The following is a 57,671-nucleotide window of genomic DNA, read 5'->3' as shown; positions in this document are numbered from 1 at the left end:
GATAGGATGATTGAACAGCTAACACTAGCGGGAAGCCATTTTTGCTTAAAAGTTGTCGTTTTCGATGATAAGGATTTTGATTATGCCAAAAAGATCCATAAACGCTATCCTGTTGTCCCCTTCTATTTACAAGTCGGCAATCCGGATATTGCTTTGCCCGACCGGGATGCGTTAGCGAAAATGCTGATCGGAAGATACGAATGGCTGGTGAATCTAACCTTGCAGGCAGAAGAAATGAATGATGCTTATGTCCTTCCGCAGCTGCATGCATTGGTGTGGGGGAACAAGCGGGGCGTATAAAAAAGATGTTATTTTTATTATAGGATGCAAAAAAACGGTGAGACACGATTAATGGCGGTGTCTCGCCGTTTTTTTGTCAGCGGCTTCATTCAAATGTTAAGGAGTCGCGGAAAAAGAAAGTCCTTCCTTAACCTAGAGCCTGTCTACGTTAAGAAAGCAAGCAAAAACGAAGGCCTTCCTTAACATAGAATGCATCTATATTAAGTAAGCGTGAAAAAACGAAGTCCTTTCTTCACATAGAGGACGTCTACGTTAAGGAAGTGCGGAAAAAAGACGGCCTTTTTTCACCTAGAGGGCGTCTACGTTAAGGAAGCAAGCAAAAACAAAGTCCTTCCTTCACCTAGAGCCCGTCTACGTTAAGGAAGCGTGAAAAAACAAAGTCCTTCCTTCACCTAGAGCCTGTCTACGTTAAGGAAGCAAGCAAAAACGAAGTCCTTCCTTTACATAGCCCCCGCCTATGTTAAGAAACCGCAGAAAAACAAAGTCCCTTCTTAACATAGAATGCGTCATCCTCTTCTTGTTGCTTTCGCTTTTCATCATGTGTCCTTGTCATCGGTACCACTTTACCTGTTCGCTGGCCGTTCCCTCTTTTTCTCACATATGCTGGCTTGCGGCCGGTTTTGTGTCGGGATTGACTGCCTTTTTATCTTTCATTCGGCTGTAGATGTTTGCGAGCAACGAACCGGACAAATTGTGCCAGACGCTGAAAATCGCGCTCGGGACGGCGGCAAGCGGGGAAAAATGCGCGGTGGCCAGCGCAACGCCGAGCCCGGAATTTTGCATGCCGACTTCCATCGAAACCGCTTTTTGCTTGGCAAGGTCCATCCCGCACAAACGGGCGAAGAAAAAGCCGATGATAAAGCCAAGCAAGTTATGCAAAATGACGACGGCAAAAACGAGTAAAGCCGTTTGTGCGATTTTTTCGGCGCTTCCGGCGACCACTCCTGCTACAATCAGCACGATCGCCACAACCGAGACAAGCGGCATCGCTTTTGCACCGGCGCGCGCCTGTTTGCCGAAAAACTTTTTCACGATAAACCCGAGCAAAAGCGGCACAATGATCACTTGCACAACCGAAAGGAATAAAGACAATACACTGACATGCACCCATTTGCTAGCAAACAGCAGGATTAAAAGCGGTGTGACAATCGGCGCAAGAATCGTGGACACGGAAGCGATCGCAACAGCAAGCGCCACATTGCCGCGTGCAAGAAACACCATTACGTTCGAAGCCGTGCCGCTCGGGCAGCAGCCGACAAGGATGACGCCGATTGCAATATCTTTCGGTAAGTTGAGCCCGACTGCAAGCAGAAAAGCGATAAGCGGCATGATGACAAAATGGCCGACCACGCCGAGCGCCACCTCAAGCGGCTTTTTGAAAACTTCTTTAAAATCTGATAATTCAAGCGTCAACCCCATGCCAAACATGACAATTCCCAATAAAGGTACGATATAATTCCCGATCCACGCAAAATGCTGCGGTAAAAAATAAGCGATGACTGCAAAAATCAGCACCCATACGGTGAACGTTTTCCCTGCAAACGCGCTGATTTTTTCTAAAGTTGCCATGTGAAGACCTCCAAATATAAATTGTTTTCTAAAATGATAGAATATCTGACAAAATAAATCAAGGCAGCCATTTCAATATTTTGGGATTTATTTAGATCATTCGTTTCCGAAAACATTTTTTTCACCAAAAAAAACAGCGCAATGCCTGGGCCTGCGCTGTTTACAACATATTCCGTGTTTTTCATGCATCCTTCGTTTTTTTCATGGCCAGCACTTTGTCGGTATCCGGTGTGACATAAACGGTTTGTTGGTTCTCGTAAATGACAAATCCGGGTTTTGCGCCGTTCGGTTTTTTCACGTAGCGCACTTTCGTATAATCGACCGGGACGGAAGCGGACTGGCGCGCTTTGCTAAAATAGGCGGCGAGTGATGCGGCTTCCAAAATCGTTTCCGGCGCCGGGTTTTTGCTGCGGATGACAACATGCGACCCGGGAATGTCTTTTGTGTGCAGCCAGATTTCATCGCGGGCGGCGACCCGGTTTGTCAAATAATCGTTTTGCTTGTTGTTCTTTCCGACAAGAATTTCCGTGCCGTCCGAAGCCTCGTATTTTTCGAGGGCGATTTTGTTTGCATTTTTCCGCCGGGCGCGGCTGTGCCGTTTTTTCAAATAGCCTTCTTCTTCCAGCTCTTCGCGGATTTCCCCGATATCTTTCGGCGAGGCTGTTTCAAGCTGCTGGAGGAGGTTTTCAAAATACAGCACTTCATCCCGGGCTTTTTTGATCTGTTCACGCACGGCGACTTGCGCATGCTTCGCTTTCTGGTAGCGGGAAAAATAGCTTTGCGCATTTTCGGCAGGGGTTTTTAGCGGATCAAGCGGAATTTCAACCATTGCCCCGTCCTCATCGTAATAGTTTTGCACTTTCACTTTGTCCATGCCTTTTTTTACAGCATACAAATTTGCTGTCAAAAGTTCGCCGTACAGCTGGAACTGTTCGGCATTTTGCGCTTCCGCAAGCGTGACTTCCAGCTTTTTAATTTTGCTTTCGTTTTTCTCTAGTTCATTTTTCACAAACCGCTCAAGATCGTGGCCTTTTTGCTTGACGCGGTCACGTTCGGCTTTACCGGCATAAAAACGGTCAAGCAGCGCGCTTAAAGTCGGAAACGTTTTGACTTCGCCTTCAAGAGACGTAAGCGGGATCATGTAGAACGATTCTTTTTGCGTGCCAATGATCATCACTGGCTGGAGGTCAAACTTTTTAATCGGCTCCATAACGGACAAAAACGCGTCCGTGACCGCATCTGGATTCGAAAACTTCGCCCGGTGCATGATTTCTTTCGCCAAAAGAGGGGAGACGCCGGCAAATTGCGCGACAATTTGCTTGTCCATTTTCCCGCTGTTCCAGTCAAGCGCTGCTATGACATCCTCTTTTGCCGCCTCAAGCGGGTTCCGTTTGTGTTGTTCAGGGGGCATGACATATTCATGCCCGGGGAGAATCGTCCGGTACGTATTCACAGCCGGTGGGACATGTTTGATGCTGTCCATGATCAGGTTCCGCTCTTTGTCGACCAAGATGATATTGCTGTGGCGGCCCATGATTTCCACGTACAGCTGTTTAAAGGAAATATCCCCGATTTCGTTTCGGTTTTTGATGTCAAAGACAACAACGCGGTCAAGGCCGGCCTGGCGGATATCCTCGATCACGGAGCCTTCCAGATGTTTCCTTAAAAGCATGCAAAACATCGGCGGGTCCTGCGGGTTGTCAAACGGTTCATCCGTCAGCTGAATGCGCGCATAGGCCGGGTGTGCCGACAAAAGCAGCCGCCGGTTTTTCCCGTTTGCACGCACGATCAGGACCAGTTCATTCTGGTACGGCTGGTGGATTCTGTTCATCCGCCCACCCTTTATCGTATCAACAAGTTCTTTTACCATCGCTCTTGTAAATAATCCGTCAAATGACATATCGCATTCCTCAATTCTTTCGCGCATGCATAAAGCATTGCGTCAGTCGTTGGCATGTTAAATTATATCATTTTTTTGGACAGGGCTGAATATGTTGCTATTAAGACAATAATGGGCAGAAGCAGGGGAGAGTGTATTTTCATGATGTTTCACGAAATGAGTGAAAAAGAAGTAGAACAGGAATTCGGAACTGATCTGGAAAAAGGGCTCACCGAAAAAGAAGCGGAAAAAAGAGTCAGGCAGTACGGCTTTAATGAACTGGAAGAGGCGGAAAAAGAATCTGCCCTTATGCTCTTTCTCAGCCAGTTTAAAGATTTTATGACGCTCGTCCTGCTTGCCGCAACCGTGATTTCCGGATTTTTAGGCGAATATGTCGACGCGGTCGCGATCATCGCCATTGTATTGATTAACGGGTTTCTCGGCTTTTTTCAGGAGCGGCGGGCCGAGAAATCGCTTGAAGCATTAAAAGAACTTTCCGCACCGCAAGTCAATGTGCGAAGAAACGGGCGATGGGTAAAAATCCCTTCGAAAGAAGTGGCGCTTGGCGATATTTTAAAATTTGAAAGCGGGGACCGGGTTGGCGCCGATGTCCGGATTGTAAAGGCTAATAATCTTGAAATTGAAGAGTCGGCGCTGACGGGAGAATCCATCCCTTCCCTGAAATCAACGGAACCGATTCCTGTGGAAAATGCGGGCCTCGGCGATTTGCATAATATGGCGTTTATGGGGACGATGGTAACGCGCGGCAACGGCATCGGCATCGTCACCGCGATCGGGATGCAGACGGCAATGGGGGAAATTGCCGATATGATTCAAAACGCCGAATCGATGGCGACCCCTTTGCAAAGAAGGCTCGAGCAGCTGGGAAAAATTTTAATCGTGGTGGCGCTGCTTTTAACCCTCCTTGTCGTCCTTGTCGGCGTCTGGCACGGGCATGACTTGTATTCCATGTTTCTGGCGGGAGTTTCGCTCGCGGTTGCGGCGATTCCGGAAGGCCTGCCGGCGATTGTGACAATTGCGTTATCGCTCGGCGTCCAGCGCATGATCCGGAAAAACGCGATCGTCCGGAAACTGCCGGCGGTGGAAACGCTCGGCTGTGCGTCAGTCATCTGCTCGGATAAAACCGGCACCATGACGCAAAACAAAATGACAGTCACCCATTTATGGAGCGGCGGAAAGACGTGGAAAGTGTCCGGGACGGGCTATGAGCCGAAAGGGATTTTTACGGACAATGGAACGGAAATCCACCCTTTAAAGGAAAAAAGCGTCTACCAGCTTTTGACGTTCGGGCTATTATGCAACCATGCCGAATTGAAAGTGAAAAACAAAGAATATGTGATAGACGGCGACCCGACGGAAGGCGCGCTCCTCGTTTCCGCCCTGAAGGCCGGTTTAACGAGGAAATTACTGCTGAAAGATTTTACAATTGAACAGGAATTTCCGTTTGATTCAACGCGGAAAATGATGAGCATGGTAATCCGTGACAAACACGGCAAACGGTTTGTGATCACAAAAGGCGCGCCGGATGTGCTACTCGGGGTAAGCCGGTCGGTGCTCTGGAACGGAAGGGAACAATCGTTTGATCTGGAAACACGGAGGAAAGTAGAGAAAGCGGTCGAATCTTTGGCTGCCCAGGCACTCCGGACGATCGCCATCGCGTTCAAGCCGCTTGCAGCAGGAGAAACGGCAAAAAGTGAACAAGAGGCGGAGACAAATTTGATTTTTATCGGCGTCCAGGGGATGATCGATCCGCCGCGGCCAGAAGTCAGACAAGCCATTAAAGAATGTAAGGAAGCGGGCATCCGGACGGTGATGATTACAGGCGACCATGCTGTGACCGCAAAAGCAATTGCGAGGCAGCTCGGGATTTTGCGCACAAGCCGTGAAAAAGTGGTGGACGGCGCGATGCTGAACGAACTGACGGTGGATGAGCTGGAAGACGTGATTGACGAAGTTTCCGTGTTTGCGCGCGTATCGCCGGACCATAAACTGAAAATCGTTAAAGCTTTCCAAAACCGCGGGGCAGTCGTTGCCATGACAGGGGACGGCATCAATGACGCACCGGCCATTAAAACAGCCGATATCGGCATCTCGATGGGCATTACCGGAACCGATGTCGCAAAAGAAGCCTCCTCGCTCATTTTGCTCGATGATAATTTCGCGACGATTAAAGCGGCGATCCAGGAAGGCCGCAATATTTATGAAAATATCCGGAAATTCATCCGTTACCTGCTCGCTTCCAATGTCGGTGAAATCCTTGTGATGCTGTTTGCAATGCTTTTGTCCCTGCCGCTTCCGGTCGTTCCCATCCAAATTCTTTGGGTCAATCTCGTGACGGATGGGCTGCCGGCGATGGCGCTCGGCCTCGACCAGCCGGAAGAAGATGTGATGAAGCGGAATCCGCGCCATCCGCGTGAAGGGGTGTTTGCGCGCGGGCTCGGCTGGAAAGTGATTTCGCGCGGTTTTCTGATCGGGTCCGCGACACTTGCCGCTTTTGTAACCGTATATTACCAGCACCCCGACCGGCTTGCTTATGCACAAACGATTGCATTTGCAACACTTGTCCTTGCCCAGCTGATCCATGTGTTTGACTGCCGCAGCGAACGCTCGGTGCTCGCGCGCAACCCGTTTGGAAATGTCTATCTTGTGCTTGCTGTTTTGTCATCGGTTTTGCTTATGCTTGCCGTGATTTATGTTCCGGCCCTCCAGCCGGTTTTCCATACGCTACCGATATTGCCGAAAGACTGGCTGCTCGTCCTCTGCATGAGTGCAATTCCGACATTTTTGCTTGCGGGGACATATTATTTAAGAAAAAAACCTTGAATTATGCTATAATCTTAAAAGTAATAGGGGATCCTCTATTACTTTTTCTTTTGGCGAAATTTCCCCAGGTGCTCCGGTTAAGATTTCCTTTCCTAAATGGGCGGGGCGCGGTATAATCTCCGTAAAAGCTATTATCACCGGGCCGGGGACAGGCGCGATGAAAGTCGTGAAGGTTAAAACCGGCGTGATGGTAGATGTAAGAAGAGATTGGGCGTGAGAAGATGGTCTTAAGCATGACGGGCTATGGCAGAGGCCGCCGAAAGACGCAGCAGTTCAGTGTGACAGTTGAGATCAAGTCTGTCAACCATCGCTTTTGCGAATATCAGATCAGGATGCCGAAGCAGCTTGTCAAAGTGGAAGAAGAGTTGAAAAAAATCATCGGGAACTATGTGCAGCGGGGTCGTATTGACGTGTTTGTCACCATTGCCGGTGAAGGGCTTGTCAAACGCAGGCTGCGGGTCGACTGGGATTTGCTGGACGAATACCACCGGTTTTTAAGCCGGATCCGTGAGCAATACGGAATTGAATCAGGTTTTGGCATTCGCGAGTTATTAAACCGCGAAGATTTAGTTACAATAGAAGAAATAGAGGAAGATAATGAAGAAATCCTCACCCTTGTCTTGGAAGCCTGCAAAGAGGCGGCCGGGCAGTTGCGGCTTATGCGCGAAAAAGAAGGTTCCCTGCTCAAAGCCGATTTGGAAAAACATCTCCAAACGATTTCAAAGCAGGTGGACGATATCAAAACAGAGGCGCAGTCGCTCGTTTCTACATACCGATTCAAACTTGAAAAGCGGATGCAGGAGCTATCAGGCGGCCGGCTGGATGAAGCGAGGCTCGTCCAGGAAGCGGCGCTGTTTGCCGACAAATCCGATATCCATGAAGAAGTAACAAGGCTTGAGAGCCACTTGATTCAATTTGGCGAAACGTTGGCGCTTGATGAGCCAATTGGCAGAAAACTGGATTTCATGATCCAGGAGATGAACAGGGAAGTGAACACGATCGGATCAAAAGCAAATGCTTCCGGTATTTCAACAGCCGTTGTTGAGCTCAAAACGGTCCTTGAGAAGATGCGCGAGCAAGTGCAGAATATAGAATGATTCGCGCGAAGTCAATTGTATACGAGCGGGAGAGGATGCAGGTGGTAAAACTCATTAATATCGGCTTTGGCAATATCATTTCGGCAAACCGCATCATTTCCATTGTAAGCCCGGAATCAGCGCCGATTAAGCGGCTCATTCAGGATGCACGCGAGCGTGGCACTTTAATCGATGCGACATACGGCAGAAAAACCCGGGCAGTGGTAACGATGGACAGCGGCCATGTGATTCTCTCCGCAGTTCAGCCGGAAACAGTGGCGCACCGTGTTACGGACGGGGAAACAGATGGCGAGGAGGTATAGCGTTGAAGAAAAAAGGATTGCTCATTGTGTTATCCGGTCCGTCCGGTGTCGGGAAAGGGACCGTACGGAAAGCCATTTTTTCGCAGCCGGATACGAAATTTGAATATTCCATCTCAATGACGACGAGAAAACCGCGGGAAGGTGAAATCGACGGGGTGGATTATTTTTTCAAAGAACGCGAAGAATTTGAAGAACTGATCAGGCAGGGAAAACTGCTGGAGTACGCGGAATATGTCGGCAATTATTACGGGACACCTGTCGATTATGTGAAGGAAACATTGGAAGCGGGAAAAGATGTGTTTCTCGAAATTGAAGTGCAGGGCGCACGGCAGGTCCGCGAAAAATTTCCGGACGGCTTATTCATTTTTCTTGCGCCGCCAAGTTTGTCCGAACTGGAATTGAGGATTACGCAGCGCGGGACGGAAACAGCCGAAAGGATTCGCGACCGGATGGAAAAAGCCCGCAAAGAAATCGAAATGATGAATTTATATGATTACGTCGTGGAAAATGATACAATAGAAAACGCCTGCGAAAAAATCAAAGCCATTGTCGTCGCGGAACATTGCCGGACGACACGCGTTGCGAAGCTGTATAAAAAAATTCTGGAGGTTGAATAAGATGCTTTATCCTTCCATTGATGAACTATTGAAAATTATCGATTCAAAATATTCCCTTGTCACGATCGCGGCAAAACGCGCCCGCCAGCTGCAGGACGAGCATAACGAAGTACTTGAAAAATATGTTTCCGATAAAAATGTCGGCAAGGCGCTTGAAGAAATTTATGTCGGCGTCCTCCGGATCAAACACGATGGAACAGCTTCTTAAGGCATCCTGGCGCGATCATACGGAAAATCACAGAGCAGGGACTGGCGGATATGGCGTCAGCCCTTTTTCTTATATTTGCTTTTTTGTTAGAATGGTCGTAAGGAGTTTGACTGAGATTTTACAGGGGGCATATGGATGCTTGGAAAAAATATACTATTGTGCGTAACCGGCGGGATTGCCGTCTTTAAAGCGGCTGCGCTCACAAGCAAGCTGGCGCAGTCCGGCGCACATGTGAAAGTCATCATGACGGAATCCGCCTGCAAGTTTGTGGCGCCGTTAACGTTTCAGGCGCTTTCCCGGAATGAAGTGTACACCGATACATTTGATGAGAAACACCCGGAAAAAATCGCCCATATTGATCTTGCAGACTGGGCGGATCTTGTCCTCGTTGCGCCGGCCACTGCTAATATTATTGGAAAATTGGCGAACGGAATAGCGGATGATATGGTCTCGACCACGATTCTCGCCACGACCGCGCCGGTATGGGTGGCGCCGGCGATGAATGTCCATATGTATGGCCACCCGGCTGTTCGCCGGAACCTGGAAACGCTTGAAAGCTTCGGCTACCGGCTGATCGAGCCTGCGGATGGGCATCTCGCATGCGGCTATACCGGAAAAGGAAGATTGGAAGAACCAGAGAACATCGTGGCGCTTTTGAAAGATTTTTTCAGCGGTGGCGGACCAAAACCGTTGTCCGGGAAAACGGTTTTAGTGACAGCCGGCCCGACGATTGAAAAAATTGATCCTGTTCGTTTTCTTTCAAACCGTTCGTCCGGAAAAATGGGATTTGCGCTTGCCGAAGAAGCGGCCAATATGGGGGCAAACGTTTTGCTTGTCACAAGTGTGGACAATCTGACACCGCCCGCCGAAACGGAAATCATCAAAGCGGAGAGCGCAGAGGAGATGTATCATGCGGTCATGGGCCGCTACAAAGAGGCGGATATCATCATTAAAAGCGCGGCCGTGGCAGACTACACGCCGGTCCGTGTCTTTGATAAAAAAATGAAAAAACAGCCGGGCAACCTGACGCTGGAACTGAAACGGACAAAAGATATTTTAAAAGAACTCGGCGAAAGGCCGGACAAGCCTTTTCTCGTCGGCTTTGCCGCGGAAACCGATAATCTCGAAAACTATGCGCGCGACAAAATGGAACGGAAGCGTGCGGATATAATTGTCGCCAATGATGTGAGCCGGGAAGGCGCTGGATTTGCTGGTGATACCAATATCGTGACCATTTTTAAACGCGACGGCTCGAAACGGGAACTCCCGCTGCTTTCCAAGCATGAGGCGGCAAGGGAAATTTTGCGCGAAATCTGCCGCGAGATCGAAAAGGGCGAAAAGAAATGAAGATTGCAAATGTGATTGTCGATATACCGGCAATGCAGACAGATAAATATTTTGATTACCGGATCCCGGAAAAATGGGAAACGGCCATCCAGCCGGGAATGCGCGTCATTGTCCCGTTTGGTCCGCGCACGATCCAGGGATTTGTTGCGGGTATAAAAGACCGTTCAGAAGTGAAGAACTTGCGTGAAATCATTGCGCCGCAGGATTTGGCCCCGGTTTTGAATGCGGAGCTGCTTGCGCTCGGGGACTGGCTTGCGAAGGAAACGCTTTGCCTGAAAATCTCCGCTTACCAGGCGATGCTGCCGGCTGCGATGAAGGCAAAATACGAAAAACGCATCAAAAGGCAGGACGGGGGCGCCAACCCTTTTCTTGACGAAGTGTTTAAGGGTCATGACGAAATCAGCTGGAAAGAAGCACAGCAAAAGGGCTTTCTGCCGTTTCTGCAAAAAGAAGCGAAAAACGGATCGGTGGAAGTCGTGTATGAAGTCAAAAGCAAAGCCAATAAGAAAACGGTCCGGCTTATTTTCTGCCCGCTGTCCAAAGACGAGCTTGAAAAACGGATGGAAGAAGTGCCGAAAAATGCACCGAAGCAAAAGCAGGTGCTGCAATTTTTCCTGGAAAATCCGGATGCTAAGATGGCTTCTCCCGAACTGGCGGAAACAGCTGGCGTATCGCGGGCGGTTATCAAAACATTGCTTGAAAAAGGATGGTTGGAAGAAAAACAGGAAGAATCGTACCGCGACCCGTATGCCGGCCGCCAATTTCAAAAGAGCGTGCCACATGCTTTGACTGCGGAGCAGAAGCAGGCAATCGGCCCGGTCCTTTCCGCTGTCCGCGAAAACAGAAATGAAACGTTTTTGCTTTTTGGCGTAACGGGCAGCGGAAAAACGGAAATTTATCTCCAGTCGATACAGGAAGTGCTGAACCAGGGAAAAGAGGCGATTGTCCTTGTGCCGGAAATTTCTCTTACGCCGCAAATGGTGAACCGTTTTAAAAGCCGTTTCGGCAAAGACGTGGCGGTTTTGCACAGCGGCTTATCGGTCGGCGAAAAATACGATGAATGGCGGAAAATTACCCGCAAAGAAGCGAAAGTGGTCGTCGGGGCGCGGTCGGCGATTTTTGCCCCGCTTGAAAATCTTGGCATCATTATTATTGATGAAGAACATGAAAACAGCTACAAACAGGAGGACAACCCGCGCTACCATGCGAGGGACGTCGCCCTTTTCCGGAGCAAAAACCACCATTGCCCGGTCATACTCGGCAGCGCCACCCCGTCGCTTGAATCATTTGCCCGCGCGCAAAAAGGGGTCTATACTTTGCTGAAAATGGGAAAACGGATGAACAACCACCCGCTTCCCGAGGTTTCGATTGTCGATATGCGCGAAGAATTGCGCGCAGGCAACCGTTCCATGTTCTCAAGAGAGCTTTTTGAAAAATTGAAAGACCGTCTGGAGAAAAAACAGCAAACCGTGCTGCTGCTGAATAAAAGGGGATACTCCTCCTTTGTCATGTGCCGGGACTGCGGGTATGTGCAGCAATGTCCGAACTGTGATATCTCGCTTACCTATCACCGCTCTACAAACGAAATGAAATGCCATTACTGCGGTTACGAGACGTTTGTGCCCGCAACATGCCCGGAATGCGGGAGTTCCCATATTCGTTATTTCGGGACAGGGACGCAGAAAGTGGAAGAGGAACTGGGGCGGCTGTTGCCCGAAGCGCGCGTGATTCGGATGGATGTCGATACAACCGGCCGCAAAGGGGCACATGAACGGATGCTTCAAAGCTTTGCAAACGGGGAAGCCGATATTTTGCTCGGGACGCAGATGATTGCAAAAGGGCTCGATTTCCCAAATATTACGCTTGTCGGCGTACTGAATGCGGACACGATGCTCCATTTACCCGATTTCAGGGCGTCTGAAAAAACGTTTCAGCTTTTAACACAAGTAAGCGGGCGCGCGGGGCGGCACCAGCTGGAAGGCGAGGTTGTGGTCCAAACCTATACCCCCGAACATTACAGCATCCAATTTGCAGGGGAACAGGACTATGAACGCTTTTACCGCCAGGAAATGAGAATGCGGAAAGTGGGCGCCTATCCTCCTTTTTACTATCTCACCCTGATTACGGTCAGCCATGAAAATGTGATGAAAGCCATGTCCGCGGCCGAAAAAATCGCAGGCTTTATGCGAAACCGGGTGTCGGGCGGAAGTGTGATTTTAGGCCCTTCGGCATGCCCGGTGCCCCGTGTGAAAAATAGATATCGTTACCAATGTCTGATAAAATACAAACGGGAACCGCGGCTCAATGAAACATTATCTGTTTTGCTGGAACATTTCCAGCACCAGATTGCCTCGGAAGGATTAAGCATCGCGGTCGATGTCAATCCTAATATGATGATGTAACAGGAACGAGTGATTCGAAATGATGGAGATTGTAAAATATCCTGCCGCTATTTTGGAGGAAAAATGCAAACGGGTTACGGCATTCGGCTCGTCTTTAAAAGCGGTACTGGATGAAATGTATGAAACGATGCTTGAAGCGGACGGGGTCGGCCTTGCCGCCCCGCAAGTCGGCATCAACCAGCAAATCGCCGTTATCGATACCGGCGATGGAACAGGCCGGATTGACCTCATCAATCCGAAAATCGTAACAAGGCGCGGGGAACAGACGGATGTCGAAGGCTGCCTGAGTTTTCCCGGCGTTTATGGGACGGTTTCGCGCGCCCATTATGTGAAAGTTAAAGCACAGGATGCAAACGGAAGGGCGTTCACCATTGAAGCGGAAGATTTCCTTGCCCGCGCTTTGCAGCATGAAATCGACCATCTGCACGGCGTTTTGTTTACGTCCAAAATCATTGATTATGTGGATGAGGAAGACTTGGTTTTTGAGGAGGTCGATGCCGAATGACGAAAGTGGTGTTTTTGGGAACGCCGGATTTTGCCGTGCCGGTTTTACAGACTTTGATCCGCGACGGGTACGAGGTCATTGGCGTTGTGACGCAGCCGGACAGGCCGGTTGGCAGAAAACAGGTTTTAACCCCTCCGCCTGTAAAACGGGAGGCGGAAAAGCACGGCATTCCGGTTTTTCAGCCGGAAAAATTGCGCGAGCCGGAAAGCCTCGCCCGTATTTTGGCTCTCAAGCCGGATGTTGTGGTTACATGCGCATACGGGCAGATTTTACCGAAAGCATTGCTTGATGCACCCCCGTTCGGCTGCATCAATGTCCATGCGTCACTGCTGCCGGAACTGCGTGGCGGGGCGCCGATCCATACGGCTATTTTACAAGGGAAGAAAAAGACCGGCGTAACCATTATGTACATGGCGGAAAAACTCGATGCCGGCGACATCTTCAGCCAGCGGGAAGTCGAAATTGAAGAAACCGATGATGCTGGTACCCTCCATGACAAGCTGAGCAAAGCGGGCGCTGTGCTTTTATCCGAAACGCTGCCGAAAATCCTGGCAAAAGAAGTGACGCCGGTGCCGCAGGATGAACAGAAGGCGACGTTTGCCCATAATATTACACGCAGCCAGGAAAAAATCGATTGGAAAAAACCGGGGGAAGTCATTTACAACCAAATCAGGGGCCTGTGCCCGTGGCCGGTTGCCTACACCGTGCTTGGCGGAAAGACGTTTAAAATATGGAAAAGCGAAAAAGTGCCGCTTTCTGAGCAGGCGGAGCCGGGCACCATTGTCACGATAGAAAAAGACGGGATCGTGGTCGCAACGGGCAGCACAACCGGCATTAAAATAACGGAACTGCAGCCTGCCGGGAAGAAACGGATGGCGGTTGCGCAATTTTTAAACGGTTCAGCGGGCGGCCTTGCACCCGGAATGAAATTTGGAGATGAAGATGAGTAAAGAACGAAAAAATGTCCGTGAAGCGGCGCTTGAACTTTTGGAGGCAGTGGAGAAAAACGAGTCGTACAGCAATTTGCTGCTTGACCGCTATATTGAAAAATACCGGTTCCACGGTCCTGACCGGGCGCTGCTTACGGAAATCACTTATGGCACGTTGCAGAGAAAACAGACACTGGACTATTTTCTCGCCCCGTTTTTGCGCAAAAAAATTGAAAATTGGGTGCGGATTTTGTTGCGCTTGTCTTTATATCAAATGGTATACTTAGATAAAATCCCTGACCGCGCGATTATTTTTGAAGCGGTGGAGATCGCCAAAAAACGGGGCCACCGCGGGATTTCCGGGATAGTCAACGGCGTTTTGCGCGCCATCCAGCGCGGGGGGCTCAGAAGTTTAAAGGAAATAGAAGACCCGCTTGAAAGATTATCGGTAGCAACGAGCCATCCGCACTGGCTTGTGGCAAGATGGGCGGAAGCTTACGGCTATAAAACAACGAAAGAAATGTGTGAAGCAAACCTGATTCCGCCGTTACAGACAGCAAGGGTGAACCTGAACCGGGCATCCGTGGATGAAGTCATCGAAAAACTGGAGCGGGAAGGGTTTACCGTTGAGCGGAGCCCGGTTATTCCGGAAGCTGTCCGCTCACGAAAAGGCAATCTTGCCCGCTCAGCATGCTTTAAAGAAGGACTCTTCACCATCCAGGATGAAAGTTCGATGGCGGTTGCCTATGCGCTTTGCATCCAGGAAGGCCAGCGGATTTTGGACGCTTGTGCGGCACCGGGCGGAAAAACGACCCATATTGCGGAAAAGTTAGAAGGAACGGGAGAAGTTGTCGCGCTCGATCTCCATCCGCATAAAGTAAAACTGGTTCAGGAAAATGCAGAGAGGCTCGGTACCGGACAGGTCGAAGCGATTGCGATGGACAGCCGGGATGCAGGCGCCCGTTTTGAAAAAAATACTTTTGACCGCATTCTTGTCGATGCGCCGTGCACAGGTTTTGGCGTGCTGCGGCGGAAACCGGATATCAAATATGCGAAAACCGTTGACGATATCCATGCGCTTAAGCAGGTCCAGCTTTCGATTTTATCGGGTGTGTCGGAACTGTTAAAACCGGATGGCATCCTTGTTTTCAGTACCTGCACCGTTGACCGGGAAGAAAACGAAGGGACGATTGAAACATTTTTGCAGGAACATCCGGAATTTGAACCGTATCCGCTGCACGTCCCGGAAGCAATGGAATCTTGCGTTGACGGATACCGGATGCAAATTTTTCCGCAGGACTTCGGCGGGGACGGATTTTTCATCGCCAGCATCCGCAAAAAGGCCGGTAAAGCATAGGTTTGCCTGATGATAAACACGTCAAAGAGTATGAAGGTGGGGGTATAATGGAATCTGTCTACAAAACGGACAAGGGCAGAGTAAGGCAGCATAACGAAGACAGTGGGGGAGTCTTTGAAAATGCCGGCGGTGATCTCCTTGCGATTGTTGCGGATGGAATGGGCGGCCATCGTGCGGGTGACATTGCGAGCGGCATGACGGTGCAATGTTTTAAAGAAGCGTTTGAAAAATTCGGCCCGGTTGCCGATGCGGAGTCCGCGGAGGCGTGGCTTTCCGAGACGATCGGCGAGGTGAATGCCCGTTTATTTGAACATGCCGCCCATCACCCTGAATGCGAAGGAATGGGCACCACACTGGTTGCAGCGGTCTGCACCGAAGGCTTTATTTCCATCGCCAATATCGGAGACAGCCGCGGCTATATTTTTAATGAAAACGGCTTCCAGCAGCTGACGGAAGATCATTCGCTGGTCAATGAACTGGTCAAAACCGGCCAGATTTCAAAAGAAGACGCCGAAAATCACCCACATAAAAATGTGATCCTGAAAGCGCTCGGGACGGAAGATTCGATCTCGCCCGACTTAAAAACGATTGTATTTGAAGAAAATGATACTTTGCTGCTTTGTTCAGACGGCCTGTCGAATAAAGTGCCGACGGAAGTGATGAAAGAAGTGCTGGAAAAAGATCTGCCGCTTGGGGAGAAAGCGGACATGCTCGTGGATTATGCCAATGAAAACGGTGGGGAAGACAATATTACGATTGTGCTTCTTTCGTCCGGCCGCAATAAAGGCGGGTGCCCTTAATGTTAATCGGAAGACGGATCAGCGGCCGCTATAAAGTCAAAAGCCTGATCGGCGGCGGCGGCACGGCAAACGTCTATCTGGCCCGCGATATGATTTTGGACCGTGATGTGGCCGTCAAAGTGCTGCGCCCGGATTTTGCAAATGAGCCGGAGTTTATCCAACGTTTTCACAGGGAGGCCCAATCGGCAACGAGCCTGGTCCATCCGAATATTGTCAGTATTTATGATGTTGGCGAAGAGGACGATTTAAATTATATCGTCATGGAAAATGTCGAGGGCATGACGTTAAAACAATACATACAGCAAAACGGCCCGGTTTCCGTTGAGAAAACGCTGGACATTATGGGACAGCTTGCAGCGGCGATCGCACATGCCCATGACAACCATATTATCCACCGTGACATTAAGCCGCAAAATATTTTAATCAGCCATGATGGCGTTGTGAAAATTACGGACTTCGGGATTGCCATGGCTTTATCCGCTACTTCAATCACCCGGACAAATGCCGTGCTCGGTTCGGTCCATTATCTTTCCCCCGAGCAGGCAAGGGGCGGTGTTGCCACATATAAATCGGATATATACGCACTCGGCATCGTGATGTTCGAGCTTTTAACGGGAAGGCTTCCTTTTTCCGGGGAATCTGCCGTTTCCATTGCTTTAAAACATTTGCAAAGCGAGACGCCGTCGCCGAAAAGGTGGAATCCCGATATTCCCCAAAGTGTTGAAAATATTGTTTTAAAAGCAACGGCAAAAGATCCGTTTTACCGTTATAACAGCACTGAAGAAATGGGGGAGGATATCCGCACCGCACTCCTGCCGGAAAGGCTGAATGAACCGAAATTCGTCATCCCAGAAGACGAAGATCAGACGAAAATTATCCCGGTGATTTCCGAAGTGGCTGCCGGCCCCGACCGGAATGAAGAAACGATTATCGCAAATCCGGCCGGGGAAAACGAAAAAGAAAAGAAACCGGACACAAAGCGGGACAAAAAAGAGAAAAAACGGCGGAAAAAATGGCCATTCGTTGTCGGCACCCTTGCCTTTTTGGTCGTGCTTGCCGGCCTTGCCGCCTTGTTGCTGCCGTCCCTGCTCGGCCCGAAAACCGTCAGCGTCCCGTCAGTATCAGGCAAAACGGCGGATGCTGCTGCCGCCGTGCTTACGGCGCATGGTCTGAAAACCGGGGAGAAGATTAAAACAACAAGCGAAACGGTACCAAAGGGGCAGGTGATCAAAACGGATCCCGAAGCCGGGGAAAAAATCAAAGAGGGGACAAAAGTTTCCCTTTATATCAGCACGGGAAAAGAAACATTTACCCTGTCCGATTATACCGGCAGGCAGTTTGACGATGTCGTAAATTTATTGACTGGCGAACATTTTAAAGACATCGATAAAGAAGAAGTGTACGATGACAGTTCGCAAGGGACCATTATATCGCAGGATCCCGCGCCCGATAAAAAAGTGGTGCCCGAAAGCACGGTGCTTACCTTTACTGTAAGCAAAGGCCCAGAAACTTATGCAGTTGGGGATTTAACCGGATTTTCAAAAAAACAGCTGGACGCCTATGAAAAAACATCCGGTTTTTCCATTGAATATGCCGGAAAAGATTATTCGGATACCGTGAAAAAGGACCATGTCATATCTCAATCTCCGCAGCCGGGAACGGAGCTGAAAAAAGGCTCGGTCGTAAAAGTGACCATCAGCAAAGGACAGAAAGAAATGCCGCCAAAGACGGTCACAAAGGAAGTAACGATCCCGTATGAGCCGGACACGGATTCCGCCGGGAGCACAAATGAAAACAATAGCGAAAGTTCCGGGTCGGACGGAAACAGCCAGTCCGGTGACAGCAACAGCGAATCAAACGGAAACGATTCCGGCGGCAAAACAGATGCATCTGCACAAGAAAACCCGAAACAGGAAGTGCAAATTTTTATTGAAGACATGAACCATTCGATGTCCGCACCTGTTCAAACGTTTGAGATTACGAAAACGGTGAAAAAACAGCTGGAGTTCACGATTGAATACGGGAAAGAGGCGACATACAAAATCATGAGGGATGGCAAAGTCATCGCCGAAGAGACCGTTCCGTATCCAAATTAAGAAAATGCGGGCGTCCCATCCTTAGGCGAGAGCAGAGCCGTCGTTGCATTTATGCGTTAGGAAAGTAGAAATTGAAAATTTATCCTTTCTTAACTGAGAAAGCGCTGGGCCGTAACCCGGCGCCTCCCCTGGTTTGAAAATGTCGGAGAGATGGAGGTGGATGTATGGCAGAAGGAAAAATCATCAAGGCTTTAAGCGGCTTTTACTATGTGAAAAATCGTGAAGACGGCGAAATTTACCAATGCAGGGGCAGAGGCGTCTTCCGTAAAAGGAAAATCACCCCGCTCGTCGGGGACCATGTCGAATTCCAAAAAGAAAACGGGAGGGAAGGTTATATTTTGGACATCGGCGAAAGAAAGAATGAACTCGTCCGTCCGCCGATTGCCAATGTGGATCAGGCTGTTTTGGTTTTTTCCGCAAAAGAACCAGCCTTTTCTACGCTGCTTTTGGACCGTTTTTTAGTCCCGATTGAAAAGAACCTGATTCGCCCGCTTATTCTAATCACAAAATGCGATCTCCTAGGCGCGGATGAAAAAGAAAAGCTACTCGAGACGCTTGCAGTATACCGGCAAATCGGTTACCCGGTTATGTTGTCGTCGGCGAAAGCAGGCGAAGGGGCAGATGCTTTGCTTTCGGCATTGAAAGGAAAAATCACCGTCTTTTGCGGCCAGTCCGGAGTGGGGAAAACGTCCATTCTCAACCGCCTGGACCCTGCTTTGGGTTTAAAAACAAATGAAATTTCCACGCATCTGGGCAGGGGGAAGCACACTACCCGCCATGTTGAACTGTTGCCGGTCGGAGGCGGGCTCGTCGCAGATACGCCAGGTTTCAGCTCACTCGACTTCAACAGTGTGGAATTAACGGAGCTTGGGGATAATTTTCCGGAGATCAGTGAAAAAGCGGCCGGCTGCAAGTTCCGCGGCTGTCTGCATGAAAACGAGCCACATTGTGCGGTCAAAGCTGCTTTGGCCGAAGGGGAGATCGCTTCATTCCGGTACAGCCATTACATCCAGTTTCTTCAGGAAATTAAAAACAGAAAGCCGAGGTATTGACGATGGTAAAAATCGCACCTTCTATTTTGTCTGCAAATTTTGCAAAACTGGGAGAGGAAATTAAAGATGTGGAGGAAGGCGGGGCGGACTGGATCCATATTGATGTAATGGACGGCCATTTTGTGCCGAACATTACGATGGGACCGCTCGTTGTCGGGGCGGTGCGGCCGGTCACAAAGCTTCCGCTCGACGTCCATTTAATGATTGAAAATCCGGACCAGTATTTGGAAGCTTTTGCGAAAGCAGGGGCGGATACAATTTCTGTCCATGTGGAAGCGTGCAGGCATCTCCACCGGACGATCCAGGAAATCCGGTCCCTTGGTGTAAATCCCGGCGTTGTCTTAAATCCCGCCACACCGGTCGAATGGATTGCGCCCATACTGGGGGATGTCGGCCTTGTATTGCTGATGACGGTCAATCCCGGGTTTGGCGGACAGGCTTTTATTGAATCCGTTGTCCCGAAAATTGAAAAACTGCACCGTTTAAAAAAAGAGCAGGGGCTTGCATTTGACATTGAAGTCGACGGCGGCATCCATCCGGAAACAGCGCAAAAATGCACACAGGCCGGTGCAACGGTGCTGGTTGCGGGCTCCAATATTTTTAAAAGCAAGAACCGGAAAAAAGCGATCCAGGCATTAAAATACGGGCAGTAAAACAACAGCCGGGGTTCATCCGGCTTTTTCTGCATGAAAAACCCGCGGGGAGTGGACAAAGCATCAGGTTGTCTTAAATCCGTCGTATAAAAGGGGAATGAGGCATGGAAAAGAAAATCTATATTTTAGCAGGCGGCCCGCCCGAAAATGTGCCGGATCTTGCGCCATATGCGGAGGACAAACGAGCGGCATGGGCAGGTGTAGACAGGGGCGTGCTGCATTTGCTTAAACAAGGGATCATCCCGGAAATGGCCTTTGGCGACTTTGATTCTGTCAATCAGGAAGAATGGGACTGGATCAACCGGAAACTTGAGCATATCCGCAAATTCCAGCCCGAAAAAGATGAGACCGATATGGAGCTGGCCTTAATGTGGGCAATCAGCCAGGATCCGGATGTGATCCGCATTTTTGGTGCTACCGGCGGACGGCTCGATCATGCTTTTACCAATGTCCTTTTACTTGTACATGAAAAAGCTTTGCAATTTAAAGGAAAAATAGAAATGATCGACAGGCAGAATCTCGTGGAAATGTTTTTGCCCGGAACTTATACGATTGAAAAAATGGATGCGTATCCGTATGTTTCTTTTCTCCCGTTGACGGAAGAGGTAGAAGGGATCTTTTTAACCGGATTTAAGTATCCGCTTGAAAACCGGCATATTGTAAGGGGCACCACCCTTTGTGTCAGCAATGAACTAATCCGTGATTTTGGTACTTTTTCTTTTTCAAGCGGCATATTAATGATGGTAAGAAGCCATGATTAATGATATTTCATGAACAAGCAGGCTGTATCCTTTTCGCTTACGCATGAATATAATGTGCGGGAGACCCGGATTGTATTTGAATGGGGAGGGACATACATGAAATTTTATACGATTAAACTGCCTAAATTTTTGGGCGGTATTGTCAGGGCCATGCTGGGGACTTTTAAAAAAGGATAAGAGATAAAATGGACGCATGGTGGTTCGTGGGGCAGTTCATTCTACACAGCGGGAAAATCGGCGACGCGCCGGTTTTTTTGCCGCAAAAAAAAAACAGGAAACCGGATACCCGGTTTCCTGTTTTTGCATTATACACGTTCGACTTTCCCGGATTTCAAAGCGCGAGCGGAAACCCAGACGCGTTGCGGTTTGCCGTCCACCAGAATGCGCACTTTTTGCAAGTTCGCTTTCCAGGTGCGTTTGTTTGCGTTCATGGCGTGAGAACGTTTATTGCCGGATACCGTTTTACGTCCTGTAATTGCACATTTTTTCGGCATTGTATTCCCTCCTCCTGTTGCGAAGCAGAAATAGAACATATTTATGCTTTCATCTCTTCATTTTTCGTTAAAAATTCACTATAATAATTTATCATATTGGAAGACACAATGCAAGTCCTGCCGGAAGGGATACATGCAGGGCAACCTGTTTTGTGGTAAACTATAACAATGCAGACCTGCTCTGCTTTCCATGTACCCTGTCTTATAGTACAATGGCGGTAGCAGGTCAAATCCGGTTTGGAAACAGTGAAGATAAGGGGGAGCGATTTATGCCGATTGAAATAAATACGCATTACGGACAAATTGATATATCGAATGAAGTCGTCGCCACGATTGCAGGAGGTGCCGCCATCGACTGTTTCGGCATTGTTGGCATGGCCTCGAAAAATCAAATTAAAGACGGCATTACAGAAATTCTGCGCAAAGAAAACTTCTCGAGGGGCGTCATTGTGCGTCAACAGGATGAAAGAGTCGAAATTGACATGTACATCATTGTGGGCTACGGGACAAAAATTTCCGAAATCGCCCGCAACGTCCAGCAGAAAGTAAAATATACGCTGAATCAAACAGTCGGCTTATCAGTTGACGCCATTAATATTTACGTTCAGGGCGTGCGTGTCGCGAACCCGTAACGAGGAGGAAATTTTGTGGTTACATCACTGGATGGAAAGCGTTTTGCAGAAATGGTCATACAAGGGGCGAACCATCTTGCGGCAAATGCCAAAACGGTTGACGCCCTGAATGTATTCCCTGTCCCTGATGGCGATACGGGAACAAATATGAATTTAACGATGACTTCCGGTGCAAAGGAAGTGCAAAAAAATGTCCAGGCGCATATCGGGTCCGTTGCCGCAAGTTTTGCAAAAGGGCTGCTGATGGGCGCGCGGGGCAATTCGGGCGTGATTTTATCCCAGCTGTTCCGCGGCTTCTCCAAATCGATTGAAACTAAAGCGCATATTTCCGCAAAAGAGTTTGCAGCGGCTTTTCAGGCCGGGATCGAGAGCGCTTTTAAGGCGATCATGAAGCCGGTTGAAGGAACGATTCTCACCGTTGCAAGGGAAGCGGCCAAAAAAGGCGTGCAAACGGCGAAAACCGAAAAGGATCTGGCGGCAGTCATGGAAGCGATCCTCGGGGAAGCGAAAACGACGCTGAGCCGGACGCCGGACATGTTGCCGGTGTTAAAAGAAGTCGGCGTGGTCGACAGCGGCGGCCAGGGGCTTGTTTTTATTTATGAAGGCTTTCTTGCCGAGTTAAAAGGGGAAGAGCTGCCGGATACACCGTCCGTCATGCCGTCAATGGACGAGCTCGTAAACGCCGAACACCATAAGCATGTGCAGGACTTTATGCGTACGGAAGATATCAAATATGGGTACTGCACGGAAATTATGGTCAGACTCGACCGCTCCAAACCGTCCGCCAAGACATTCTCGGAGGAGCGGTTCCGCAGTGATATGAGCCGTTTCGGGGATTCCCTCCTGGTCATTTCGGATGATGATATCGTGAAAGTCCATGTCCACACTGAGCGCCCGGGTGATGTTTTGAACTACGGCCAGCAATACGGCAGCCTCATTAAGTTAAAAGTGGACAATATGCGCGAGCAGCACAGCGCGATCGTCGGCGAAACGCATCACGCGCTTGTCGGCGAAAACGAAGCGGAACAGGCGCAAAAAGAAAAGAAAGATTACGGTGTCATTACGGTTGCGATGGGGGACGGAATTGCTGCGCTGTTTAAAAGCATCGGCGCCGATGTGGTCATTGAAGGTGGCCAGACGATGAACCCGAGTACCGAAGACATCTTGAAAGCCATTGAAGAGACAAACGCAAAACAAATCATCATTTTGCCGAACAATAAAAATATCGTCATGGCAAGCGAGCAGGCTGCAGGACTGGCGGAAGAAAAAGTGGCCATTGTCCCGTCTAAAACCGTGCCGCAGGGAATGGCGGCGCTGCTCGCATTTAACCCCGGACAGCCGTTTGATAAAAACGTCCAAGCAATGGAAGAAGCGCTCGGCCGCGTAAAATCCGGCCAGGTCACCAATGCGGTCAGGGATACGAATATTGACGGCATCTCCATCAAAAAAGGGGATTATATGGGGATTTACGAAGGGAAAATCGTCAAAACGAGCCCTGCTCTGTTGGAAGCATCCGGGCAGCTGCTTTCGCAGATGATCGGCGCGGAAGATGAAATTGTCACCATCATATACGGACAAGATGTCAGCAAGGCGCAGGTGGACGAACTCGTTTCCTATATTGAAACCAACTGGCCGGAGATAGAAATTGAAGTCCATGAAGGCAGGCAGCCGTTATATTCCTTTATTTTGGCAGTGGAATAAGATTGCTTGCCTGCATATTATAAAAAGAGCTTGCTGAATACGAAAAAATGCACCATCCGCTGCTGTTTGTTTTCATCTGTTGCAGCGCTTTCAAGTGCAAAGCTTTCATCCATTCTTTTTTGGTAAAAAGGTTCCAGTTCGGGCGAGCCGGCCGAACCAACAGCCGGTTTTGCCCGGCAAACTTTAAAGCAGCTAACGGCAGGTGCGGCCTGAAAAACGGGGCGCACCCACCAAGATTGAAATCGCGAAAAAACACAATAATGTGGGTGTGATGCGCAATGAAATATAAAAGTGTTTTTGATATTATCGGCCCGGTGATGATCGGGCCCTCGAGCTCCCATACAGCAGGTGCCGCGCGCATCGGTCGGGTGGCGAGAAGCTTATTCGGCAGGCAGCCAAAGTGGGCAGACATCCATTTTTACGGATCGTTCGCGACCACCTATAAAGGGCACGGTACAGACGTTGCCATTGTCGGCGGCCTGCTCGATTTTGACACGGATGATGAACGGATCAAATCTTCTCTTCAGATTGCGGAACAGCACGGACTTTCGGTAAAGTTTTTCGTGGAAAGCGCCGTCCCGGACCACCCGAACACGGTAAAGATCCGGATGGGCGACGCATCGGGAGATATGGAACTGACCGGTATCTCAATCGGCGGCGGAAAAATTGAAGTAACAGAACTAAACGGCTTTGAGCTACACTTATCCGGCCACCATCCGGCCGTGCTCGTCGTTCACCAGGATCGCTACGGGGCGATTGCGGCCGTATCCAATATTTTATCAGCACATGAAATCAATATCGGCCATATGGAAGTATCGCGCAAAGAAGCCGGAAAGATGGCATTGATGGCTATCGAAGTGGACCAGAATCTCGATGATGCCGTCATTGAAGAAATGAAGCGGCTCCCGAATATTACCCAGGTTGCAAGAGTTGTAGATTAATAGTGAGAAAAAAGCGCAGCTGCTAAGCAGGTGGCGCTTTCTTTTGGCTGTCTTTAAAAAAATGTGCGTGCATCCTTGCCTGTGCCAGGAGAAGCAGCATGGATATTGAAGGAGGGAAATTATGTTTCGGAATGTTGCTGAGCTTGTAGAACTGGCCGAACAGCAAAATAAAAAAATCTCGGAAATTATGATAGAGCAGGAAATGGAAGTAACCGGAAAATCGAGGGAAGCCATCATAAAAAAGATGGATGAAAATCTGGCTGTGATGGAAAAAGCAGTTGAAAAAGGGATTGCCGGCGTCCACTCCCACTCAGGGCTTACGGGCGGCGATGCCGTACTGCTGCAAAAATATATTGAAAAAGGCAATTTCTTATCTGGCGCAACCATTTTGGATGCCGTCAGCAAAGCCGTTGCGACAAATGAAGTGAACGCGGCAATGGGAACGATTTGCGCAACGCCGACGGCCGGTTCTGCCGGCGTCGTGCCGGGAACGCTTTTTGCAGTTAAAAACAAACTGCATCCGACGCGTGAAGAAATGGTCCGTTTCTTATTTACAGCCGGCGCATTCGGTTTTGTGGTGGCCAATAATGCGTTTATTTCCGGCGCAGCAGGCGGCTGCCAGGCAGAAGTCGGATCAGCCGCCGGGATGGCTGCCGCGGCTATCGTTGAGATGGCAGGCGGCACACCGGAACAATGCGCCCATGCGATGGCCATTACGTTGAAAAATATGATCGGCCTGGTATGCGATCCTGTTGCCGGTCTTGTGGAAGTGCCATGCGTGAAACGGAATGCGATGGGGGCGGCCAATGCGATGGTTGCGGCAGATATGGCGCTGGCCGGCATTAAAAGCCGGATCCCTTGCGATGAAGTGATTGATGCGATGTACCGCGTCGGGCAGCAGATGCCGACTGCGCTCAAAGAAACAGCGCGGGGAGGCTTGGCAGATACGCCGACCGCCCGGAAACTGGAAGCCAAAATTTTCGGTATGCCGCTTGATCTGCATGAATAGCCCGCTTGATCAGCCGGTATCCGTCTTAAAAGGGATCGGTGAAGAAACGGAAGCAAGCCTCGGGCAGATGGGGATCTTTACCATCTATGACCTGCTTACTTATTTTCCTTTCCGGTATGAAGATGACCGGCTCAAAGATTTGCGTGAAGTCCGGCATGATGAACGGGTGACGGTGACGGGGAGGGTGCATAGCGAACCCTCCCTCATCTATTATTCAAAAAAACGGTCACGCCTGTCGATGAAAGTGTTCGCAGGCGATTTTCTCATTACGGTTGTCTGTTTTAACCAGCCGTATTTGAAAAAGAAAATCCATGTCCATGATGTGATTACGGTTACCGGAAAATGGGACATGCACCGGCAGACGATTACGGCCCAATCCGTAAAAACAGGCACGGCTGATCAAACGTCCGGATTCGGGCCCGTCTATGCGGTGAAAGGCAAAATGACGGTAAAAACGTTACGCAAATACATTCAATCCGCCTTTCATGCTTATGGCAGTGAAATCGAAGAGGCGCTGCCGGCAGAAATGCTTGCAAAATATAAATTAATGCCGAAAAAGCAGGCCATGTATGCGATGCACTTCCCAAAATCGGAACAGGAAGTGAAAATGGCGAGAAGGACCATTGTATACGAAGAGTTTTTGGCTTTTCAGCTGAAGATGCAGGCGTTAAGGAAATTCGAGCGCGAACATTCAAACGGCCGGGCCATCCGCTATGATGTGCGGAAATTAAGACATTTTATCGGCTCCTTGCCGTTTTCATTGACGGCCGCCCAGAAAAGAGTAGTGAACGAAATTTGCGCGGACTTGAAGTCGCCGTTCCGCATGAACCGTTTACTCCAGGGAGATGTCGGCTCCGGGAAGACGGTCGTCGCTGCGATTGCGTTATACGCTGCGGTGACGGCGGGATTTCAAGGGGCGCTAATGGTCCCGACGGAAATTCTCGCCGAGCAGCATGCCGAATCGCTTTGCCAGCTGCTCGAACCGCACGGCGTCCAGGTCGCTTTACTGACGAGCACTGTAAAAGGGAAACGGCGAAAAGCGCTTTTGGAACAGCTTGGTACAGGCGGTATCGATATTTTAATCGGCACGCATGCTTTAATCCAGGAAGATGTGGCATTTTCGCGGCTCGGCCTTGTGATCACCGATGAACAGCACCGGTTCGGGGTTGAGCAAAGACGGATTCTTCGCGAAAAAGGGATGAATCCGGATGTGCTTTTTATGACGGCGACGCCCATTCCGCGGACGCTTGCCATCACCGTGTTCGGCGAAATGGATGTTTCTGTCATTGATCAGATGCCGGCCGGCCGGAAAAAGATTGAAACGTACTGGGTGAAAAACAATCTGTTCGAAAGGGTGCTCGGCTTTATCGAAAAAGAGCTCAAAAAAGGCAGGCAGGCGTATGTTATTTGTCCGCTCATCGAGGAATCCGATAAGCTTGACGTCCAGAACGCGATTGATGTGTATGCCATTTTAAACCAATATTTTAATGGCAGGTATACAGCCGGGCTGATGCATGGCAGGCTGCCGGGTGACGAAAAGGAAGCAGTCATGAAAGCGTTCAGCCGCAACGAAATTCAGGTGCTTGTGTCGACAACGGTTGTCGAAGTCGGGGTCAATGTGCCGAATGCGACCATTATGGTCATTTATGATGCCGAACGGTTCGGCCTTGCCCAGCTTCACCAGTTGCGCGGCCGTGTCGGCAGGGGCGATGCACAATCGTATTGTATTTTGCTCGCCGACCCGAAAACGGAAATCGGCAAAGAGCGGATGAAAATTATGACAGAAACGGACAACGGCTTTGTTTTGAGCGAAAAAGACCTCGAGCTTCGCGGACCCGGCGATTTTTTCGGAAAAAAACAAAGCGGGCTGCCGGAATTTAAAGTGGCCGATATGGTCCATGATTTCCGGGCGCTTGAAACAGCCAGGCAGGATGCGCAGCAATTGATCAGTTCCGATACATTCTGGCATGACCCGGCTTTTTCACACTTGCGGCGCCAGCTTGAAGCATCAGGTGTGCTCGAAGGGGAGAAACTGGACTAAAGGAAGTTTGCGTTTTGCCAGGGGAGCTTTGGCAATTCTTGCAAACTTCCTTTTCTTTCTATATACTACGATTAGTACCAAGTCCTAAAATTTCGGATGGTGTCACCCATGAAAATGAAAAAAAAGGACCGGCAGCAAAGTTTGCAGGAAACCATCAGGCAGAATCCTTTTATCACAGATGAAGAACTGGCGGAAAAATACCATGTCAGCGTGCAGACGATCCGCCTTGACCGGCTAGAGCTTTCCATTCCGGAACTGCGGGAAAGGATCAAAAACGTTGCTGAAAAGCGGTTCGCCAATGAAGTAAGGGCGCTGCCGATCGAAGAAGTCATCGGGGAAGTGATCGATATCGAATTGGATCGCAGCGCCATCTCTATTTTTGATGTCAAAAAAGAACATGTTTTTAAGCGAAACGCCATCGCCCGCGGGCATCATCTGTTTGCGCAGGCCAACTCGCTTGCCGTTGCCGTCATTGATGATGAACTGGCCCTCACGGCGAAAGCCACCATCCGGTTTTTGCGGTCCGCGAAAATCGGCGACCGCGTCATTGCCAAGGCAAAAGTGGCGAACGTCAATCAGGAAAACGGCAGAACGACTGTGTTTGTTGAAAGCTATGTCGGCCGTGACCTCGTCTTTAAAGGCGAATTTGAAATGTATCGGGATCATGCCGGAAAAGGCGGCAGTGCTTAAATATGCTTCGCGGACAGGTGAACCATTTTCCCGGGGACCGGCAACCCCGGTTGCGGCACGGCCGGGAAAACTTTCGCACGGGAAAAGCTTGATTTTAGAAACGGGGCTGAACAGAATGAAATTAGCAATTGATGCAATGGGCGGGGATTATGCCCCAAAAGAAATTGTACAAGGGATTAACCGGGCTGTAAACGCATTTCCGGACACGGCGTTTATCCTGTTCGGGGACGAAACGCAAATCAGGAAGGAACTGGAAACGTCTGACCGCGTTGCCGTTATCCATACCGATGAGGTGATATCTGGAACAGACGAACCGGTGCGGGCTGTTCGCCGCAAAAAAAATTCTTCCATGGTGCGCATGGCCCAAGCCGTGAAAGACGGGGAAGCGGACGCGTGCATCTCAGCCGGAAATACGGGCGCTCTAATGGCATCCGGTCTCTTTGTGGTTGGCAGGATTGAAGGTATTGAAAGGCCGGCCCTTGCCCCGGTGCTCCCGACAACCGACGGGCACGGTTTTGTCATGCTCGATCTCGGCGCAAACGCGGAAGCCAAGCCGGAACATTTGCTGCAGTTTGCCATCATGGGCTCGCTGTATGCCGAAAAGGTAAGAGGCTTAAAAAATCCGCGCGTCGGCCTCTTAAATATCGGGACGGAAGAAAAGAAAGGCAATGAATTAACAAAAAAAGCATTTCAACTTTTAAAAGAAACCGATTTGAATTTTACCGGCAATGTTGAAGCCCGCGACCTGCTCGAGGGGGCGGCGGATGTCGTTGTCACAGACGGGTTTACCGGCAATATGGTGCTGAAAACGATTGAAGGTACGGCCGGATCCTTGTTTTCCATGATCAAAAAAGTGTTCATGCACAATCTGAAGACAAAATTGGCCGCTGCGATGATTAAATCAGAACTGTCGGGCCTGAAAAATATTATGGACTACTCGGAATACGGCGGATCAGGCTTAATGGGGCTGAATGCGCCGGTCATCAAAGCGCACGGTTCCTCAAACGCCAATGCAATTTACAATGCGGTACGGCAGGCGCGTGAAATGGTACAGTCTGACGTCACCGGCAAAATCAAACACGCAATTCAACAACTTGAACAAAAGTAAGGATGGAGGAAAAGAGATGGGAAAAATAGCGTTTGTTTTTCCAGGACAGGGATCCCAGACGGTTGGCATGGGGCAGTCGGTTGCCGGTGCAAATGAAAAAGCGGCGGCTGTTTTTCAAAAATCAGATGAAAAGCTTGGGATGGACTTATCCGGGCTCATTCAAAACGGCCCGCTGGACAAACTGACCCGTACCGAAAATGCCCAGCCGGCACTTTTAACGGTAAGCACTGCGATTTTACAGGTGCTTCAGGAAGCGGGCATCCATGCAGATTTCACAGCCGGGCACAGCCTTGGCGAATATTCGGCGCTTGTGGCAGCCGGCGCTTTGTCTTTTGAAGATGCCGTATATGCGGTACGCAAACGTGGCGAATATATGGATGAAGCATTCCCGAACGGTGCCGGGGCAATGTCCGCCGTGCTCGGGCTTGACCGCGGCGTGCTGGAGGAAGTTGCAGATGAAGTGAGCAGTGAAGGGGAAACGGTCCAGCTCGCGAATTTGAACTGTCCCGGCCAGATAGTCATTTCCGGGACAGCTGCCGGAATTGAGAAAGCGGGCGCCCTTGCCAAGGAAAGAGGGGCGAAACGCGTCCTCCCGCTTCAGGTAAGCGGTCCTTTCCACTCCAAATTGATGGAACCGGCGGCGGAAAAATTCAAGACGGTTCTTGACGAAATTGCAATTCAGGATGCGACGGTTCCTGTGATCGCCAATGTCGATGCCGAAGTGGAAACGGGCGCTCAGGACATCAAAGAAAATTGTATCCGCCAGCTCTATTCCCCTGTTTTATGGGAAGATTCTGTCAAAAAAATGATCAGCCTCGGCGTTGATACCTTTATTGAAGTCGGGCCGGGCAAAGTGCTTTCCGGATTAATCCGGAAAATTGACCGCAGCGTAAAAACATATGCCGTCCAGGATATGGAAACCCTGGAAGCTGCGGTTGGCGCGCTGCAAAAATAATGGAGGAGGAGACCGAATGCTTTTAAAAGACAAAGTTGCGCTTGTGACCGGTGCGTCCCGCGGCATCGGCCACGAAATCGCGCTTGCGTTTGCCGCTTCCGGCGCGCATATTGCAGTCAACTATGCAGGGAATGCTGAAAAAGGGGAAGAAGTGGTAAACGCCGTCCGTTCTTATGGTGTGGAAGCCTTTGCCATCCGGGCTGATGTTTCGAATGAATCGGAAGTGCAGGAAATGTTCAGACAGGTGCTGGAAAAATTCGGCAAACTTGATATATTGGTGAATAACGCCGGCATCACCCGGGATAACCTTTTGATGAGGATGAAAGAAGCAGAATGGGATGCAGTCATCGATACCAATTTAAAAGGGGTCTTCCTGTGCACAAAAGCGGCGGCACGGCCGATGATGAAGCAGCGGAGCGGCAAAATCATTAATATTGCCTCGGTTGTCGGCATCAGCGGCAACCCCGGTCAGGCCAATTATACCGCTGCCAAAGCCGGTGTCATCGGGCTTACAAAAACGGCGGCGCGTGAGCTGGCAAGCCGCGGTATTACCGTAAACGCCATTGCCCCGGGCATGATTGAAACGGATATGACCGATAAGCTGACGGAAGACATCAAAGAAGGCATGCTGGGCCAAATCCCGCTTTCCCGTTTCGGCAAGCCGGAAGATGTGGCAAAGACTGCCCTGTTTTTGGCAAGCAGCAGTTCCGACTACATTACCGGGCAAACGATCCACGTTGATGGCGGAATGGTCATGTAACGGTCGCGGCAAAGCTTGTTTTTAAGTTTCGCTTTATTAATTATAAAAAATCCTCTATAATACCTTGAGGGGAGGTGAACCGCATGGCAGACGTATTAGAGCGTGTGACAAAGATCATCGTTGACCGCCTTGGTGTCGAAGAATCCAAAGTTACACTGGAAGCGAAATTCAAAGAAGATCTTGGCGCTGATTCCCTTGATGTAGTGGAATTGGTGATGGAATTGGAAGATGAATTCGGAATGGAAATTTCTGACGAGGATGCTGAGAAAATTGTAACAGTGGGTGACGCTGTAAATTACATACAAAATCAGCAGTAATCGTCTTCATGTAAAATGTCCCGCCCCATAAAGCGGGACATTTTTCTCTAATCCGGCGTCAATCGTCTCCTGCCTGAGGATGGTAAATGGGCAAAAAAGCGCGATCCCTTTTTGCCTATTTACGACCGCCCGGGTCCTGGGAGATGCCTTTGCGTTCAGCAGTATTTTTCTATATATTTAAGTTAAGTTGAAACTATATCAAGATATCGGGTGGATGAACGATGGTAAAAAAAATAAAATCAGATGAAGAACATGTAGTAAACAAATTCGGCAAGCTGCAGGAACAACTCGGGATCCATTTTCAAGACGTAAACCTGCTGAAACAGGCTTTTACGCATTCCTCCTATGTGAACGAGCATCCGGAAAAGCGCAGGCACGACAATGAAAGGCTTGAATTTTTAGGCGATGCCGTCCTGGAACTGACCGTTTCCCATTATTTATTTAACCGGTTCCCGTCGATGAACGAAGGGGAAATGACGAAATTGCGGGCGTCCGTCGTCTGTGAGCCGTCGCTTGTCATTTTTGCCAATGAGCTGCATTTTGGCGAGTATATCCTGCTCGGTAAAGGCGAGGAAATGACCGGCGGCAGAACGCGCCCGGCTCTTTTAGCCGATGTGTTTGAAGCGTTTATCGGCGCGCTTTATTTGGACAAGGGGTTAAAGGCTGTTGTTTCCCTTCTTGAAAAAGTCGTATTCCCGAAAATAGACGAGGGGCTCTTCAGCAGCACGGCGGATTATAAAAGCAAGTTGCAGGAGTACGTCCAAAAAAGAACATCCGGTGTGTTGGAATACACGATTCTCGATGAACGCGGCCCTGCGCATGATAAGGAGTTCGTCTCCAGTGTGTCGTTAAACAATAAAGCGCTCGGGACAGGAAAAGGCCGCTCCAAAAAAGAAGCGGAACAGCAGGCTGCGCAAACGGCTTTATCCAATTTGCAGAAAGAAGAAAAAAAGAAGCCGTAAAGAATGGAGGGGGAACGGATTGTTTCTGAAACGTCTCGATGTGATCGGATTTAAGTCATTTGCGGACCGAATTTCCTTTGAATTTGTTCCGGGCGTGACAGCGGTTGTCGGCCCGAACGGCAGCGGCAAAAGCAATGTGATCGACGCCGTCCGCTGGGTGCTCGGTGAACAATCAGCGAAAAGCCTGCGCGGTGGAAAGATGGAAGATGTTATTTTTGCCGGCAGCGATACAAGAAAACCGTTGAATTTTGCAGAAGTGACGTTAACGCTTGAAAACGAAGGCCGCGCCCTTCCGATCGATTACCAGGAAGTAAGCGTGACAAGGCGGGTGTACCGTTCAGGGGAAAGCGAGTTTTATATCAATAAACAGCAGTGCCGGTTGAAGGATATTGTGGAATTGTTTATGGATTCCGGCCTTGGCAAAGAAGCTTTTTCCATTATCAGCCAGGGGAAAGTGGAAGAAATTTTAAACAGCAAAGCGGAAGAACGCCGCAGCATTTTTGAAGAGGCAGCCGGCGTTTTAAAATATAAGACGCGCAAGAAAAAAGCGGAAGTGAAGCTTGCCGAAACGCAGGATAACTTAAACCGTGTTAGCGACATTCTGTATGAACTGGAAAGCCAGCTTGAGCCGTTGAAAATGCAGGCATCGGTCGCAAAAGATTATCTGGAACAAAAGGAAGCATTGAAAAATTATGAAATTGCCGTTTTGGCGTATGAAATAGAATCATTGCATGGCGAGTGGGAATCGCTTAAATCGCAGCTTGAAGCACACCGGGATAAAGAAGCGGGGCTCTCTTCCGAAATCCGCAAACAGGAAGCACAGCTGGCAGAAAAGCGCAATCAACTAGATGCACTCGATGAATCGATTCAAGACTTGCAGAATGTGCTGCTTCAAGCGACAGAAGAGCTGGAAAAACTCGAAGGGCAAAAAGAAGTGCTGAAGGAACGCAAAAAGAACGCCAGCGAGAACAAAGCCCAGCTTGAGAAAAATATAAATGAAGCGGAGAACGCTTTAAAAGAACTGGAAGCCCAAAAGGAAAAGCTTTTGCAAACGGCGGCGGAAAATGAACAAGCCTTATCGTCCCTGAAAGAAAGCGTGAAAGAGAAGGAAGCGGGCCTTTTCCGCCTCAGCACGAATCTGGAGGAAAAAATTGAGTCTTTAAAAAGCGACTATATTGAACTGCTGAATGAGCAGGCAAGCGGAAAAAATGAAAAGCGCCTGCTTATGCAGCAGGTGCAAACGTCGTTAAACCGCCTCAGCCGGCTTGAAGCCGACAACCGCAAATATGTCGATGAACGGGAAAAAGTGCGGGAAAAGAAAAAAATGGCGACCGGCCGCCTTGCAAAAATCAAACAGGAGCTGGAAGCGGCAGCCGGTGCCTATATGGAAAAGCAAAGGCAGCTGGAGTCCGTAAACAGCCGGTATCAAAAACAGGAGTCCAATCTGTATCAGGCATACCAATATTTGCAAAAAGCGAAATCACGGAAAGAAACGCTTGAAGAGATGGAAGAGGATTATACCGGCTTTTACCAGGGCGTGCGCGAAATTTTGAAAGCCCGCGGCAAACAGCTGGAAGGCATTGAAGGCGCTGTGGCTGAGCTGGTCCGGGTGCCCGCGCCTTACGAAAAAGCGGTTGAAACAGCACTGGGTGCTTCGATGCAGCATATTGTGACAGAAACGGAACGGCATGCGCGGCACGCCATTGCATTTTTAAAAGAGCGAAAGGCCGGGCGGGCGACTTTTTTGCCGCTCGATATTATCAAGCCGCGGGCCATTCCGGAAGCAAGCCTCAAACCGCTCCGCAATGAAGAGGCGTACGTCGGCGTGTGCGCGGAGCTTGTCCGCTTTGAAAGCCGCTACCAGTCCATTGTGTCCAATTTGCTCGGCCATGTCCTTGTAGTCCGTGATTTAAAAAGTGCAAACAAGATTGCCAAAATGCTCGGCTACCGCTACCGCATCGTGACGCTTGACGGGGATGTTGTCAATCCGGGCGGCTCGATGACAGGCGGGGCTTCGAAACAAAACAGTGTGTCACTCCTTTCGAGAAAAAGCGAACTGGAAGCATTAAAAGAAAAGCTTGCCGGCATGGAAAAAACAACGATGGCGCTTGAAACGGAAGTCAAAGCATTGAAAGCCGAAGCTTCCCGCATGCAACAGGAGCTGGATGAAGCGAGGAAAAACGGCGAAGCGCTGAGACTTGGAGAACAGCAGGCGAAAGCGGAACTGGAACGGCTTGCGGTTGAGGAAAAAAATCTGGATGAGCACCTGCTCGTCTACGATATGGAAAAACAAGAGGCGGAAAAGCAGCAGGATGAAGCCCGCAAACGGATCGGCGAACTGGAAGATATGCTTGCGCGTACCGGCGAAAAAGCGCAGGAGCTGGAAGCGGAAATTGAAGCCCTGACCGTAAAGAAAAACGATGATTCGACGGCAAAAAGCAGGCTCCAGGGCGAACTCAGCGATTTAAAATCGACGCTTGCCGTAAAGATGGAACAGGCGGCGCGCGACCGCGAAGAGCTTGCGCGGCTGGACCGTGAAATAAAGGAGTGGGCGTCACGTAAAGCGCGTTACGACGAGCAGTACCACTTTCTTACGGACGAATCGAAGAAGCATCACATGTCGGAAAGCGAACTGGCGGAAGCGGCCGAACAAAAATCGCGTGACAAAAACGATACGCTCGCCTTTATCGCCGTGCGCAGGGAAGAACGGGCCCGGCTGACAGCAGAGATGGAAGACCTGGAACGCGGCCTGAAGGAATGGAAACGGCAGCAAAAAGGGCTCCAGCAGGCCATTCAGGATGAAGAAGTCAAAGCAAACCGGCTGGATGTGGAACTTGAGAACCGGCTTCAAAGGCTCCGCGAAGAATACACGCTCACCTTTGAAGCCGCGAAAGAAGCCCGCCCGCTTAATGTTTCCCTGGAGGAAGCACGCAAAAAAGTGAAGCTGATCAAACTGTCGATTGATGAGCTTGGCGCCGTCAATCTCGGCGCGATCGAAGAATATGAGCGTGTATCGGAACGTTACCAGTTTTTAAAAGAACAGGAGACCGACCTGCTTGAAGCAAAAGACACCCTTGACCAGGTGATTACGGAAATGGACGGCGAAATGATCCGCCGGTTCGATGAGACGTTTAACGCCATCCGGAACGAATTCGAACCGGTTTTCCGCGAGCTTTTCGGCGGTGGGAGAGCGGATTTGCGGCTGACGGATCCGAAAGATTTGCTTACGACAGGCGTGGAAATTTTCGCGCAGCCGCCGGGGAAAAAACTACAAAATCTCGGGCTGCTTTCAGGCGGCGAAAGAGCGCTGACCGCGATCGCGCTTTTGTTTGCGATTTTGCGTGTGCGCCCGGTGCCGTTTTGCATTCTCGATGAAGTGGAAGCTGCGCTGGATGAAGCCAATGTATACCGGTTCAGTAAATATTTGAAACAGTTCAGTGCGGAAACCCAGTTTATTGTCATCACCCACCGGAAAGGGACGATGGAAGAAGCGGACGTCCTCTACGGGGTAACAATGCAGGAATCCGGCGTATCGAAGCTTGTGTCGGTCAAACTGGAAGAATCAACCGACCTCGCTTTTCAAACGTCTTAAACAGGACGAATCGGCGCCGGGTTTAAAAAGAAGCACCCGTGCCACAAGCGGGCCGGCAGGGATAAACATCAGGGCGGCGATTTTTACGACTGCCCTTGCGGCTTTTATGCCGCACAAGCTGACACGCAAATTCAGGAAAGCCAAAGGAAGTGGACAAATGAGCTTTTTTAAAACATTAAAAGACAAATTCACCCGGCAAGCCGATACGGTAACCGATAAATTTAAAACCGGGCTTGCAAAAACGCGCGATAATTTCTCAAGCAAAGTCAACAATCTTGTCGCGCGTTACCGGAAAATCGACGAAGACTTTTTCGAAGAACTGGAAGAAATTTTAATTCAGGCGGATGTCGGCTTCCAGACGGTGATGGAACTGATCGATGAATTAAAAATGGAAGTGAAACGGAAAAACATCAAAGCCCCTTCTGAAGTCCAGTCCGTGATTTCCGAAAAACTGGTTGACATTTATTCGGCCGGCGAAGATGCCCCGAACCAGCTTAACATCCAGGACGGCGCCTTGACCGTTATTTTGTTTGTCGGCGTAAATGGCGTCGGCAAAACGACTACGATCGGTAAGCTCGCCCATATGCTGAAGCAGCAGGGGAAAAAAGTGATCATGGCAGCCGGCGATACATTCCGCGCCGGCGCGATTGAACAGCTTGAAGTCTGGGGAGAGAGGGTCGGCGTGGAAGTGATCAAACATTCGGAAGGATCCGATCCGGCCGCTGTCATGTTTGACGCCGTCCAGGCAGCGAAAGCAAGAAATGCAGATGTGCTGCTTTGTGATACGGCGGGCCGCCTGCAAAACAAGGTCAATTTGATGAAGGAACTGGAAAAAGTAAAGCGTGTCATCGAACGGGAAATCCCGGGCGCCCCGCATGAAGTGCTGCTCGTTCTGGATGCCACCACCGGGCAAAATGCGATGGTGCAGGCTAAGACGTTTAAAGAAGCAACAGACGTAACCGGGATTGTGCTGACAAAATTGGATGGCACGGCAAAAGGCGGGATTGTGCTTGCGATCCGGAACGAACTCCATATTCCTGTCAAATTCGTCGGCCTCGGCGAGAAAATGGATGATCTCCAGCCGTTTGATGCAGAAAAATACGTGTACGGGCTGTTTTCCGATCTGATCGATGAAGTGCCGGAAGAACAAGCCTGACCGTGTATGGGCCGTACTGCGAATCAGAAGGCCGCGGTATTTAGAGCCCGCCGGGAGCGCTTCAAATCGGTTGTGGGGAAACGAACTTGTTTTCATTGACAAAAAACAGGAATCTTTGTATTCTGTGTTTATGTAAAGCATTTTCACTTAACAGGGGGAAGAAGCCATGCTGGAGAAAACAACGCGAATGAATGATTTGTACGATTTTTACCAATCGTTGTTGACTCCGAAGCAGCGCAGCTATATGTCCCTCTATTATCTCGACGACTTATCGCTTGGCGAAATCGCCGAACAATACGGTGTGAGCCGCCAGGCGGTTTACGATAATATCAAACGCACCGAACAAACGCTTGAAGACTATGAAAAAAAGCTTGGTTTATTGGAAAAATTTCAAGCGCGCACACGCATTTTCCGGTCGATGCGCAATCTTTTGGCGCATGATGCCAATCCGGAACTGTTGCGGCTTGTCGATGCGCTCGAAAAATTGGAATAGGGGGCGGAAAAATGGCATTTGAAGGACTCGCAGAACGCCTGCAGGGCACGATGCAGAAAATCCGCGGAAAAGGCAAGGTCACGGAAAGCGACGTGAAAGAAATGATGCGGGAAGTCCGCCTTGCCCTTCTGGAAGCGGACGTCAACTTCAAAGTGGTAAAAGATTTTGTAAAAAAAGTGAGCGAACGTGCGGTTGGCCAGGATGTGCTGAAAAGCCTGACGCCCGGGCAGCAGGTCATCAAAATTGTCCAGGAAGAGCTGACCAACCTTATGGGCGGATCGCAGAGCAAGATTGCCGTTGCAAAGCGCCCGCCAACCGTCATCATGATGGTCGGCCTGCAGGGTGCCGGGAAAACGACGACATCCGGGAAACTGGCCAACCTGCTGCGAAAAAAATACAACCGGACCCCGCTGCTCGTTGCGGCCGATATTTACCGCCCCGCTGCAATCAAGCAGCTGGAAACGCTCGGCAAACAACTCGGCATGCCGGTATTTTCGCTTGGCGACAAAATCAGCCCGGTGGAAATTGCCAGGCAAGCGATTGAAAAAGCAAAAGAAGAACATCACGATACTGTCATCATCGATACGGCCGGCCGCCTCCATATTGACAGCGAGCTGATGAATGAACTGAAGGAAATCAAGGAACTTGCGCATCCGGATGAAATTTTCCTTGTCGTCGATGCGATGACAGGCCAGGATGCCGTAAATGTCGCGCAAAGTTTTAATGACCAGCTCGGCATCACCGGCGTCATCCTGACGAAGCTTGACGGCGACACGCGCGGCGGGGCGGCTTTATCGATCCGGGCCGTAACCGAAAAGCCGATTAAATTTGCCGGGATGGGCGAGAAAATGGATGCGCTCGAACCGTTCCACCCGGAAAGGATGGCCTCCCGTATTCTCGGCATGGGCGATATTCTGTCACTGATTGAAAAAGCGCAGGAAACTGTCGACGAAGAAAAAGCGCGCGCGCTCGAAAAGAAAATGCGGGACCAGTCATTTACGCTCGATGATTTCCTTGAACAGCTCGGCCAGGTCCGGAAAATGGGGCCGCTCGGCGACATTTTGAAAATGATCCCGGGGGCCAACCGGATGAAAGGGATGGATAATCTGCAAATTGATGAGAAACAAATTGCGCATGTTGAAGCGATTATCCAGTCGATGACAAAGCAGGAAAAAATCCGCCCGGACATCATCAATGCAAGCCGAAAAAAACGGATTGCGAAAGGTTCCGGCCGCCCGGTACAGGAAGTCAACCGGCTTTTGAAACAGTTTGAAGAAATGAAGAAAATGATGAAACAACTGCAGGGCATGAATCAAAAAGGCCGGAAAAAAGGCTTTAAATTCCCTTTTATGTAAAAAACGAGGGTGTTAAGAGAAAAGACTTTACACCATCATGATTTTCTGATATGATACAGTCTTGTGAGAAACTTTTTTGGAGGTGTATGATTAAAATGGCAGTAAAAATCCGCTTGAAACGCATGGGTGCAAAAAAATCCCCGTTTTACCGCATTGTTGTGGCAGATTCCCGTTCACCGCGTGATGGACGTTTTATTGAAACAGTAGGAACTTACAATCCTGTTGCAGATCCTGCAGAAGTAAAAATCAACGAGGAAGCCGCGCTCCAATGGCTGAAAAACGGCGCCCAACCGTCTGATACGGTACGTAACTTGTTTTCAAAACAAGGTATTATGGAAAAATACCATAACGAAAAACACGGCAAATAATCATGGACCAACAGATGGATGATTTAATCCTTTCGATCGTCAGGCCGATTGTCAGCCATCCGGATGAAGTGCGGGTAGAACGGGATGAACAAGAATCCGGAACGCTCTACCGCCTGATTGTCCATCCGGATGATGCCGGCATGGTCATTGGTAAAAAGGGGCGTACCGCAAAGGCCATCCGTACGGTTGTTTATGCGGCGGCCGGCGTGCACGGACATAAAAAAATCCGTCTTGAAATTGCCGAATAATGGACAACGATGGATAGAACACCAGTGAAAGGGAGGGGCACACCTCCCTTTTTACATACATCTTTCGGGCTTTCTCCCTCATCTTAACCGACATCCGCTTTTTCCGGCTGCATTTTTTGGGTTGTTTATTGAATGGCGCGAAAAGGAGGGCAGGGCATTTTGAAAATCCTTCAAAAAGTGACGGTCAAGCAAATCCTGACCGAAAAGAGCAAAGGAATGCTTTTGGATACATACCGGCAAAAGAAACAACAACTTCAAAAAGAGTGTGAGCAGCTCCGGTTTGAAACAAAAAAACTGGAAAAGCAAAAAAAGTTTTCGGGAACCAATTTAAAAATGCATTTTGAAAAAGAAATTGAAAGCCGGCAGGAGAAAATCAAACTGGTGGAGTTCCAAATTGAACAACTGCTTTTGCTTCCGATTGGGACAGAATTAAAAGAAAAAGAAATTCACGCCATTGTTGACGTCCGGGAAGGCGACGACTGGAATGCGGTGACAAAAGAGAAATCGATTATTATAAAAGACGGCATCATCCATGAAATTCGCGAGAGGTGAGAATATGACACAATGGTTTAATGTCGGCAAAATCGTTAATACACACGGCATCCGCGGAGAAGTGCGGGTGATTTCCCAAACGGATTTCAAAGCGGAGCGCTATAAACCGGGCAATACGCTTTACTTGTTCCTTCCCGGCCGCGATGAGCCGCTTGCTGTTACGATTGAATCGCACCGGGTGCATAAGCAGTTTGATTTGCTGAAGTTTGAGGGCTTTGATTCGATTGAGGAAGCCGAGAAATGGAAAGGCGGCATGCTGAAAGTTTCCGAAGAACAGCTGGATGAACTTGGCGAAAATGAGTTTTATTTTCATGAAATCATCGGCTGCGAAGTCGTGACAACCGCAGGCGAGAAAGTCGGGACGGTAAAAGAGATTTTAACGCCCGGGGCAAACGACGTCTGGGTGGTGAAAACAGCGCAGCAGAAAGAAGCGCTGATCCCGTATATTGAAGACGTCGTCAAAAAAGTCGACAAAAAAGAAAAAAGAATTGTGATTGAACCGATGGAAGGGCTTTTGCCATGAAAATAGATATATTGACGCTGTTCCCGGAAATGTTTGAAGGCGTTCTCGGATCCTCCATTTTAAAAAAAGCAGAAGAAAAAGGGATCGTCCATTATCATCTGGTCAATTTCCGTGAATACAGCGACAACAAGCATAAAACCGTCGATGACTACCCGTACGGCGGCGGGGCGGGCATGGTGTTAAAGCCCCAGCCGGTGTTCGATGCTATCGAAGACCGGCTTGAGGGAAGCGAAAAAAAGCCGCGCATCATTTTGCTCTGCCCCCAGGGGGAAACGTATACGCAACAAAAAGCGGAAGCGTTTGCGGAAGAAGAACATCTGATCTTTATTTGCGGCCATTACGAAGGGTATGATGAACGGATCCGGACGCTTGTAACCGATGAAATCTCAATCGGAGACTATGTGTTAACGGGCGGCGAGCTGGGCGCAATGGTCATGATCGACAGCATCGTCCGCCTGCTTCCCGGTGTTTTGGGCAATGAAACCTCGCCTGTTACTGATTCTTTTTCGACCGGGCTGCTGGAACATCCGCATTATACGCGGCCGGCGGATTTTCGCGGAATGAAGGTGCCGGACGTGTTATTATCCGGAAATCACCGGCTGATTGAAGAATGGCGCGAAAAAGAGTCGCTGTACCGCACCTATACGAGAAGGCCGGATCTTTTACGCGGATATCCGCTATCTGAAAAGCAAAAAGCGTGGCTGAAAGAATGGGAAGAAAAACGCGGGTAGCTGTTGCAATCAGCATGCGTTTATGCTAAGATTGCTTTTGTGGTTTGCTTGAAAACAAGGCAGACCGCCGTAAAACGATGTTCCGCTGCAAATACGATGGAAGATTTGCAAGAGCATTTGTTGGAAGGAGTTGAATACGATGCACAATATTATTGACGAAATTACAAAAGATCAACTTCGCACTGATCTGCCTGCTTTCCGCCCGGGGGATACGGTCCGCGTCCATGTAAAAGTTATCGAAGGTTCACGCGAACGTATCCAGGTTTTTGAAGGTGTGGTCATTAAACGCCGCGGCGGCGGGATCAGCGAAACGTTTACAGTCCGGAAAGTTTCTTACGGTGTCGGCGTTGAGCGTACATTCCCGCTCCATACACCAAAAATTGCGAAGCTTGAAGTCGTGCGTCGCGGTAAAGTTCGCCGTGCGAAACTTTACTACCTGCGTAATCTGCGCGGTAAAGCTGCCCGTATTAAAGAAATTCGCTAATTTGCTGCAACGGCTGTTCGAAAAGGGGCTATCATGGCCCCTTTTCTTCATACTTATACATAAATAACCCGGGTGTCTCTGAGGTTTTCAATCGGCAACCAATCCTGTTATAATGCAAAATATCAGGGAATATACGCTTATGGATACATGGAATGAGGCGGTGTAAATAAATGGCAAAACAGAAAAAACCAAAAAATGAACTGTTCGAATGGGTGAAAGCGCTGCTGATTGCTGTGGCACTGGCCGGCATTTTGCGCTACTTTTTCTTCGCCCCGATCGTGGTCGACGGCTCTTCCATGATGCCGACTTTGAAAAACGGCGACCGGATGATTGTGAATAAAATCGGGAGCCCGAAACGGTTCGACATCATCGTTTTCCACGCCCCGGAAGGCAAAGATTATATCAAAAGGGTCATCGGGCTGCCGGGCGACCGGATCGAGTATAAAAATGACATCCTGTATATTAACGGGAAAGCGTATAAAGAGCCTTATCTCGATAAATATAAAAAAGCCGTAGCCGACGGACCGCTTACGGAAGATTTTACCTTAAAAGACTATATCGGGCGCGACACGGTGCCAAAAGGGCAGATTTTTGTGATGGGCGATAACCGCCGGTACAGCAAAGACAGCCGCCAGATCGGGACGATTCCGCTCAGCAAGGTGGTCGGGGAGACAAACTTTGTATACTGGCCGGTGAAAGATGCCCATATGATCAATAAATAAGCGCCCGTTCGTTGCGCATTTTACGGAAAAAAGTAACCGTTATGGAGTTGACGCATGATGGCAATACAATGGTTTCCGGGCCATATGGCGAAGGCAAGGAGAGAAGTGACCGAAAAATTAAAACTGGTCGATATTGTTTTTGAATTGCTTGATGCAAGGATCCCGGTTTCCTCCGCCAATCCGATGCTGGATGAACTGATTCAGCAAAAGCCGCGGATCAAATTGCTGAACAAGGCCGATATGGCAGATCCGGCCGCTACAGCCCGCTGGCTTGAAAAATTGTCCGGCGGCAATACGCATGTCCTTGCCATTGACGCGCAAAGCGGAAAAGGGCTCGACAAAATGGTGAAACTGGCTGAACAGATTTTGGAGCCAAAATGGGAGAGGATGCGGGCAAAAGGCATCCGGCCGCGTGCGATCCGGGCCATGATTGTCGGAATTCCGAACGTCGGTAAATCGACGCTCATTAACCGGCTTGCCGGGAAAAATATCGCCAAAACCGGCAATACGCCGGGCGTGACAAAAGCGCAGGCATGGATAAAAGTCGGGAAAACGATGGAGCTCCTCGATACGCCTGGGATCCTTTGGCCGAAATTCGAAGACAAAGAAACCGGTTATAAGCTCGCTTTAACCGGTGCGATTAAAGACACGATCCTCAACCTGCAGGACGTTTCCGTATTTGGCCTGCGTTTTCTTGAAAAACATTATCCCGGCACATTAAAAGCCCGGTACAAGCTTGAGGATATCCCGGATATTGTCCCCCTTTTTGACCATATCGGTCGCCTGCGCGGCTGCTTGCGGGCGGGAGGGGAAATCGATTACGACAAAACGGCTGAAGTGATTATCCGTGATATCCGCGGCATGAAACTGGGGCCTCTGACATTTGATTTGTAATAAGCGCTCTCCGTAAGGGAGTGCTTATTTTTCGGGGAGGGGAAACATTGAAAATCAGTGAAATTGAAGCGCGTCTTCAGGAAATCACAAACCCGTCCGATCCGTTTATCCAGGCGCTAGGCCGGGACGAACGGAAAGGCGCACAAAAAGCGCTGGAAAAATGGATGAGAAAATTACAAAAAGAGCGTGAACAGCTTGAAAAATTCCGGGAGATGGGACGGTTTGAAGACGCCCTGCGCAGCCACGGCTGCCGCCTGATCGCCGGAATTGACGAGGCAGGCAGGGGGCCGCTTGCCGGGCCAGTTGTAGCCGCTGCCGTCATTCTTCCAGAAGATTTTTACCTGCCCGGCCTGAACGATTCCAAACAGCTTTCCGAAAAACAGCGGGAGGCCTTTTTTGCGCGGATCCAGGAAGAAACCCTTGTCGGCGTCGGCTTTGCCAGCGCAGAAGAAATTGACAGGATGAATATTTACGAGGCGGCCAAAAAGGCGATGCTTGCGGCTTTGGGCCATTTGCCTGCTGCTCCTGACCATTTGCTGATCGATGCGATGGAAATTCCCGCTTCGTACCCGCAAACTTCGATTGTAAAAGGGGATGCGAAAAGCATTTCAATTGCCGCGGCATCTGTGGTTGCAAAAGTAACGAGAGACCGGTATATGCAGGAAATGGATGAAAAATATCCCGGTTACGGTTTCGCCATACATAAGGGGTACGGGACGAAAAAACATCTGGAAGCGCTCATGAAGCTTGGCCCGTGCCCGATCCATCGAAAATCGTTTGCGCCGATTAAAGACAGACCGGCAATCCGCCGATAAATAAGCAAGAAGAAAGAAACAGGGCGGGGGAATAGCATGCAAATTTTTTTAGGCAAACAGCCATTTTCTATTGATGCCGGCTCAAATATCCGCACGTTTGCATTTCAAACGGGGCAGATTTTTTCCGGTGCCATCCAAAAACTGTTTCCAAATGACACCGCACTTGTCCAGGCAGGCGGGCGTACATTTGCCGCGAAACTCGAAGTGCCGCTTGAAGCCGGAAAAAACTACTGGTTTCAAACGGTTTTGGCCGACGGTGAAGTGCAGTTGAAAATGCTTTCGGAAGCCGATGCAAACGGCATGGCCGGGAAAGCTTTGCTCCCGCAAATGCAACTGCCGCCAGGAAAAACGTTCCAGTCCCTTGTTTCGTACTTGGCTGAACAGGAAATTCCGTTTACGAAAAATGACATTGCTGCGATCGGCGCATGGCTGAAGCATGTACCGGATCTGGCAAACGGGCTGGAAACGGCTGCCTTTATGCTCCAAGAAGGCTTTCCTGTGTCAGAGGGCGTGTTCACTTCGCTCCTTGCCGCAGGTCAAAACATACCGGCGGATCAGCTTTTAAACCGGTTGCAGCAGGCGCTCAAGCAGGGGGAACAGACGCCGGAAACGAGGCAATTGCTTGCACTTATCGGGGAGCTTGGGACAGGCAGCGAGCAGGTGACAGGAGAGGCGTTACGCCGGCAAATCAAAGAGAAGATTCAAAAAATGGGACTTTTTTATGAGGCGGGGCTTTTGCATGAGGACAAAGCCGCGGACAAGGACGGGCTGCCTTTAAAAGCGCTGCTTGTTGATTTGCTGCAAAAAGGCGGGGGAACAAAAGCTGCCCGGGATGCAGCAGACGAAATCGTACAGAAACTGAACGGCCAGCAGCTGCTCGCGCTTCCCGGCGGGGTAGTGCAGCACATTTGGATGGAAATTCCGCTTTCATTCGCGCACTTTCAAACGAATGCCGTTGTACAATGGTCAGGCAGGCGGAAAAATGGCGGAAAAATAGACAGTAATTATTGTAAAATCATTTTTTACTTGAATCTTCAGTTTATGAAAGAAACATTGGTCGAGATGAATGTGCAAAACCGGATCGTTTCCATCCGCATTTCCAGTTTGAAAAAGGGTCTTCAGGAAGCCGTGAAGCCTTTTTTGCCGGCTTTAAAGGAAGGCCTTTCCAAAACCGGTTACACATTGTCTGACGTTCGGTTCGGGGAATTCCAGCCGGATGCTGTGCGTGCCACGCTCAGCCGGCCGGAGGTTTCCGGGAAAGGGGTTGATCTTAGGATATGAAGGATCCACAAAAGGACATAAAAGAAGCGGTCGCGCTCCAGTACAGCCCGGATGCGCATTCCGCCCCTGTCGTGAAGGCAAAAGGTAAAGGGGATGTGGCCAGGCGGATTATTGAAGAAGCAAAAAAAGCGAATGTTCCGATCCAGCAGGACCCGGATCTTGCCGCACTGCTCGGCCGGCTTGACATCAACGAAGCGATCCCGGAAGAACTGTATGCAGCTGTGGCCGAGGTGTTTGCCATGATTTACCGCCTCGACCAGTCGCTAAAAAACAAGGATAAAAAATGAACGAAAGCTGACCATTAAGCCTGGGCACCCATTTGCATAAAGGCTGCGGTGACAATAGGCCAACGACCAGTAAAATCACGTCCATTTTATACCGAAAAAAATATTTTTGAATAATAATAGCCATTTTAGTTCATTATGGTAGACATCTTTTCCGATGTTTATTAAAATGAAAGCGCAGTTAATTTTTTGAACAGTTTGATAGGAGGATGGAACATGAATATTCACGAGTATCAGGGCAAAGAGATCCTGAGAAAATACGGGGTCGCTGTGCCGAACGGGAAAGTGGCCTTCACCGTGGATGAAGCGGTGGAAGCAGCGAAATCGCTCGGTACACAAGTATGTGTGGTAAAAGCGCAAATTCATGCCGGCGGCCGCGGAAAAGCAGGCGGCGTCAAAGTGGCAAAAAATTTGGATGAGGTTCGTACATACGCACAGGAACTGCTTGGCAAAACGCTTGTGACGCATCAGACAGGCCCTGAAGGAAAAGAAGTGAAGCGCCTCTTGATCGAAGAAGGGTGCGACATTCAAAAAGAATACTATGTCGGCCTTGTTTTGGACCGTGCCACAAGCCGGGTTGTGCTGATGGCTTCTGAAGAAGGCGGCACGGAAATTGAAGAAGTGGCGGCGAAAACACCGGAAAAGATTTTTAAAGAAACCATTGACCCGGCAGTCGGGCTCTTGCCATTCCAGGCGCGCCGCATTGCGTTCAACATCAATATTCCTGCTAAACTTGTAAATCAGGCCGTTAAATTTATGACAGGCCTTTATCAAGTATTTGTGGAAAAAGACTGCTCGATCGCGGAAATCAATCCGCTTGTTGTAACCGGCGACGGAAAAGTAATGGCGCTCGATGCCAAATTGAATTTTGATTCGAACGGCTTGTTCCGCCAGCAGGATGTTCTGGCGTACCGCGATCTCGAAGAAGAAGATCCGAAAGAAATTGAAGCGTCGAAATACGATTTGAGCTATGTCGCCCTTGACGGCAATATCGGCTGCATGGTAAACGGCGCCGGCCTTGCGATGGCGACAATGGACATTATTAAATATTACGGCGGCGATCCGGCCAACTTCCTTGATGTCGGGGGTGGCGCAACGGAAGAAAAAGTAACGGAAGCGTTTAAAATCATTTTATCGGATGAAAAAGTCAAAGGCATTTTTGTCAACATTTTCGGCGGCATTATGAAGTGCGATGTCATTGCTTCCGGCGTCGTTGCAGCCACAAAACAAGTCGGACTCGACATCCCGCTCGTTGTCCGTCTTGAAGGGACCAATGTGGAACTTGGGAAGAAAATTTTAAACGAATCTGGGCTGAAAATTGTTGCCGCTGAATCGATGGCAGACGGCGCGCAAAAAATTGTCGAACTGGTCAGCTGACAGCAGCTGTTCATTCAGACCAAATGCGAACAAATATTCTTGAATGAAGAAGGCAAGGGGAAAAAAGTGAGCATTTATGTAAATAAAGACACGAAAGTCATTGTCCAGGGGATTACCGGGAAAACGGCGCTTTTCCATACAAAACAATGCTTGGAATACGGGACGAAAATTGTCGGCGGCACAAGCCCTGGCAAAGGCGGGACTGAAGTAGAAGGCGTGCCGGTCTTTAATACGGTGAAAGAAGCCGTTGAAAAAACGGGCGCAACCGTTTCAGTTATCTATGTGCCGGCTCCGTTTGCGGCAGATGCGATTATGGAAGCGGTCGATGCAGAACTCGATCTTGTCATCTGTATTACGGAGCATATCCCGGTATTGGATATGGTCAAAGTGAAACGTTATATGGAAGGAAAGAAAACGCGCCTGATCGGGCCGAACTGCCCGGGCATCATCACGCCAGACGAATGCAAAATCGGCATTATGCCGGGTTATATTCATAAAAAAGGCCATGTCGGCGTTGTTTCCCGTTCCGGTACGCTGACTTATGAAGCCGTCCATCAGCTGACGCGCGCCGGCATCGGTCAGACAGGGGCGATCGGCATCGGCGGCGACCCTGTGAACGGCACCAATTTTATTGATGTATTAAAAGAATTTAACAATGATCCGGAAACGGAAGCGGTCATTATGATCGGTGAAATCGGCGGGACGGCGGAAGAAGAAGCCGCCAAATGGGTGCAGGCAAACATGAAGAAACCGGTTGTCGGATTTATCGGCGGTGTCACCGCGCCTCCTGGAAAACGGATGGGCCACGCCGGCGCCATCATTTCAGGCGGCAAAGGAACCGCAGCGGAAAAGATCCGCACGATGAACGAATGCGGCATCCAAGTAGCCGAAACGCCGGCTGTCATTGGGGAAACGCTCGTTCGTGTACTGAAGGAAAGAGGCCTTTACGAGAAATGTAAAAACCTTTAAGCGGCGGCACCGGCCGTCCCGGAACCCGCATTTTCCGGGACAGTCCGGTAAAACTGCCTGGATCCGGCTGCCATTTTTAAGCGTGCAGCCGGGTCCTAAATGTTTTTCTTTTTCAATGAAATACGGTTTGAAAGCGAGGCAAACAATGGAACCATTAAAAATCAAATACATTCATTTGGATCATTGCAGGGGAATTTCCCGCGTGCAAAAAATGAAAATCCTCGAATTTGATCCGCTGCTTGAAAAAATCTGCCGGATTCCCCCTGAAACACTGCGCGCCATGCTTCATATGCAAAAGGAAACATTTGAACGCTTTTATGAAGATCTTCTCCATCTTGACATCAAACCCTATTTAACCCTCTACCAGAAAAAACAGATCCGAATGACAGCCCGTTTTGAACCGGAATATCCGCCGCTTCTGAAAGAAACGTACCAGCCTCCTGCCGTACTCTATTCAATCGGAAATGTATCATTGCTGAAAAACCGTGCGCTGGCCGTTGTCGGGTCAAGAAAGGCCGGTTCCTATGCAGAAAAAGTCGCCGATCATTTGCTGCCACCCCTGATCGAAAAACAGTTTGCCATTGTCAGCGGGCTGGCGAGAGGGGCGGATTCGATTGCCCACCGTGCCGCCATGAAATACGGGGGGAAGACGATTGCGGTGCTCGGAAGTGGGTTTTTTCATATTTATCCGCGGGAAAATATACAAATGGCGGAAAAAATAAAACAGGGCCATTTACTGCTGTCGGAATATCCGCCGTTTACGCGCCCGGAAAAATGGCGTTTTCCGGAACGCAACCGGATCATCAGCGGCATTTCTGAAGGTGTGCTCGTGCTTCAGGCGGAAAAACGGAGCGGCTCCCTGATCACGGCAGATTACGCCCTCCAGGAAGGCCGGGAAGTTTTCAGCGTGCCGGGAAACGTGCTGGACAGCCTGTCGAAAGGAACAAACCATCTTATCCAGCAGGGCGCAAAATTGGTAACATGCAGCGGAGACATTTTGGAAGAACTGCTTCCGACAAGGTAAAAAATAGTTAGAGAAAATTCATAAATGGGCAGTGATTTTCCGATTTTGTGAAAAAACGCATGATTTTTGGATAAAATGGTTATAAAATAGAGAAAGAAAAGATAAAATTTTCAAAATGAAACCGCTTGCGATGTTGATTTTTCATCATTCGTGCTGTTACAATTGACAAATGCGGGCATCCATGCCCATAATTACAAATGATTTTGTTTGAAAAATGAAAGCAAAGTTGCTGCAAAGAGAGGGTATAAGCTCTCCAGGGAGGATTTTTGAATGTCAGACTACTTAGTGATTGTAGAATCACCTGCAAAAGCGAAAACGATTGAAAAATATTTGGGAAAAAAATATAGAGTGAAAGCTTCCATGGGGCATGTGCGCGACTTGCCGAAAAGCCAAATGGGGGTGGATGTGGACGACCATTTTAAGCCGAAGTACATTACAATCAGGGGCAAGGGGCCGGTCTTAAAAGATTTGAAAAACGCGGCCAAAAAAGCAAAAAAAAGTCTATCTTGCCGCCGACCCTGACCGCGAAGGGGAAGCAATTGCCTGGCATCTCGCCAACAGCTTGAATCTGGATGTGCATTCGGACTGCCGCGTCGGTTTAATGAAATTACAAAGGACGCGATTAAAGAATCATTTAAACATCCGCGCCCGATCAATATGGACCTTGTCGATGCCCAGCAGGCAAGACGGATTTTGGATCGTCTCGTCGGTTATAACATTAGCCCGCTTTTATGGAAGAAAGTGAAAAAAGGTTTGAGTGCGGGCAGGGTACAGTCCGTTGCCGTCCGCCTTATCATCGACCGGGAAAATGAAATTAAATCGTTTGTGCCGGAAGAGTACTGGACGATTGCCGGGTCCTTTAAAAAAGGGAAAGACACGTTCCAGGCATCTTTTTACGGTGTGGACGGAAAAAAAATACAGCTGAAGTCAGAAGCGGATGTGAAAAAAATTACCGGCATGCTGAAAAGCGACAAGTTCCAGGTTTCTTCCGTCACGCACAAAGAGAAGAAACGGAATCCGGCGCCGCCGTTTACGACTTCTTCCTTGCAACAGGAAGCCGCCCGGAAGCTGAACTTCAGGGCAAAGAAAACAATGATGGTGGCCCAGCAGCTGTATGAAGGCATCGACCTTGGAAAAGAAGGGACTGTCGGGCTGATCACGTATATGAGAACAGACTCGACCCGGATTTCGGAAGTCGCAAAAACAGAAGCCAATCAATATATTCGGGAAAAATTCGGGGAAAACTATTTGCGCCAGGAAGAAAGAAAAGAGAAAAAACAGGCAAATGCCCAGGATGCACACGAAGGGATCCGGCCAACAAGCATTTTCCGGGATCCGGGTTCGGTCAAGTCCTTTCTAAGCAGAGACCAGTATAAGCTGTACAAATTGATTTGGGAACGCTTTATGGCCAGCCAGATGGCCCCTGCAATACTGGATACGATGAGTGCCACGCTGGCAAACGGCACGGTTTTGTTCCGGGCGTCCGGGTCAAAAATCCAGTTTCCGGGTTTTATGAAAGTGTATGTGGAAGGTTCCGACGACCAGCAGGAAGAAGGCGAACGTTATTTGCCGCATCTCGAAGAAGGGGATGTTGTCCAATCTGAGTCGATCGAACCGAAACAGCATTTCACCCAGCCGCCGCCACGCTATACCGAAGCCCGGCTTGTCAAAACGCTGGAAGAACTTGGAATTGGGCGGCCGTCCACCTATGCGCCGACATTGGATACAATCCAAAAGCGCGGCTATGTGGCGCTTGAGAATAAGCGGTTTGTCCCGACAGAGCTCGGCGAAATCGTGCTCGAATTGATTCGGGAATTTTTCCCGGAAATCATAGATGTCGAATTCACCGCTGATATGGAAAAAGACCTGGACGAAATTGAAGAAGGAAAAGTGCCATGGGTCCAAATCATTGATGCGTTTTATCAAAATTTTGAAGCCCGCCTGAAAAAAGCGGAAACCGAAATGGAAAAAATCGAGATCAAAGATGAAGAAACCGGGGAAATGTGCGAGCTGTGCGGAAGTCCGATGGTGTATAAAATGGGGCGTTATGGCAAGTTTATGGCTTGCAGCAATTTTCCTGATTGCCGCAATACGAAGCCAATCGTCAAAAAAATCGGCGTCACTTGCCCGAAATGTGGTAAAGGTGAAATCATTGAGCGGAAAACAAAGAAAAACCGCATTTTTTACGGGTGCGACCGTTATCCGGAATGTGATTTTGTCTCTTGGGATAAGCCGGTTGGCAGGAAGTGCCCGAAGTGCGGCGACATGCTCGTTGAAAAAAAGCTGAAAAAAGGGACGCAGATCCAATGTGTGCACTGTGACTATAAAGAGCAGTCGGTGAAGTAATGATCGACCTTGCCGGAACTTTGGCGGCCTTGCGTGGAGCGGGCGGCAAAGTTCCGGTTGATCAAAATGAATATTTACATTTTTACGAGAAAATGCATCTTATTCTTTTACTTCTTGGAGCAGCTGTTGTAAAATGCTTAAAGGACAGTTGCGACAAAAAACGACAGAATTCCCGAATCGTTGGCGGGCAGCGGCCAAAAGCTTTTCAATAAACGGCATTCCCGGCTTTTCACGGCAGGAAGCGCCAGTCAAAAGGACAATTCGAAAATTTATGAAAAATATGTAACATTCGTTGCAATCCGATCCGGAAATGTGTTATGATTTAACCGGATTTCCGAATGCCGTCCCTTGGCTTCGAAGCATATGAGCCGGCGGGAGACGGGGTTTCGGTTGGCGCAAGCCGGGGCTTACGGATACCCGGACCGGCGCAAAAAGCCCGGCTGGCGGGTTTGTCCGGGCCGTTTTACCGGCTGAAAAAAATGGCAATAACCCCGGAAAGCCTATTGTTGTCTATCAACGTGAAGAGTGGCGTAAAGCAGGCCCGTTTCCCCGCACATGTGAGGTGTTAAACAGATGAACGGCGAACTGTCCGGCTATTTGCTTTCTTTTATGGAATACATGCAAGTGGAGAAAAACTATTCCGCATACACAATCAAATTTTATCGCCTGGACCTGGAGGATTTTTTTGCGTTTTTAACCGCACAGGGGATTGCCTCGCTGGACGAGGTGGGGTATCCGGCAGGGAGACTGTATTTGACAATGTTGCATGAACACGGATACAGCCGCGCCACGGTAGCACGGAAAATATCCAGCATTCGCAGTTTTTTCAAATTCCTGATGCGGGAGAGAATCGTCAAAGAAAATCCCTTTGCACTTTTATCACAGCCGAAACAACATAAGCGCCTGCCCAAATTTTTTTATGAGGAAGAAATGGAGCAACTGTTTGCGGCATGTGAAGGCGATGATGCACTGTCCCGGCGCAACCGTGCTTTGCTCGAAATCCTGTATGCGACCGGCATCCGCGTGAGCGAATGCGTCAATATTCGGTTGCAGGATATTGATTTTGAATTCGAGACGATCCATGTAAAAGGGAAAGGAAAAAAAGAACGGATCGTGCTGTTCGGCCATTTTGCAGGGGAAGCCGTTTCGGATTATATGGCGCATGCACGGAAAACGTTGATGCGCGGTAAAGAAGACCATCCCTATTTATTTGTAAATGCACGCGGCGGCGCATTGACCGATAAAGGTGTCCGCTATATTTTAAATGAAATGATCAAAAAAGCGGCACTGACCGGAAAAATTCATCCACACATGTTGCGGCATACATTTGCAACCCATTTGCTGAACCATGGGGCTGATTTGCGCACAGTACAGGACCTTCTTGGGCATGAAAGCTTGTCTTCCACGCAAGTCTACACACATGTAACCAAGGAGCATTTGCGGCAAACTTATATGGCTTACCACCCGAGAGCATAGCAATGCAAGGCGGTTCGCTTTGATTACATAGGAGGTGCTGATATGGGTGATTTTCACGCAACCACAATATTTGCCATCCGCCATAACGGAAAAAGTGCAATGGCTGGGGATGGGCAGGTGACGCTCGGAAACTCTGTCGTGATGAAAAATACGGCCAAAAAAGTCCGCCGGCTGTTTAACGGAAAAGTGCTGGCCGGTTTTGCCGGCTCGGTTGCGGATGCTTTTACGCTTTCCGAAATGTTTGAAGGAAAACTGCAGGAATATAACGGCAACCTGACGCGGGCAGCAGTGGAACTGGCCAAAATGTGGAGAAGCGATAAAGTGCTCCGAAAGCTCGAAGCGATGCTGATTGTCATGGATGAAAACAATTTGCTGCTTGTCTCGGGAACGGGGGAAGTCATTGAACCGGATGACGGCATCCTCGCTATCGGCTCGGGCGGCAATTACGCGCTCGCTGCCGGCCGTGCACTGAAACGGCATGCGGCAGAGAACTTCACCGCAAAAGAAATTGCGCGGGCTTCCCTTGAAATCGCATCTGAAATTTGTGTATTTACAAATTCAAACATTATCGTGGAAGAACTATAAGCGGAAAGGTTCCCGTACCGGTATATTTCCATAAAGGAGTGAGCGGATTGGCCAACACGTTTAGAAAAACAAACAGTTTGACACCAAGGCAGATTGTTGAGCGCCTGGACCAGTATATTGTCGGCCAGAAAGAAGCAAAGCGGGCTGTTGCCGTGGCGCTCAGGAACCGTTACAGAAGAAGCCTACTGTCTGAAAAAATGCGGGAAGAAATTATTCCGAAAAACATTTTGATGATCGGGCCGACCGGTGTCGGAAAGACGGAAATCGCAAGAAGAATGGCACGGCTTGTCGGTGCCCCGTTCGTCAAAGTAGAAGCCACGAAGTTTACGGAAGTCGGATATGTCGGCCGGGATGTGGAGTCGATGGTACGCGACCTTGTCGAGACGGCTGTCCGGCTTGTAAAAGAGGAAAAAATGAACGGCGTGCGCGATCAGGCGGAGAAAAATGCAAATGAACGCCTCGTCGATTTGCTTGTCCCGTCGCGGAAGAAGCAAGGGAATTTCAAAAACCCGTTTGAAATGATTTTTGGCGGCGGCGGGCAGCAGGACACGGCACCGGATGAAGAGGAGGAAGAATACTCCAAAAGGGAACAGAAACAGCGTATACGGGAAAAGCTCTTAAACGGTGAACTGGAAGATGAACCGGTTACCGTGGAAGTGGAAGAGCAGGCTTCGTCCATGTTTGATTTGTTCCAGGGTTCCGGCATGGAACAAATGGGCATGAGTGTGCAGGACGCGCTTGGCAATCTGCTACCGAAAAAAACAAAACGGCGGAAATTGCCGGTCAGGGAAGCAAGAAAAGTGCTTGCACAGGATGAGGCACAGAAACTGATCGACATGGACGAAGTGACCCAGGAAGCCATTTTCCGGGCAGAACAAACCGGCATTATCTTCATTGACGAAATTGACAAAATTGCCTCCAAAAACGGGAACGGGTCCCAAGCGGACGTATCGAGGGAAGGCGTCCAGCGGGATATTCTGCCGATTGTCGAAGGATCGACGGTTGTCACAAAATACGGCTCCATTAAAACGGATTATATTTTGTTTATTGCTGCCGGCGCTTTTCATATGGCAAAACCGTCCGATCTGATCCCCGAACTGCAGGGACGATTCCCGATCAGAGTGGAGCTTGAGAAACTGACCGTCAGCGATTTTGTCAAAATTCTTGTCGAGCCGGATAATGCCCTGGTAAAACAATATATTGCATTATTGGAAACAGAAGGTATACAAATAGAATTTTCTGACGAAGCTATTACCAGAATTGCTGAAATTGCTTTTGAAGTGAACCAAAATACCGATAATATCGGGGCGAGAAGACTTCATACCATCATGGAAAAACTGCTTGAAGATCTGTCTTTCGAAGCACCGGACATCCATTTGGAAAAAGTGTCCATCACCCCGCAGTATGTGGACGAAAAGCTCGGTGCGATTTCACAGAACAAAGATTTAAGCCAGTATATTTTATAACCGTTTTGAAAAATCGGATAAGGGTAGACGTGTAATGAAGGCTTTCTCTCTTTTGCGGCAGGTCCCGGCAATTCAATGCAGTTCAAATACCGAATCAATCTAGGAGGAATGGAAATGAGTTTGTTAGATAAAACAAGGAAAATTAATTCGATGTTGCAAAAAGCAGCCGGACGTCCGGTGAATTTTAAAGAAATGGCGGAAACGCTGAGCGATGTGATTGAGGCCAATATTTACATCGTCAGCCGCCGCGGGAAATTACTCGGTCTCGCCATCAACCAGAAAATTGAAAACGAGCGGATGAAACAAATGTTTGAAGACCGCCAGTTTCCGGAAGAATACACGAACAGCCTGTTTAACATTACGGAAACCTCATCCAATTTGACGATTGAAAGTGAGTACACGGCATTTCCGATTGAAAACAAAGACCTGTTTGAAAAAGGCCTGACAACGATTGTTCCGATCGTCGGCGGCGGGGAAAGAATCGGTACGTTGATTCTGGCTCGTCTTGAGCGGGAATTCGATGACGAAGATCTTGTTTTGGCAGAATACAGTGCGACGGTTGTCGGCATGGAAATCCTCCGCGAAAAAACAGAAGAAATTGAAGAAGAAGCGCGCAGCAAAGCGGTCGTGCAAATGGCCATCAGTTCTTTGTCCTACAGCGAGCTGGAAGCCATTGAGCATATTTTTGAAGAATTAAACGGGAAGGAAGGCCTGCTTGTCGCGTCCAAAATTGCGGACCGCGTTGGCATTACCCGCTCTGTCATCGTGAATGCGCTGCGTAAACTGGAGAGCGCAGGGGTCATTGAATCCCGTTCCCTTGGCATGAAAGGGACCTATATTAAAGTATTGAATAACAAATTCCTCGTTGAACTGGAAAAAGTCCGTTCTAACTAACGGATAAGCTTTACGGCAATTTGCGCCAAAAAAGGATACGATTCGTATCCTTTTTTTTATTGGTATTTAATTTACCATAAAAACACATAAATACCAATATATAGATACTGATAAAATTTAAGGAAATCCGACCTTCCAATAGTGTTTCCTAGTAATTGTAAATTTTTGTAATCCTAGGTGTATTAAGGTGCTTGAAAAATTTTTCGGCATCTTTTTCGCGGTGTGGGAGTAAGGGATTAATCCAAAAGTCCTACTATCAAAAAAATTTTTTTGTGATTTAAGAATATGTTCATTTACAGCCCGTTATGAAATAATTAAAATAAAAAATAGCAAACAATTTGTCGTATAAAAGAAAAAAATGTCAAGTTTATGTAATGAGGTGTCCATTGATGAGTCTCTCTTCCAATACGTTGCGGTCGCTTGAGCATGCATTGCAGTATGCTTCGCTCCGACAGAAAGTGATTTCAAACAATATTGCCAATGCGGATACACCGAATTATAAGGCGCAGGATGTCAGTTTTAAAAATGTGCTGGAGGATTCGGTCAATGCCATTTCAGCGACCCGGACCGACCCCCGGCACTTCCGTTTTTCTGCCGGGGATTCAAGTTCAGAAATCGTGACGGAATCCGGCACCACTTACAACAGCAATGGCAACAGTGTTGACATCGATACCGAAATGGCGAACCTTGCCAGCAACCAGATTTATTACGAGTCACTGATTGAGCTCGAAAAGGGAAAGCTCTCATCCTTATTAAATGTCGTGAGAGGAGGACAGTAAGATGTCCATGTTTACCGGAATGAACATTTCTTCTGAAGCCTTATCGGCACAGCGCCTGCGGATGGATGTCATCTCTTCCAATATTGCGAACGCTGATACAACAAGAGATACGTATGTAAATGGGAAATGGCAGCCATACCGCCGGAAAGAAGTGGTACTTGCTGCAGGAGGCGGTTCTTTTGCCTCCATATTTCGTTCGAAACTCGGAATGCAGGGTGCTGGGTCCGGCGTCCAGGTGGCCGGCATTGTCGAAGATAACAGCGATTTTAAAAAAGAATACAATCCGGATGATCCTGATGCGGATGCAAACGGATATGTGACAAAACCAAATGTGGATCTTTTAACGGAAATGACCGGTATGATCAGCGCCACCCGCTCGTATGAAGCCAATGTCACGGCGCTGAATGCTTCCAAAGCGATGCTGATGAAGACGCTCGAACTCGGCCAATAACAGAGAAAATTCCGCATATGAAAGGAGGCGAATGATGTGGCTGTCCAACCAATCAGCCAGACGCCGTCCGCAAGTTTCAGCGGGCTGTCGCCAAAATCAGCGGGCGCCGCTTCGTCCGCTAACGGCTCCGTTTCATTTTCGGACCTGCTGAAGCAGTCTGTCAATGAACTGAACAAACAGCAGAACAATTCCGACACCATGATCACAAAACTATCGAACGGCGAAAATGTGGACCTGTACCAGGTAATGGTCGCCGTACAAAAAGCAAACCTTTCGATGCAGACGGCACTGGAAGTCCGAAATAAAGCAGTCGAAGGCTATAAAGAAATGATGCAGATGCAAGTATAACGTTCTGATCCGGCGTACATAAAAGCCGTTTCCCGGCCGTAACGCCCGGATCCTTTCCGTCTGCCCTAAAGGCGAAAAGGATGCCGGAACGTTTGCTGTCCGACTGTTCTATTGATGAAACACCGTGAAT

Annotated in this window: 57 protein-coding genes and 1 pseudogene (1 of these 58 only partly in view); 55 read left to right on the top strand and 3 right to left on the bottom strand. The window is 49.2% G+C overall.

Annotation, left to right across the window (positions count from 1 at the left end):
* On the top strand, positions 1-300 hold the final stretch of the coding sequence (gene queE / locus BCOA_RS17775) for a 7-carboxy-7-deazaguanine synthase QueE (RefSeq protein WP_014095512.1). Its footprint begins 426 nt before the window's first position; only the last 300 of its 726 coding nucleotides appear in the window; its start codon lies beyond the left edge, outside the window; it ends in the stop codon at positions 298-300.
* Positions 301-894: 594 nt separating this feature from the next.
* Here the strand turns inward: queE and BCOA_RS17770 are convergent.
* Positions 895-1,869 (bottom strand): bile acid:sodium symporter family protein, encoded by a 975-nt coding sequence (locus BCOA_RS17770; protein WP_014095511.1) that lies wholly within the window; start codon positions 1,867-1,869, stop codon positions 895-897.
* Between the two features lie 181 nt (positions 1,870-2,050).
* The gene (locus BCOA_RS17760; RefSeq protein WP_014095509.1) at positions 2,051-3,769 is read right to left on the bottom strand and encodes an Rqc2 family fibronectin-binding protein; all 1,719 of its coding nucleotides are present in this window, start codon (positions 3,767-3,769) and stop codon (positions 2,051-2,053) included.
* 141 nt (positions 3,770-3,910) lie between these two features.
* Between BCOA_RS17760 and BCOA_RS17755 the strand changes: the two genes are divergently transcribed.
* The 16 genes from BCOA_RS17755 to spoVM all read left to right on the top strand — a co-directional run bounded on the left by BCOA_RS17755 (position 3,911) and on the right by spoVM (position 20,895).
* A complete protein-coding gene (locus BCOA_RS17755; protein WP_014095508.1) occupies positions 3,911-6,592 on the top strand; it encodes a cation-translocating P-type ATPase in 2,682 nt (893 codons plus the stop codon).
* 221 nt (positions 6,593-6,813) lie between these two features.
* Entirely contained in the window at positions 6,814-7,689 is an 876-nt protein-coding gene (locus tag BCOA_RS17750; RefSeq protein ID WP_014095507.1) for a YicC/YloC family endoribonuclease, read from the top strand.
* Positions 7,686-7,991 carry an extracellular matrix/biofilm regulator RemA gene (gene remA / locus BCOA_RS17745; protein ID WP_014095506.1) on the top strand — a complete coding sequence of 102 codons (306 nt, stop codon included), beginning with the start codon at positions 7,686-7,688 and terminating at the stop codon, positions 7,989-7,991. The genes BCOA_RS17750 and remA overlap by 4 nt, the downstream gene beginning before the upstream one ends.
* A 2-nt stretch (positions 7,992-7,993) precedes the next feature.
* The gene (gene gmk / locus BCOA_RS17740; protein ID WP_014095505.1) at positions 7,994-8,608 is read left to right on the top strand and encodes a guanylate kinase; all 615 of its coding nucleotides are present in this window, start codon (positions 7,994-7,996) and stop codon (positions 8,606-8,608) included.
* A gap of 1 nt (position 8,609) precedes the next feature.
* On the top strand, positions 8,610-8,816 hold the full coding sequence (rpoZ, locus tag BCOA_RS17735; RefSeq protein WP_014095504.1) for a DNA-directed RNA polymerase subunit omega: 207 nt from the start codon (positions 8,610-8,612) through the stop codon (positions 8,814-8,816).
* A gap of 135 nt (positions 8,817-8,951) precedes the next feature.
* Positions 8,952-10,163 (top strand): bifunctional phosphopantothenoylcysteine decarboxylase/phosphopantothenate--cysteine ligase CoaBC, encoded by a 1,212-nt coding sequence (gene coaBC / locus BCOA_RS17730; protein WP_014095503.1) that lies wholly within the window; start codon positions 8,952-8,954, stop codon positions 10,161-10,163.
* A complete protein-coding gene (priA, locus tag BCOA_RS17725) occupies positions 10,160-12,565 on the top strand; it encodes a primosomal protein N' (RefSeq protein WP_014095502.1) in 2,406 nt (801 codons plus the stop codon). Before coaBC ends, priA begins: the two co-directional genes overlap by 4 nt.
* 19 nt (positions 12,566-12,584) lie before the next feature.
* Positions 12,585-13,070: a peptide deformylase gene (def, locus tag BCOA_RS17720; protein ID WP_014095501.1), complete on the top strand. Its 486-nt coding sequence runs from the start codon at positions 12,585-12,587 to the stop codon at positions 13,068-13,070.
* Positions 13,067-14,020 carry a methionyl-tRNA formyltransferase gene (gene fmt / locus BCOA_RS17715; RefSeq protein WP_014095500.1) on the top strand — a complete coding sequence of 318 codons (954 nt, stop codon included), beginning with the start codon at positions 13,067-13,069 and terminating at the stop codon, positions 14,018-14,020. The genes def and fmt overlap by 4 nt, the downstream gene beginning before the upstream one ends.
* Positions 14,013-15,356 carry a 16S rRNA (cytosine(967)-C(5))-methyltransferase RsmB gene (rsmB, locus tag BCOA_RS17710; RefSeq protein WP_014095499.1) on the top strand — a complete coding sequence of 448 codons (1,344 nt, stop codon included), beginning with the start codon at positions 14,013-14,015 and terminating at the stop codon, positions 15,354-15,356. Before fmt ends, rsmB begins: the two co-directional genes overlap by 8 nt.
* Positions 15,357-15,403: 47 nt before the next feature.
* Positions 15,404-16,156 carry a Stp1/IreP family PP2C-type Ser/Thr phosphatase gene (locus BCOA_RS17705; RefSeq protein ID WP_014095498.1) on the top strand — a complete coding sequence of 251 codons (753 nt, stop codon included), beginning with the start codon at positions 15,404-15,406 and terminating at the stop codon, positions 16,154-16,156.
* Complete coding sequence (gene pknB, locus BCOA_RS17700; protein ID WP_014095497.1) at positions 16,156-18,252, top strand: Stk1 family PASTA domain-containing Ser/Thr kinase; 2,097 nt, start codon at positions 16,156-16,158, stop codon at positions 18,250-18,252. The genes BCOA_RS17705 and pknB overlap by 1 nt, the downstream gene beginning before the upstream one ends.
* A gap of 164 nt (positions 18,253-18,416) precedes the next feature.
* On the top strand, positions 18,417-19,304 hold the full coding sequence (gene rsgA / locus BCOA_RS17695; protein ID WP_014095496.1) for a ribosome small subunit-dependent GTPase A: 888 nt from the start codon (positions 18,417-18,419) through the stop codon (positions 19,302-19,304).
* Between the two features lie 2 nt (positions 19,305-19,306).
* Complete coding sequence (gene rpe, locus BCOA_RS17690; protein ID WP_014095495.1) at positions 19,307-19,957, top strand: ribulose-phosphate 3-epimerase; 651 nt, start codon at positions 19,307-19,309, stop codon at positions 19,955-19,957.
* Positions 19,958-20,061: 104 nt separating this feature from the next.
* Positions 20,062-20,718, top strand: a complete 657-nt coding sequence (locus tag BCOA_RS17685) for a thiamine diphosphokinase (RefSeq protein ID WP_014095494.1) — start codon at positions 20,062-20,064, stop codon at positions 20,716-20,718.
* Positions 20,719-20,814: 96 nt separating this feature from the next.
* Complete coding sequence (gene spoVM / locus BCOA_RS17680) at positions 20,815-20,895, top strand: stage V sporulation protein SpoVM (protein WP_017551496.1); 81 nt, start codon at positions 20,815-20,817, stop codon at positions 20,893-20,895.
* 128 nt (positions 20,896-21,023) lie between these two features.
* Here the strand turns inward: spoVM and rpmB are convergent, their stop codons facing one another.
* A complete protein-coding gene (gene rpmB / locus BCOA_RS17675; RefSeq protein ID WP_013859045.1) occupies positions 21,024-21,212 on the bottom strand; it encodes a 50S ribosomal protein L28 in 189 nt (62 codons plus the stop codon).
* A gap of 269 nt (positions 21,213-21,481) precedes the next feature.
* Between rpmB and BCOA_RS17670 the strand changes: the two genes are divergently transcribed.
* The 38 genes and pseudogenes from BCOA_RS17670 (at position 21,482) to fliE (ending at position 57,541) form a co-directional block, all read left to right on the top strand.
* Entirely contained in the window at positions 21,482-21,844 is a 363-nt protein-coding gene (locus BCOA_RS17670) for an Asp23/Gls24 family envelope stress response protein (protein ID WP_013859046.1), read from the top strand.
* 15 nt (positions 21,845-21,859) lie between these two features.
* Positions 21,860-23,545, top strand: coding sequence for a DAK2 domain-containing protein (locus BCOA_RS17665; RefSeq protein ID WP_014095493.1), 1,686 nt, complete (start codon positions 21,860-21,862; stop codon positions 23,543-23,545).
* Positions 23,546-23,823: 278 nt separating this feature from the next.
* Positions 23,824-24,486: an L-serine ammonia-lyase, iron-sulfur-dependent subunit beta gene (sdaAB, locus tag BCOA_RS17655; protein ID WP_014095492.1), complete on the top strand. Its 663-nt coding sequence runs from the start codon at positions 23,824-23,826 to the stop codon at positions 24,484-24,486.
* A gap of 121 nt (positions 24,487-24,607) precedes the next feature.
* Entirely contained in the window at positions 24,608-25,495 is an 888-nt protein-coding gene (sdaAA, locus tag BCOA_RS17650) for an L-serine ammonia-lyase, iron-sulfur-dependent, subunit alpha (protein ID WP_014095491.1), read from the top strand.
* Positions 25,488-27,536, top strand: a complete 2,049-nt coding sequence (gene recG / locus BCOA_RS17645; protein WP_014095490.1) for an ATP-dependent DNA helicase RecG — start codon at positions 25,488-25,490, stop codon at positions 27,534-27,536. The genes sdaAA and recG overlap by 8 nt, the downstream gene beginning before the upstream one ends.
* A gap of 108 nt (positions 27,537-27,644) precedes the next feature.
* Positions 27,645-28,226 (top strand): transcription factor FapR, encoded by a 582-nt coding sequence (fapR, locus tag BCOA_RS17640; protein WP_014095489.1) that lies wholly within the window; start codon positions 27,645-27,647, stop codon positions 28,224-28,226.
* Between the two features lie 115 nt (positions 28,227-28,341).
* Positions 28,342-29,334, top strand: coding sequence for a phosphate acyltransferase PlsX (gene plsX, locus BCOA_RS17635; RefSeq protein ID WP_026683987.1), 993 nt, complete (start codon positions 28,342-28,344; stop codon positions 29,332-29,334).
* 16 nt (positions 29,335-29,350) lie between these two features.
* Positions 29,351-30,289 (top strand): ACP S-malonyltransferase, encoded by a 939-nt coding sequence (fabD, locus tag BCOA_RS17630; RefSeq protein ID WP_014095487.1) that lies wholly within the window; start codon positions 29,351-29,353, stop codon positions 30,287-30,289.
* Between the two features lie 16 nt (positions 30,290-30,305).
* Positions 30,306-31,049, top strand: coding sequence for a 3-oxoacyl-[acyl-carrier-protein] reductase (gene fabG, locus BCOA_RS17625; RefSeq protein ID WP_014095486.1), 744 nt, complete (start codon positions 30,306-30,308; stop codon positions 31,047-31,049).
* A gap of 83 nt (positions 31,050-31,132) precedes the next feature.
* Positions 31,133-31,366 (top strand): acyl carrier protein, encoded by a 234-nt coding sequence (acpP, locus tag BCOA_RS17620; RefSeq protein WP_014095485.1) that lies wholly within the window; start codon positions 31,133-31,135, stop codon positions 31,364-31,366.
* A gap of 221 nt (positions 31,367-31,587) precedes the next feature.
* Positions 31,588-32,328 (top strand): ribonuclease III, encoded by a 741-nt coding sequence (gene rnc, locus BCOA_RS17615; RefSeq protein WP_014095484.1) that lies wholly within the window; start codon positions 31,588-31,590, stop codon positions 32,326-32,328.
* Positions 32,329-32,347: 19 nt separating this feature from the next.
* Positions 32,348-35,920: a chromosome segregation protein SMC gene (smc, locus tag BCOA_RS17610; protein WP_014095483.1), complete on the top strand. Its 3,573-nt coding sequence runs from the start codon at positions 32,348-32,350 to the stop codon at positions 35,918-35,920.
* Between the two features lie 157 nt (positions 35,921-36,077).
* A complete protein-coding gene (gene ftsY / locus BCOA_RS17600) occupies positions 36,078-37,076 on the top strand; it encodes a signal recognition particle-docking protein FtsY (RefSeq protein ID WP_014095482.1) in 999 nt (332 codons plus the stop codon).
* A 166-nt stretch (positions 37,077-37,242) separates the two neighbouring features.
* Positions 37,243-37,569, top strand: a complete 327-nt coding sequence (locus BCOA_RS17595) for a putative DNA-binding protein (protein WP_014095481.1) — start codon at positions 37,243-37,245, stop codon at positions 37,567-37,569.
* Between the two features lie 11 nt (positions 37,570-37,580).
* Positions 37,581-38,924 (top strand): signal recognition particle protein, encoded by a 1,344-nt coding sequence (gene ffh / locus BCOA_RS17590; RefSeq protein ID WP_014095480.1) that lies wholly within the window; start codon positions 37,581-37,583, stop codon positions 38,922-38,924.
* 95 nt (positions 38,925-39,019) lie between these two features.
* Entirely contained in the window at positions 39,020-39,292 is a 273-nt protein-coding gene (gene rpsP, locus BCOA_RS17585) for a 30S ribosomal protein S16 (RefSeq protein ID WP_014095479.1), read from the top strand.
* Entirely contained in the window at positions 39,292-39,540 is a 249-nt protein-coding gene (locus BCOA_RS17580; protein WP_302466557.1) for a KH domain-containing protein, read from the top strand. The genes rpsP and BCOA_RS17580 overlap by 1 nt, the downstream gene beginning before the upstream one ends.
* 159 nt (positions 39,541-39,699) lie before the next feature.
* Positions 39,700-40,092: a YlqD family protein gene (locus BCOA_RS17575; protein ID WP_014095477.1), complete on the top strand. Its 393-nt coding sequence runs from the start codon at positions 39,700-39,702 to the stop codon at positions 40,090-40,092.
* A gap of 4 nt (positions 40,093-40,096) precedes the next feature.
* Positions 40,097-40,615 (top strand): ribosome maturation factor RimM, encoded by a 519-nt coding sequence (gene rimM, locus BCOA_RS17570; RefSeq protein ID WP_014095476.1) that lies wholly within the window; start codon positions 40,097-40,099, stop codon positions 40,613-40,615.
* Positions 40,612-41,346: a tRNA (guanosine(37)-N1)-methyltransferase TrmD gene (gene trmD, locus BCOA_RS17565; protein ID WP_014095475.1), complete on the top strand. Its 735-nt coding sequence runs from the start codon at positions 40,612-40,614 to the stop codon at positions 41,344-41,346. Before rimM ends, trmD begins: the two co-directional genes overlap by 4 nt.
* Before the next feature lie 139 nt (positions 41,347-41,485).
* Complete coding sequence (rplS, locus tag BCOA_RS17560; RefSeq protein ID WP_014095474.1) at positions 41,486-41,830, top strand: 50S ribosomal protein L19; 345 nt, start codon at positions 41,486-41,488, stop codon at positions 41,828-41,830.
* 170 nt (positions 41,831-42,000) lie between these two features.
* Positions 42,001-42,552 (top strand): signal peptidase I, encoded by a 552-nt coding sequence (gene lepB / locus BCOA_RS17555; protein WP_014095473.1) that lies wholly within the window; start codon positions 42,001-42,003, stop codon positions 42,550-42,552.
* Between the two features lie 54 nt (positions 42,553-42,606).
* Entirely contained in the window at positions 42,607-43,446 is an 840-nt protein-coding gene (ylqF, locus tag BCOA_RS17550; protein WP_014095472.1) for a ribosome biogenesis GTPase YlqF, read from the top strand.
* Positions 43,447-43,493: 47 nt separating this feature from the next.
* Entirely contained in the window at positions 43,494-44,261 is a 768-nt protein-coding gene (locus BCOA_RS17545) for a ribonuclease HII (protein ID WP_014095471.1), read from the top strand.
* Positions 44,262-44,297: 36 nt separating this feature from the next.
* Positions 44,298-45,542 carry a hypothetical protein gene (locus BCOA_RS17540; protein WP_014095470.1) on the top strand — a complete coding sequence of 415 codons (1,245 nt, stop codon included), beginning with the start codon at positions 44,298-44,300 and terminating at the stop codon, positions 45,540-45,542.
* Positions 45,539-45,829: an EscU/YscU/HrcU family type III secretion system export apparatus switch protein gene (locus tag BCOA_RS17535; protein ID WP_014095469.1), complete on the top strand. Its 291-nt coding sequence runs from the start codon at positions 45,539-45,541 to the stop codon at positions 45,827-45,829. Before BCOA_RS17540 ends, BCOA_RS17535 begins: the two co-directional genes overlap by 4 nt.
* Positions 45,830-46,042: 213 nt before the next feature.
* Positions 46,043-47,203 (top strand): ADP-forming succinate--CoA ligase subunit beta, encoded by a 1,161-nt coding sequence (sucC, locus tag BCOA_RS17530; protein ID WP_014095468.1) that lies wholly within the window; start codon positions 46,043-46,045, stop codon positions 47,201-47,203.
* Positions 47,204-47,269: 66 nt separating this feature from the next.
* Entirely contained in the window at positions 47,270-48,172 is a 903-nt protein-coding gene (gene sucD, locus BCOA_RS17525; RefSeq protein WP_014095467.1) for a succinate--CoA ligase subunit alpha, read from the top strand.
* A 145-nt stretch (positions 48,173-48,317) separates the two neighbouring features.
* Positions 48,318-49,196 (top strand): DNA-processing protein DprA, encoded by an 879-nt coding sequence (gene dprA / locus BCOA_RS17520; protein WP_014095466.1) that lies wholly within the window; start codon positions 48,318-48,320, stop codon positions 49,194-49,196.
* 270 nt (positions 49,197-49,466) lie between these two features.
* A pseudogene (gene topA, locus BCOA_RS17515) lies at positions 49,467-51,542 on the top strand (type I DNA topoisomerase).
* Positions 51,542-51,754, top strand: a complete 213-nt coding sequence (locus tag BCOA_RS17510) for a hypothetical protein (protein WP_014095463.1) — start codon at positions 51,542-51,544, stop codon at positions 51,752-51,754. Before topA ends, BCOA_RS17510 begins: the two are co-directional and overlap by 1 nt.
* Before the next feature lie 361 nt (positions 51,755-52,115).
* Positions 52,116-53,018, top strand: coding sequence for a tyrosine recombinase XerC (xerC, locus tag BCOA_RS17505; protein WP_014095461.1), 903 nt, complete (start codon positions 52,116-52,118; stop codon positions 53,016-53,018).
* Positions 53,019-53,060: 42 nt separating this feature from the next.
* The gene (gene hslV, locus BCOA_RS17500) at positions 53,061-53,603 is read left to right on the top strand and encodes an ATP-dependent protease subunit HslV (protein ID WP_014095460.1); all 543 of its coding nucleotides are present in this window, start codon (positions 53,061-53,063) and stop codon (positions 53,601-53,603) included.
* A gap of 47 nt (positions 53,604-53,650) precedes the next feature.
* Positions 53,651-55,069 carry an HslU--HslV peptidase ATPase subunit gene (hslU, locus tag BCOA_RS17495; RefSeq protein ID WP_014095459.1) on the top strand — a complete coding sequence of 473 codons (1,419 nt, stop codon included), beginning with the start codon at positions 53,651-53,653 and terminating at the stop codon, positions 55,067-55,069.
* Between the two features lie 114 nt (positions 55,070-55,183).
* Positions 55,184-55,963 (top strand): GTP-sensing pleiotropic transcriptional regulator CodY, encoded by a 780-nt coding sequence (gene codY, locus BCOA_RS17490; RefSeq protein ID WP_014095458.1) that lies wholly within the window; start codon positions 55,184-55,186, stop codon positions 55,961-55,963.
* A gap of 389 nt (positions 55,964-56,352) precedes the next feature.
* Positions 56,353-56,742 carry a flagellar basal body rod protein FlgB gene (flgB, locus tag BCOA_RS17485; RefSeq protein ID WP_014095457.1) on the top strand — a complete coding sequence of 130 codons (390 nt, stop codon included), beginning with the start codon at positions 56,353-56,355 and terminating at the stop codon, positions 56,740-56,742.
* 1 nt (position 56,743) lies between these two features.
* Entirely contained in the window at positions 56,744-57,193 is a 450-nt protein-coding gene (gene flgC, locus BCOA_RS17480; RefSeq protein ID WP_013859084.1) for a flagellar basal body rod protein FlgC, read from the top strand.
* 36 nt (positions 57,194-57,229) lie between these two features.
* Entirely contained in the window at positions 57,230-57,541 is a 312-nt protein-coding gene (fliE, locus tag BCOA_RS17475) for a flagellar hook-basal body complex protein FliE (protein WP_014095456.1), read from the top strand.
* Positions 57,542-57,671: the final 130 nt, after the last annotated feature.

It is taken from the genome of Heyndrickxia coagulans 36D1, from assembly GCF_000169195.2.
GTDB lineage: Bacteria > Bacillota > Bacilli > Bacillales > Bacillaceae_C > Weizmannia > Weizmannia faecalis.
Note: the sequence above shows the minus strand (reverse complement) of the source record. Positions and strands in the feature narration are given on the sequence as shown.

Coding starts and splice junctions, on each gene's coding strand:
- hslV (WP_014095460.1), top strand. CDS start 53,061: ATGGGTGATTTTCACGCAACCACAATATTTGCCATCCGCCATAACGGA.
- coaBC (WP_014095503.1), top strand. CDS start 8,952: ATGCTTGGAAAAAATATACTATTGTGCGTAACCGGCGGGATTGCCGTC.
- fapR (WP_014095489.1), top strand. CDS start 27,645: ATGAAAATGAAAAAAAAGGACCGGCAGCAAAGTTTGCAGGAAACCATC.
- recG (WP_014095490.1), top strand. CDS start 25,488: ATGAATAGCCCGCTTGATCAGCCGGTATCCGTCTTAAAAGGGATCGGT.
- flgB (WP_014095457.1), top strand. CDS start 56,353: ATGAGTCTCTCTTCCAATACGTTGCGGTCGCTTGAGCATGCATTGCAG.
- priA (WP_014095502.1), top strand. CDS start 10,160: ATGAAGATTGCAAATGTGATTGTCGATATACCGGCAATGCAGACAGAT.
- ylqF (WP_014095472.1), top strand. CDS start 42,607: ATGATGGCAATACAATGGTTTCCGGGCCATATGGCGAAGGCAAGGAGA.
- fmt (WP_014095500.1), top strand. CDS start 13,067: ATGACGAAAGTGGTGTTTTTGGGAACGCCGGATTTTGCCGTGCCGGTT.
- rpsP (WP_014095479.1), top strand. CDS start 39,020: ATGGCAGTAAAAATCCGCTTGAAACGCATGGGTGCAAAAAAATCCCCG.
- ffh (WP_014095480.1), top strand. CDS start 37,581: ATGGCATTTGAAGGACTCGCAGAACGCCTGCAGGGCACGATGCAGAAA.
- dprA (WP_014095466.1), top strand. CDS start 48,318: ATGGAACCATTAAAAATCAAATACATTCATTTGGATCATTGCAGGGGA.
- BCOA_RS17755 (WP_014095508.1), top strand. CDS start 3,911: ATGATGTTTCACGAAATGAGTGAAAAAGAAGTAGAACAGGAATTCGGA.
- codY (WP_014095458.1), top strand. CDS start 55,184: ATGAGTTTGTTAGATAAAACAAGGAAAATTAATTCGATGTTGCAAAAA.
- flgC (WP_013859084.1), top strand. CDS start 56,744: ATGTCCATGTTTACCGGAATGAACATTTCTTCTGAAGCCTTATCGGCA.
- pknB (WP_014095497.1), top strand. CDS start 16,156: ATGTTAATCGGAAGACGGATCAGCGGCCGCTATAAAGTCAAAAGCCTG.
- fabD (WP_014095487.1), top strand. CDS start 29,351: ATGGGAAAAATAGCGTTTGTTTTTCCAGGACAGGGATCCCAGACGGTT.
- xerC (WP_014095461.1), top strand. CDS start 52,116: ATGAACGGCGAACTGTCCGGCTATTTGCTTTCTTTTATGGAATACATG.
- BCOA_RS17670 (WP_013859046.1), top strand. CDS start 21,482: ATGCCGATTGAAATAAATACGCATTACGGACAAATTGATATATCGAAT.
- BCOA_RS17760 (WP_014095509.1), bottom strand. CDS start 3,769: ATGTCATTTGACGGATTATTTACAAGAGCGATGGTAAAAGAACTTGTT.
- plsX (WP_026683987.1), top strand. CDS start 28,342: ATGAAATTAGCAATTGATGCAATGGGCGGGGATTATGCCCCAAAAGAA.
- BCOA_RS17705 (WP_014095498.1), top strand. CDS start 15,404: ATGGAATCTGTCTACAAAACGGACAAGGGCAGAGTAAGGCAGCATAAC.
- BCOA_RS17535 (WP_014095469.1), top strand. CDS start 45,539: ATGAAGGATCCACAAAAGGACATAAAAGAAGCGGTCGCGCTCCAGTAC.
- rsmB (WP_014095499.1), top strand. CDS start 14,013: ATGAGTAAAGAACGAAAAAATGTCCGTGAAGCGGCGCTTGAACTTTTG.
- fabG (WP_014095486.1), top strand. CDS start 30,306: ATGCTTTTAAAAGACAAAGTTGCGCTTGTGACCGGTGCGTCCCGCGGC.
- sdaAB (WP_014095492.1), top strand. CDS start 23,824: ATGAAATATAAAAGTGTTTTTGATATTATCGGCCCGGTGATGATCGGG.
- sucC (WP_014095468.1), top strand. CDS start 46,043: ATGAATATTCACGAGTATCAGGGCAAAGAGATCCTGAGAAAATACGGG.
- rsgA (WP_014095496.1), top strand. CDS start 18,417: ATGGCAGAAGGAAAAATCATCAAGGCTTTAAGCGGCTTTTACTATGTG.
- ftsY (WP_014095482.1), top strand. CDS start 36,078: ATGAGCTTTTTTAAAACATTAAAAGACAAATTCACCCGGCAAGCCGAT.
- BCOA_RS17510 (WP_014095463.1), top strand. CDS start 51,542: ATGATCGACCTTGCCGGAACTTTGGCGGCCTTGCGTGGAGCGGGCGGC.
- trmD (WP_014095475.1), top strand. CDS start 40,612: ATGAAAATAGATATATTGACGCTGTTCCCGGAAATGTTTGAAGGCGTT.
- spoVM (WP_017551496.1), top strand. CDS start 20,815: ATGAAATTTTATACGATTAAACTGCCTAAATTTTTGGGCGGTATTGTC.
- BCOA_RS17750 (WP_014095507.1), top strand. CDS start 6,814: ATGGTCTTAAGCATGACGGGCTATGGCAGAGGCCGCCGAAAGACGCAG.
- BCOA_RS17770 (WP_014095511.1), bottom strand. CDS start 1,869: ATGGCAACTTTAGAAAAAATCAGCGCGTTTGCAGGGAAAACGTTCACC.
- rimM (WP_014095476.1), top strand. CDS start 40,097: ATGACACAATGGTTTAATGTCGGCAAAATCGTTAATACACACGGCATC.
- BCOA_RS17540 (WP_014095470.1), top strand. CDS start 44,298: ATGCAAATTTTTTTAGGCAAACAGCCATTTTCTATTGATGCCGGCTCA.
- def (WP_014095501.1), top strand. CDS start 12,585: ATGATGGAGATTGTAAAATATCCTGCCGCTATTTTGGAGGAAAAATGC.
- BCOA_RS17595 (WP_014095481.1), top strand. CDS start 37,243: ATGCTGGAGAAAACAACGCGAATGAATGATTTGTACGATTTTTACCAA.
- lepB (WP_014095473.1), top strand. CDS start 42,001: ATGGCAAAACAGAAAAAACCAAAAAATGAACTGTTCGAATGGGTGAAA.
- rplS (WP_014095474.1), top strand. CDS start 41,486: ATGCACAATATTATTGACGAAATTACAAAAGATCAACTTCGCACTGAT.
- rpoZ (WP_014095504.1), top strand. CDS start 8,610: ATGCTTTATCCTTCCATTGATGAACTATTGAAAATTATCGATTCAAAA.
- rpmB (WP_013859045.1), bottom strand. CDS start 21,212: ATGCCGAAAAAATGTGCAATTACAGGACGTAAAACGGTATCCGGCAAT.
- rnc (WP_014095484.1), top strand. CDS start 31,588: ATGGTAAAAAAAATAAAATCAGATGAAGAACATGTAGTAAACAAATTC.
- remA (WP_014095506.1), top strand. CDS start 7,686: ATGATTCGCGCGAAGTCAATTGTATACGAGCGGGAGAGGATGCAGGTG.
- rpe (WP_014095495.1), top strand. CDS start 19,307: ATGGTAAAAATCGCACCTTCTATTTTGTCTGCAAATTTTGCAAAACTG.
- BCOA_RS17685 (WP_014095494.1), top strand. CDS start 20,062: ATGGAAAAGAAAATCTATATTTTAGCAGGCGGCCCGCCCGAAAATGTG.
- acpP (WP_014095485.1), top strand. CDS start 31,133: ATGGCAGACGTATTAGAGCGTGTGACAAAGATCATCGTTGACCGCCTT.
- sdaAA (WP_014095491.1), top strand. CDS start 24,608: ATGTTTCGGAATGTTGCTGAGCTTGTAGAACTGGCCGAACAGCAAAAT.